Consider the following 57,671-nt stretch of genomic DNA (forward strand, 5'->3'; position numbering starts at 1 on the left):
TATTTCGTATTTAGAAGCCTTAAAATTTGGCTTTTAATCATTATATTTGCACATGAAAAAATAAAAACAATAGAATACAACCAAATTATAACCAACTAAAACAATTTAAAATCATGGATAAACCATATGCAATTGGTATTGATATAGGTGGAACAAATACAGTTTTTGGTATTGTTGACAAACGTGGCCATATCGTAAACCAAGGATCAATCAAAACAGCACAATACAAGGAAGTTAACGAATACGTTGACAATTTGGCTATTGCAGTTCAGTCTGTAATAGATCAGGTTGGAGGTATTGATACAATTAAAGGTATTGGTGTTGGTGCTCCGAATGGTAACTTCTTTACAGGCTGTATCGAATTTGCTCCTAATTTACCATGGAAAGGCGTTATTCCGTTGGCACAAATGCTTACTGACAAACTGAATGTTCCGGTTGCTCTAACGAATGATGCCAATGCTGCTGCAATTGGGGAAATGACATATGGTGCCGCAAGAGGGATGAAAGACTTTATTGTGATTACACTTGGTACAGGTGTAGGTAGCGGTATTGTTGTAAATGGCCAATTAGTATATGGTAATGATGGATTTGCGGGCGAATTAGGACATACTACTATTCGTAGAGACGGCCGTTTGTGTGGCTGTGGTCGCAAAGGATGTCTTGAAACTTATAGCTCGGCGACAGGAGTTGCTCGTTCAGCTCGGGAGTTTTTGAGTAACAGATCAGATGCCTCATTATTGAGAAATCTTAATCCTGAAGAAATTACATCAAAAGACGTATATGATGCTGCTATACAAGGCGATATAATTGCAAAAGAAATTTTCGAGTATACAGGACAACTATTAGGGGAAGCATTTGCTGACTTTGTCGCATTCTCTAGCCCTGAAGCTATCATATTATTCGGAGGATTGACTAAATCAGGAAAATTGATCTTCGATCCTATCCGTATGCATATGGAGAAGAACTTGTTGAATATATATCAGAACAAGGTAAAGCTTATGATGTCGGAACTAAAAGAGAGCGATGCTGCCGTTTTGGGTGCAAGTGCTCTTGGATGGGAAGTTAAAGACTATTAATCCATAAGTTACGCTAAGATAAAATTATTGAATACAGCTTGCAAATCAGTGCAGGCTGTGTTTGTTTATACTGAAACGAATACTTAACTTTGTGCCAAAATTTTATTTACCTTTCAATATAGAATAATGAGCGATCAACGATACAATCAACGAGGAGTTTCTGCTTCGAAAGAAGATGTACATAATGCAATAAAAAATATTGACAAAGGCATATTTCCAAAGGCTTTTTGTAAGATAATTCCTGATATTTTGGGAGGTGATCCGGAGTATTGCAACATAATGCATGCTGATGGTGCCGGAACAAAATCATCTCTGGCATATATGTATTGGAAAGAGACTGGTGATATATCGGTTTGGAAAGGGATTTCGCAAGATGCACTGATAATGAATATTGACGACCTTCTATGTGTAGGAGCTACTGATAATATTCTTCTTTCATCAACTATCGGGCGCAATAAAATGCTGATTCCGGGAGAAGTTATTTCAGCAATTATAAATGGCACAAATGATCTTTGCGAAGAATTAGCTGAGCAAGGAGTAAATATATATCCGACAGGAGGCGAGACAGCTGACGTAGGTGATCTTGTTCGTACAATTATAGTAGATAGTACTGTGACTTGTAGAATGAAACGCTCTGACGTAATTTCTAATGATAATATACGTGGTGGCGAAGTTATAGTTGGACTCTCTTCTTCTGGTCAGGCTACATATGAAAAAGAATACAACGGAGGTATGGGTAGCAATGGTTTGACATCTGCACGCCATGATGTTTTTGCAAATTATCTAGCAGAAAAATATCCGGAAAGTTATGATGCTTCAATTCCTTCTGATTTGGTTTACTCAGGAAAAATGAAATTAACTGATACTATTGAAGGATTAGATATTGATGCAGGCAAACTTGTTTTGTCCCCTACTCGCACCTATGCGCCTGTCATTAAAAAGATATTGAACGAGTTAAGACCTCATATTCACGGGATGATACATTGTTCGGGAGGTGCTCAAACGAAGATATTACATTTCGTTGAAAACGTAAAAGTGATCAAAAATAATATGTTCCCAGTTCCTCCATTATTCAAATTAATACAAGAGCAATCTGGTACTGATTGGAAAGAAATGTACAAAGTCTTCAATATGGGACATCGTATGGAGATATATCTTCCAGCTGAATATGCACAACAAGTTATTGAGATATCTAAATCATTCAATATTGATGCTCAAATAGTAGGTCGAGTTGAAGCATCTGAAAAAACAGAATTGGTTATCGAAAGCGAATTTGGCAGATTTGAATATTAAAATTAATTTTAAAATAAACATATAATATAGTTTAACCCATGGGAAGAGCATTTGAATATAGAAAAGCTACCAAAATGAAACGCTGGGGAAACATGGCCCGCGTATTTACTAAATTAGGCAAACAAATCACGATCGCAGTGAAAGAAGGTGGCTCGGATCCAAACGCTAACCCTCACTTGAGAATGCTGATGCAGCAAGTGAAGAAGGAAAATATGCCTAAGGAAAACGTTGAGCGTGCTATAAAAAGAGCAACATCGAAAGATGAAGCAGACTACAAAGAAATGCTTTACGAAGGATATGGGCCGTTTGGTATTGCCATTATGGTAGAGACTGCAACAGATAATACAAACCGAACTGTAGCTAATATTCGTAGCTATTTCACTAAATATGGAGGTTCGTTAGGTACATCTGGTAGTCTTGAGTTTATGTTCGATCATATGTGTATCTTTAAAATTGCGCCAAAAGAAGGTGTAGAATTAGAAGATCTTGAACTTGAGCTAATAGATTTTGGCGTAGAAGAAGTTGAGCAAGATGAAGATGAAATTTTGATTTATGGAGATTTTAAATCAAACTCATATATTCAAAAATACTTGGAAGACAATGCTTTCGAAATTCACAGCGTTGAGTTTGTTCGTCTACCAAAAGATATAAAAGATGTTACACCTGAACAAAGAGAACAAATTCAGAAATTACTTGACAAGATTGAGGATGATGAAGATGTACAAAATGTCTTCCATAATATGAAAGAAGAAGACGAAGAATAAAACAATTCATCCGATTATATACGAGGCTGTTAGGATCTATATCTTGACAGCCTTATTTGTTAAAAAGTAACACTTGTGCACACTTTTAGGCTATTATTCAAATATTGCACTTTTATAAATTCCAGGTATGAGAAATAGAATGTCAAAGAGCCTTTTCTTTTGAAGTATAGATAAAGTTAATAAATTCCTATCTATTTCATTCTTAAATAAAATCAATGTATTTTTGATATTATAAAGCAAAATTTAGACTGATGATAAGACAATTTATTATAATATTATCTATTGTTATACAGAGTGTTGTACTTTATTCGCAGCAAAGATATAAAACTACCCCTCTGACTGACAAAATTGCAACTTTAGAAGTCATGACAAACTCAGGATGGGGATCTTATCCTATAATTAGACTAGGTAGTGACGAATATGTATCTATTGAATTTGATTATCTGTCAGAAGAGGTTTTTAATAGATTACGCTATAAAGTAACACACTGTGATGCTAGCTGGAGAAAAAGTGATAGAATATCTGAAATTGAATATTTAAATGGCTTTAATCATAGCTTAATCGAAGATTACGAGTTGTCAAACAACACGACAGTAGATTATACTCATTATAAGCTAGAAATTCCGAATAAGGATGTAAGTTTTAAAGTGTCAGGTAATTATTTGGTAGAAGTTTATGACGAGGATAATCCAGGTAAAATACTCTTAAATGCTTGTTTCTCTGTGAATGAAGCTCTAGCAAGCATCGGGTACAAACTATCTACAATAACTAACATAGATGCCAATAAAGAGCATCAGCAATTATCTATAACGGTTAATAATTCTCTTGATATTCGAAATCCGGTAGATGAGTTGAAGGTTGTTGTATTACAAAATGATCGTCTAGATACTGAACGTAGTAATCTAAAACCATTCTTAGTAACTCCTCAAAAGGTAACATACGATCAAAATTTAGACTTAATTTTTGAAGCCGGAAATGAATATCGTCGATTCGAAACCTCCTCTTATCGATCTAATGGTTATCGTGTAGCAAGCTTGAAATATAATCCTCCGTATTATGAAATGTACATAAATGATGAAAAAATCAGAAGTAATAGTACCTATAGTTATGATCAGGATCAGAATGGACGTTTTATGATTCGAAGTGCAGATACAGATTATACAGAGACAGAGGCAGATTATTTTATGACAATTTTTACTTTGCCGATGGAAAAAGAATTGCCATATCCAATATTTATAAATGGTGATTTCACATATAACACATTCTCTGATAGATATAAGATGAAATACGATCCTCTGAATAAAGAATATCGCCTTAGTCTTCTTCTCAAACAAGGGTTATACAATTACCAATATCTGGTCTACTCAGAAAAAGGACAATTTACTACATCTGTGATTGAAGGTAACTATTATGAGGCTGAGAATGAATATGTAGCCTATGTATATTATTGCCCTATTGGCCAATATTATGATCGTTTGATTGCTACTCAATTTTTTCAGTCTCGTGCCAAGTAATTAAATATTCTTAATAGCGTTATAAACGCTTGTACATGCAACCTAAAAACAGCATTAAGTGCTGTTTTTTTTTTACTTTTGTATGGTATAATTATCAGAATAAGGGAATATAAAACGAATATTATATATACGAAGATTTAAATACACCATATTCAGTTTATTGGGTATTATAATCTTATTGATAACAGCTCTGTTTCTATTGCTCAATTCATCATCGGTACAAAATTACGTGAAAGATCGTATTGTAGAAGAATTGAAAGGGCAAATAGGATCCGAATTTGGTATCAGTAAACTTAGTATTACACCTTTCAATGGGCTGGAATTAGATTCTGTATACTTATATGATCAGTCAGGAGAAAAAGTATTTTTGGCCAAAGATGTTTATGCTAGTGTAGATCTTTTAGGATTACTTGAAAATAAACTAGTAATTAGTTCTGTGAATATTGATTCTTTTGGAGTATATCTATCTAAAGACAGTACAGCAGCTCCACTTAATATCCAATATATTATTGACGCATTCAAATCTCCGGAGCCAAAGAAGAAAAATCCAAAAATCGATTTAAAGATAAGTACTGTTCATCTAACAAATGGAACATTCGAATATTCGGTTAAAGATAAAGATAAACAGAATAAGTTCGATCCGAACCATATTGCTGTTTCTAATCTGAATGCTAGATTATCATTAAAATCTTTAACGCCTGATTCGCTAAACATACAAGTCAAAAAATTAAGCCTTAATGAACAAAGCGGATTAAAGATTAAAAATCTTACTACACGCATTATTACTCAGAAAGAGAAGGCTTGGCTAAAAGGATTTAGACTCGATCTACCGGAATCATTCCTGCAATTTGATAGATTTGTTGTAGATCTAACGGACTCAGATAAGAGCAAGAATATTTTGGATAATATAGCTTATGAATGTATTATAACACCTTCATATATATCGCCAAAAGATATTGCCGCTATAGCACCTGAATTACAGTATTTCAATGATTTGATAAGTGTTGAAGCTTCAATATCAGGTACAGGAGATGATATAACCGTTTCAGATTTCACGTTCGACTATAAAGGAGGATTACACCTCATTTCCAATATTGAGGTAAAAGGCTTACGTGATAAAGATCAGATGTACATTCTTGGTAGTGTAGATAACCTGACAACCAATGGAAAAGAACTTAAAGGTTTTATCAGGAACTTTTCAAAGAACGATATTCGTCTTCCTGAATCAATTACAAATTTAAAACATATCTCTTTTCAAGGTGATATATCTGGTTATTTGACTGAATTAGTAGCATTTGGAACTATTGAGTCGGACTTTGGTATTATAAATACAGACGTGTTGTTTGGTTTCAACCCTGATAAACATACCAAAGCATATTATAAAGGAAAAGTTTTTACATCTGATTTCGAGATTGGTAAACTGGCAAATAATAAAGATCTTAATAAGACTTCGCTAGATTTGGCTATTGATTTGCGTATGCCTGTGCATGGTTATCCAAAAGGAAAGCTAGAGGGTGTTTTATTTGATTTTGACTATAAAGGATATAGCTATGCAGATCTCAATCTGGATATGAGTTATGATGGACTAAAGCTTGAAGGCAGCCTTGATATAGATGACGAGTATGGTTTTATCGCGTTGAATGGATTATTTGATTTAACCGACAAAGATAGACCGAAGTTAGATTTTGAAGCTCAAGTTAGAAGTGTCCAGTTAAATAAACTTCAGTTAACAGATGCTACCCAATTCAATATGTCTTTCAATATGAAAGCTAATTTCGAGGGTAAGACAATTGATGATGCACACGGAAGCGTACTTGTTGATTCAATCAATATTATCCAAAATAATAAAAGAGCTAATATTGATAATCTAAGTATAGAAGCACTGGGAGAATCATCGGATAGACAATTGACTATCAAGTCCGATTTTCTGAATGGAAAAATTGTAGGTGCATACTCATTTACAACTATGGCCAATAGCATTCAGCAAACCTTATATACGTATTTTCCAGCTCTGATTAAAGAGGTTAGAAAAGATAAAAGAACAGCTTCTGAAATAAAAGAGAATAATTTGACATTCGATTTTAGAATAAATAATACGCAGAATTTAACAGAGGTATTCAATCTTCCGGTAACGGTACTTAGTCAAGCAAAAATTACAGGATTCTACAATAATCTATCGAATAAGCTCAGAATCGAAGCTTTTGTACCAGCCATTATTGCAGGAGGGGCAAATATTCGTTCAGGATACGTTCTCGTTGAAAATCCTTTCGAAGAGATGAAATCTAAGATTGAAGGTGTAATGTTGAATAAGAATGGATCTAAGAATCAAGTAGAGATTTCATCGACTGCAACAATGAATAAAGTAGATACTAAAATATCATTTGTCAATGATTTGAAAAAGGCAAAAGGAGACTTTGGTATCACCACATTATTTGATAAAGAAAAAGATACAGACCCTCTTAAAATGAGTTTTGCTATCAATCCAAGCTCCCTGATGCTGAATGGTGAGGAATGGGAAATGGGAAATGCTAAAATATTTTTAGAGAATAAAGAAGTTCGTGTTGAGAATTTTTATGGAAGAAATAAAGATGGTTCTCAACAGCTAAGAATTGGGGGTAAATATTCGGCTGCTGATCCTTCTAGTATCTTGAAAATAGAATTGGACGATATTAATCTTGATTATATATTCGAAACATTAGCAATTGATGCTGTACATTTTGGAGGAATAGCAAAAGGAAATGTTTTCTTGTCAAGTATTGAAGGAAAGCCATACGCAAATACTCGCCTTGATGTGAAAAACTTCAGTTTCAACAAAACACCTCTTGGTCATCTAGATCTTTTCAGCGAATTGGACGAAACAACAAATGTCATAATGATGGACGGGAAAATAACTAGTCCTGAAACTAAGATGACTTACGTAAAAGGTAGCCTCGATCCAATTAATCAGAAACTATCTTTCAATTTTGATGCTGATAGCGTTGATGTTAGCTTTTTGCATAAATATACTCAGACAATATTTAGTCAAATTGGAGGTCGTGGAACGGGTAAAGTTCGACTTCATGGAGACTTCTCAAACGTAACAGTCGAAGGTTATGCATACATAAAAAATGGAATATTGGGTATTACTTTCCTGAACACAGATTATACTTTCAGCGATTATATTCATATGAAAGATAATCTGATATATTTCAATGATTTGAGCATGTATGACAACAATGGAAATAAAGCTGTTGTAAGTGGAAAAGTTGCCCATGATAGATTTAAGGATATATCATACTATATCGATCTCAATGCTGATAAGCTTTTATTATATAATGTTAGTGAAAAACAAAATCCAATTTTGTCTGGACGTGTATTTGGTAGTGGTAAAGGATCGATTAGTGGCGATGAAAATGTAGTAGACATAAATATTGGCATGCGTACAGAGGATAATACTTTTGTTCGTATGAATTTTATGGAAGAAAGCTCATATGATTACAATTTTATCGAATACAAAACTAAAGAACAGCCAGCAACAGACACAATTGCGGAATTAGCCATGGATGCATTGACTCAGCCAATTCAGACAAAATCTGAGATGGAAATTAATATGAATTTCTATATTGATGCTACGCCTACAGCAGTTGCCGAAATTGTAATGGACCCAGTGGGAGGAGACGTATTGAGAGGTTCAGGAAGTGGTGCTTTACGCTTTACATGGTCTTCAAAAGCAGCACCGCGATTATATGGTACATATTCGATCAATAGAGGTAGTTATCTGTTTACCTTCCAACGAATAATGGAGCGAAAATTCAATATCGAAGACGGAAGTACTGTTTTGTTCAAAGGCGATCCTTTTGAAGCTGAACTTGATGTATCTGCAACATATAAAATTACGGCTAATCTGAATGACTTGAATAGCATGATTGCCGAAACTGCAGGACAAACTAATATTCCAGTAGAATGTATATTACATCTGACAGGGCCATTGAAACATCCGAACGTAGGTCTTGACCTTAACTTCCCGAGTGCAGTACCTGAAGTTGAACGTCAATTGAAAGTATTGCTTAACAGCGAGGATATGATCAACAGACAAGTTGCATATTTATTGTTATTAAGTAAATTCTATACGCCCGAAGATAATAGTGCAAGCGAATATAAAACATCAGACTTTGCAGCGTTAGCTTCAGCAACTCTGTCTAGCCAGTTGAGTAAGATTGTTAGTAAAATAGATAATCGTTTCCAGCTAGGTACAAATATCAGAACTAGTGACCCCGAACTGACATCAACCGAGGTTGAATTGATTCTATCGAGCCAATTATTGAATGACCGTCTACTCATAAATGGTAATTTTGGATATCGAGATGATCCATCAACTCAGACAAACGATGAGTTTATCCGAGATGTAGAAATAGAATATTTGCTTAATCCTTCTGGCACATGGCGTATCAAGGCGTATAACCGCTATAACGAAAAATACTATTATACAGGAAGTGCTACTGAAACACAAGGCGTAGGTATTAAGTATAAGAAAGACTTTGATAATTTGCATGAATTGCTACCATGGCTGAATAAGATTAAGCTCAAGCCTGAGCATAAGAAAGACTCATTAGAAGTAGTTTTACCTGACTCAACAGTAAAAGGTAGTAGCCTTGGTAGTTTTATTAAGTTGAAAAAATGATTTTAGATGAGAAATTGAAGCAATTTATTCTAGATCATGAACAAGCAAATGTTCACGATTTAGCTCTGAAAGCTTCAAAATATAAAAATATTGATTTTCAGATTGCTATTCAGCAGATCAGAGGACGACAGATTGCAAAATTGAAGATTCCTACATGGTATGATAATGCAGATATAATTTTTCCTAAGCATTTGTCGATGGAACAATGTTCATCCGAACATACTGCCCACTTTAAATCAAGTTTATGTGAAGGAGATTCTATTGTCGATCTTACTGGCGGTTTTGGTGTCGATTTGGCATTTCTTTCTGCCAGATTTAATTCTGCAAGATATGTTGAACAACAAGAAGAACTTTGTGAAATAGCAAAGTATAATTTTCGTACTCTAAATCTGGATATTGATGTCATAAATAGTACTTCTGAATCATATTTAAATGAAATGGATACTGTAGATATGATTTATATTGATCCTGCACGCCGAGACGATATAGGTCGTAAGACAGTTCGAATCGAAGATTGTACACCCAATTTAGTTGTGATAGAAGATTTGTTGGAGAAGAAGTCAAGAAAGACGATGATCAAATTATCTCCAATGCTGGATATTTCTTTAGCAATCAATACTCTTCGAAATATTTCGGATGTATATGTAATCAGCCATAACAATGAATGCAAAGAGCTTCTTTTTATAAAAAACAATACAGAAGAGGCTACGACTCAAACCCGTTTGTATTGTGTAAATATTACCTCAAATAAAGTTGATAATTTCTGTTTTTCTAGAGCTGAAGAAGATGAACTGAATATTTCTTATGCAAAAGAACTTGGCAAACACCTATATGAGCCTAATAGCTCGATTTTAAAGGCTGGAGCATATAAGACTGTATCAAAAAAGTTTAAGTTGCTAAAATTGCATCCAAATAGTCATTTATATACATCTGATGAACTGCTGGAAAATTTTCCTGGACGTGTATTTTCTATAGATGGAGTTTGCTCGCCCGAGAAAAAAAGCTTTCGCAAGAACTTTGGTGATATTAAGAAAGGAAATCTATCTACTAGAAATTTCCCTATAAGTACACAAGAATTAGGCAAAAAGCTAAATATAAAAGATGGTGGTGATACTTACTTATTCGGAACAACAATGGCAGACGAAAGAAAGGTTCTTGTCATCTGCCATAAAGTTATATTATAAGTAAAAATTTAGACTTCTAAAGCTCCGATTAGATCATGTATTGAAGCAATATTATTTTGTTCCAGATATGCTTCAATTCCTTCAACTACCTTTACCGAAATTGTTGGATCTATAAAGTTGTAAGTTCCGATCTGTATGGCACTGGATCCAGCTAAAATAAATTCTATAGCATCCTCCCATGATGATATTCCACCTAGTCCGATTACTGGAATTTTTACGGCATTAAATACTTGCCAAACCATTCTCAAAGCGATTGGTTTTACACAAGGGCCAGACAATCCGCCGGTCACAGTTGACAAAATAGGACGGCGCTTTTTGATGTCAATTGCCATCCCTAAAAGAGTATTTATCAGCGAAACAGAATCTGCTCCTTCAGCTTCTACTGCACGAGCTATTTCTGTTATATCGGTTACATTTGGTGATAATTTTACTATTAATGTTCTGTCCCAGACTTGACGGACAGCTCTAGTTACATCAGCTGCAGAGCATGCAGATGTGCCGAAAGCCATACCTCCTTCTTTGACATTTGGACAAGAAATATTGAGTTCGATTGCTGGAATTTTATCTAAATCAAGCAATTTCTCGGTACATGCAACATAATCTTCAATGGTTGATCCAGATACATTAACGATAACATTTGTATCGATGTCTTTTATCTCAGGATAAATGTCAGAAACAAAGTAATCAACGCCCTTATTTTGCAGTCCTACAGCGTTTAACATGCCCATAGGAGTTTCGGCCATACGAGGGTAAAGATTACCTTGTCGTTCACGAATAGTAGTTCCTTTTACAAAAATACCACCTATTCGCGATAGGTCTATAAAGTCAGAAAACTCTTTTCCATAGCCAAAAGTACCCGAAGCTGTCATAACCGGGTTCTTCAATTGTAATTTACCTATGTTTATTGCTAGTCTATCCATGTCAACTTATCTATATTAAATACGGGCCCTTCTGTGCATACGCAAACATGTCCTTCGCGCGTATTCTCCACACAACATAAACATACTCCAAATCCGCATGCCATAAGGTTTTCGAGTGATACTTCACAACAAATATTATGCTCTTTTGCATACCTTGCTACAGCTACCATCATAGGCTTCGGACCGCAAGTATAAATAGCTGAAATATCATTGTTTTTTAGTATTGAGTGATCGATTACGTATCCTTTTTCTCCAAAACTACCATCTTCTGTTGTACAAAATACATTACCATACTTTGCAAACTCATCTAATTGGAGTAAGTCATTTTTTGAACGGGCTCCTAGTAAAAAAATTGGAGTAAATCCTTTTTCTTTTAGGTAAGCTCCGAGGAATAACATTGGTGCAGTTCCTACACCACCACCAATTAATAAGATTTTAGAACTTGAGTTTTGAGGCTCAGAAAATGAATTTCCAAGAGGTAGTAAAAGATTCAAAAATGAACCTTTCTTTGCTTCAGAAATTTTGTTTGTTCCATCTCCAATTTTTTGAATTAGTATCCATAATTCGTTTTTAGATTCATCAACAAAATTTACAGAAATAGGTCGGCGAAGAAAAGTTTTGTTTGTTCCGTCAACTCTGATTTGAACGAATTGACCTGGCAACATTTTTGGTAAAATACTACCATCTTGTGTAGTCAATTTTAGAAGGGAGTAATTTTGGTTTAGTTCGTTATTTTCGGTAACAACTAAATCAAGCATTGTTTTCATTCAGTCGATTTTTGGGTGTGAATAATAAAACTTTGCAAAGTTAATGAAAAAGCATCAAAAGTCATGCATAATTAAGTCCTCTCTTAAGTCAGAGTAATATAAGGAAAATCTATGAAGAGATTTTAGAAACCACTCAAAGTGGTCGGTTGTCAGCGTTGAATACTTCAAATGTATTATCGTTGTAATAAATAATTATTTTAGCAATTTTCTTATCAGGAGCTTTTTGATATATAATTTGCTGATTTATAGAGTTTTTAAGTGTGTTATCTGGTTGCTCAACTATATTTTCCTTGCGATATTCATTTTTTTCCGTACCCTCGATTGGATTTATTGAAGTCTGAGAGAATAAATCGGGCGTTTTAGGTTGATGAACATTTCTGTTTGATGCTGGAAAGTAATTTTCTAGCTCAAGCTGTAATTTATCTGGTTCAATTCCATCTTTATACATTGTTCCTTCGCCCGACAGCAACCATTCGGGGTTGATGTATGGTAGTTTAGATAAAATGCGTGTAACGACATCTAAACTGGGGTTATTTCTACCGTTCAAAATATGTGATACAACTGCACGACCAATATCTAACATATCAGCAAAAGCTGAAGGAGTTAGTTGTTCATTCTCCATTATGGCTCGAATACGATCTTTCATCTAGTGATTTTTGTAAATTACATAGAGACAAATGTAAATAAACAAAATTAAACATCAAAACAAATGTTGTTTATATTTGTATCTCAACAAAAGTAAACAGCAAATAGAAATGTATTGTCCATTCTGTATACAATTAGAAATTGCATTATATTATAACTTTATATTTTTATCGTAAGTTAATGATATATATGTAATTAATATTATAATTATTGTTGTTGAACTATAGGTTTAGGGTGATTTTTCTAAGTTTGATATAATATTTAAATAAATACTTTATATATACTCTATATTCTCATTGATTATTATGTAATTAGAATTAAATAGTTTATACTTAATATGTAATTTACATATGATAACTACATTAAAGTATTCAATTGTATTTAACACTAAAGTATAAATTACATTATTAAATAATAGGTGTATGTATACAAATGTTTTCTTTATTTGATTGTGTGCATTTGTAAATTATTATGCGATTACTGTGAATTTTACATTTGTAACTCAAACTCTGTATTTTTATAATATTCATTCTTCGATAGGATTAGTGTATAGAATATTCAATTTTATACTTTCGTATATAAAAGGCCTTATTTTATACTAATAAAATCTTATCTTTACCTATAATTTTAATATCGTTTAATATCAAAAAGAATACATGAGAAAAATTAGCTTATTATTAATTGCTATCTTATTTTCGCTATGTGCTTATCCATGTACTAATTTTCTAGTAGGAAAGGCTGCGTCAAAAGATGGTTCTACTTTTATTAGCTACTCGGCAGACTCATACACTTTATTTGGCGAACTGTATCATTGGCCAGCTCGTAAATATAAAAGTGGTGATATGCTGAAAGTGCACGAATGGGATACCGGTAAATTTTTAGGTGAAATTCCTCAGGCTGCAGAAACCTATAATGTAATTGGGAATATGAATGAGCATCAGTTGGCAATCGCTGAAACTACATTTGGCGGCCGCGAAGAGCTTCAGGATCCTAAAGGCATTATTGACTATGGAAGTCTTATATACATAACACTTCAAAGAGCTAAAACAGCTAGAGAAGCTATCAAGGTAATGGACTTTTTAGTACAAAATTATGGCTATTACAGTGGTGGAGAATCATTTTCTATTGCTGATCCGAATGAAGTATGGGTCATGGAGATGATAGGTAAAGGAGAAGGTAATAAAGGGGCAGTATGGGTTGCTGTTCGTATACCAGATGATTGTATCTCGGCACATGCTAACCAAGCTCGTATCCAACAATTTCCTTTAAATGATCCTGAAAACTGCTTGTATTCACCAGATGTGATTACTTTTGCTCGTGAAAAAGGATATTTCGATAAATCTGATGTTGAATTTAGTTTTGCTAAAGCATATAACCCACTCGATTTTGGAGGCCAGCGATTCTGTGAAGCACGTGCATGGAGTTTCTTCAATAAATTCAACAAAGATATGGCTAAATATGTTACCTATGCTCAAGGTAAAACCCAAGATCCAATGCCATTATACATCAAACCTGACAGAAAACTTTCTTTTGAAGATGTACGCGATATGATGCGTGATCACTATGAAGGTACAGCACTTGATTGGCGTTATGATGGAACAGTTAATCCATATGAATCAGCATATCGCTGGGCACCATTAACATGGTCTGTTGACTCAGTTGAATATTGTAATGAGCGTCCAATTGCTACTCAGCAAACTGGATTTACTTTCGTTGCTCAAATGCGCTCATGGTTGCCTGATCCAGTTGGTGGAATACTATGGTTTGGTGTAGATGATGCTGCCCAATCTGTATTCGTTCCAATGTACAGCTCAATAACTGATGTTCCAGAATGCTTCAAAAAAGGTAATGGTGACCTTTATACATTCTCGTGGACTTCAAGCTTTTGGATTCATAACTGGGTTTCAAATATGGTATACAATCGTTACAACCAAATGTTCCCTGATATGAAGAAAGTTCAAGGTGAATTAGAAGCTAAATTCATTAGAGAGCAAGAGGCAACTGAGAAATTTGCATTGGAACTTAATAGCAGATCTAAAGAAGAAGTAACAAAATATCTTACTGAATATAGTAAAGATCAAGCTCAATTTGCTTTCGACCGTTGGAAAAAATTAGGAGAATTTCTATTGATCAAATACATGGATGGCATTACTCGTAAAGAAAAAAATGGAGAATTCATTCGTAATGAGTATGGAGAACCATCATCGCCAATTCGTCAAGGATATTCTACTGAATATTACAGACAATTGATCAAAGAAACAGGTGATAAATACAAAGTAATAGAGAATAATTAATATGTCTAAGGGGCTGAAATATAGTTTTATATTTCTTATCGTAATCATAGTATTGTTTATTTTAAATCTATTTTTTGGCTCTGTATTTATTCCAGCAGAAGCTGTGATTGACATATTAGCAGGTAAAGAAGCCGAGAAACGTGCATGGACTTATATCGTGCTCGAGTCTCGGCTTCCTCAAGCTATAACAGCACTATTTACCGGCTCTGCAATAGCTATTTCTGGCTTATTATTACAAACTTCTTTTCGAAATCCCCTAGCCGATTCCGGCATTTTAGGTATTAGTGCAGGGGCAAATTTGGGAGTAGCAATCATTATGCTACTTTTAGGATCTTCAGCTGGGAGTATTAGCAGTTTTGATTTGTCATACTCAATGACAATAGTACTTGGAGCTTTTCTTGGAGCCTCTCTAATATTAGGTATAATTATGGGGTTTGCTTCCATTGTTAAGAATAATCTAATGCTCCTTATCATTGGTATTATGGTTGGTTATTTGACTTCTTCAATCATTTCGATTCTTAAATTTTGGGGTGATAGCAGCGATGTATTTAGCTATATGGTATGGGGTATGGGCACTTTTGGAGCTATTTCAATAGAGCAACTTCCGTTTTATTGTATAATCATTACAATCGGACTATTGATATCGATATTGCTTATAAAACCATTGAATGCATTGCTACTAGGCGAGCGCTATGCAGCTAATCTAGGAGTGAATATTCGCTTAGTTCGTTTTATACTTTTATTTTGTGCAGGATTAATCACTGCTATAACATGTGCATACTGTGGTCCAATTGGATTTATAGGACTTGCAGTTCCTCATATTGCACGCTTAGTATTAGGTACATCAAATCATAAAAGTCTGGTACCAATCACTATTCTTATTGGAGCAGCTATTGCTCTTTTATGTAACTTAATATGCATATTACCTGGGTCACAAGGTGTACTGCCGCTTAATGCTGTAACTGCAGTATTTGGTGCACCGGTAATAATTTACATTATTATTAATCAAAAAAGAATTCAATATTTCAACTAATCCATGAAACGAAAGTCAGTAATATCAGCTGAAAATATTAGTATCGGATATCCTAGGACGAAATCCAATACAGAAAATAGCTTATATGATAATCTTTCGTTCGAGTTATTTCCAGGTGAGTTAGTCTGCTTATTAGGCTCAAATGGAGCAGGTAAGTCTACCCTACTCCGCTCTATAAGCAATTCTCAGCCAGTTGTTTATGGTGATATTTTTCTCGATGGTAAAATTGTGAAATCTTATACTGAGAAAGATTTATCTAAAATTATAGGATTAGTTCTGACAGATAAAACATCTGTTGGTGGCTTAACTGTCAGAGAATTAGTCGAATTAGGCCGATATCCATATACCGGTTTCTGGGGAAAACTGAGTAAAGATGATCAAAAAATCATCGATCAGGTTATAAATGATGTTGGAATTATTCATAAAGCTAATTCATACATTGCTGAATTATCAGATGGAGAACGTCAGAAAGCAATGATTGCAAAGGTATTGGCACAAGAGTGCCCCATTATATTATTGGATGAACCTACTGCATTTTTAGATATTAAGAGTAATATTGAAATAATGAATTTATTACGTGTTTTGGCTCATGAGAAAGAAAAGACAATACTCATGTCAACACATAATATTGATTTAGCATTATTATTAGCTGATAGATTATGGCTGTTATCTCCACATATTGGTCTAGAAAGTGGAGTAACTGAAGATATTGTTCTGTCTGGAAAATTAGATGGGTTCTTTAAGAGTGAAAATATTCAATTTAATAAAGACACTGGAAACTTTATTCCGCGATTTAAAGGGCGTATAAAAGCCTCGATTAACACCAATAGTGATCTTTATTATCATTGGACTAAAAATTTCTTAGAACGCAATGATGTGTCTGTGATGGATTCTGAGGAGGAAGTATCATTTGATGTCGAAATAGTATCCCCTTCATCTATTCATGTAAAGACAAATAATGACTACCACCATTTTAGCGATTATAGCCAGTTCTCATCATGGCTTAGAAAGAAGAGTAACTGAAAATATTTTAGCGTCTCTTCCGCGCTGCATCCAAATTCAGGAATATAAAGAGAAGGATAGAAAATCCCCATAATGAAGAACCTCCATAGCTAAAAAATGGTAATGGAATACCTATTACTGGAGTAAGTCCTATAACCATTCCTATATTAATGGCAATGTGAAAGAAAAGAATACACGCAACGCTGTACCCGTAAATTCGACCAAAAGCTTCGCGTTGTCTTTCTGCTAAGTATATAAGTCGGAGAATTAGAGCCAAAAATAAAATGATTACAGTGAATGAACCCAAAAAGCCTTGTTCTTCACCCACTGTACAGAATATGAAGTCTGTATCTTGCTCTGGAACATATTTAAGTTTAGTCTGAGTACCATTTAAAAAACCTTTTCCTATAATTCCACCCGATCCTATTGCTATTTTCGATTGATTAACATTATATCCGGCTCCCATAAGGTCATCTTCCATTCCAAGTGCTACTTTTATTCGCAGCTGTTGATGTGGCTGAAGCACATCGTTGAATATATAGTCAATCGAACCAACATATGTAAAACCTAAGAATATAAAAGCAATAACCCACAAATAAACAGTCGACCAATGCTTAATCAAGGCAAAGATCAGGTAGACTACTGTAGCAACCAATGCAATAATAGATACGATTCCCCAATCAACATTTATTACTCCGCTTAATTCTAATAAATACGAAATGCCAAATATTGCAATACAGCCGAGTAATATATTTTGAGGTATTCTGTAACTATATTTAGTATACACTTTTATTAAACCTGCACTGCATATAATTAGTAGGATTGATGTAATAACTTCACCCTGCGAAAGGAGTCCCCAATCAATCTCAGAGTATTTTAATCCGAACACGAACATTACGATTGCAGCTGCAGCGATAAATAAGATAATGCCGGGCAATCCTTCTCTATATAAAACAAGTACAAATACGGTATATACAAGCGCCGATCCGGTTTCTTTCTGTAAAAGGATAAGTACCATTGGGAGTACTATGATCAAGGCAATTGTAAGTATATTTTTTGCCTCCAGAAGTTTGAAATTATAGCTACTCATAAACTTAGCTAACGCTAGAGCTACTCCAAATTTAGCAAACTCGGCCGGTTGTAGCCTTATTGGGCCGAGTACTAGCCAAGATCGGGAGCCTTTAATATCAGGAGCAATGAATATCGTGACAATCAAAAGTCCAATCAGAGCAATATAAATCAGATATGCGAAAGTATCGAATGTACTACTATCTAATTTCAAGATAATAAAACCAAGTATCAGAGTTGTACCTATCCATATTAGCTGCATCCCGGCACGGCCGTCAAAATCAAATATCGATTTTACATTCTCGTAATCGTAGCTTGCTCCATAAATACTAAGCCAGCCACAAAGCATCAACACAATATACAGTCCTATTGTGATCCAATCTACACTTGTTTCTTCTTTACGTTGCAGCATTTTATTTAATTTCTGTTACGTTGCCATTGATAAAACATCGATGGAAGTATTGAAGTATTAATAATCGATTGTTCTCTCCAGATTTCGTCTTCTGTCAATTCTTGTTTGAAGTGTTTCTTCATCATCAAGCGTCCCATAGGTACAGCCATTGATGCTCCGAAGCCTCCATTTTCGACAATGATAAACATTGCTACTTCTGGATTGTTTTTAGGTGCAAATCCCATAAACAAAGAGTGATCTCTACCATGAGGATTTTCAGCCGTTCCAGTTTTTCCACATACATCGAGACCTGGGATATTTATCCCGCGACAAGTACCTCCTGTTACAGCATCAGCCATACCTTGAACTGTCACTTCGTAGTGTTCTTTTCTAACTCCTGTATATCGCTTGGTTGTATACTGTTCATCAAGAATTGTATCTTGTATTGCTTTTACAATGTGAGGAGTATAAAAATACCCTCTATTTGCTATCGTTGCAGCTAAATTGGCACCTTGTAAGGGAGTTACTAAGACTTCTCCTTGCCCTATTGCAATGGATATAACATTAGATGCTTTCCAATTTTTGCCTAAATATCTTGAATAAAATTCACTATTAGGTATAAAACCTCTTTTTTCGTAAGGAAGGTCAACACCTAATTTATATCCAAATCCCATGTCTACCATGTGGTTTTTCCATACTTCGAAAGCTTGATTCACATCACCATATTTTTTATTTGATAGCATGGCTGTTAGCCCATAACAGAAATAAGAGTTACATGAAGTAGCTAAAGCAGGGATCAAAGGCAGAGGAGAGCCATGTCCATGACATTTAGGACGTCCGCCAAGAGGAGGATAGCCCATTGCACACGAATAATGAGTATCTTTAGTTATAATATCTTCTTCAAGGAAAACCAGTCCCTGCGTTGTTTTAAAGGTTGATCCGGGAGGATATGTACCTTGTAGAGCTCTATTTAATAGTGGCTTAAGTGGATTACGCTCTAGAGCTAAATAATTTTTCCCAAACTCACGTCCAACAAGCAAAGCAGGATCATAGCTTGGCGAAGTAGCTAAGCATAAGAGTTCACCGGTCGCAGGTTCTATCATAACAATACACCCTACTTTATTAGTCAAAAGCTGTTCAGCATATGTTTGTAAATCAACATCTAGCGATAAAGTAAGATTTCTACCCGAAACGGGAGCTATATCGTGTTGTCCACCTTCGTACTTACCTTGAATTCGTCCTCGAGCATCTCGTAATAATATTTCGACACCTTTTTCACCTCTGAGATGATTTTCATAAGCATATTCAATTCCTGACTTTCCAGCATAATCGCCTTGTCTATAATATGGGTCTTCTGCTATTTTATCTCTATCTACTTCTGCAACATAGCCCAGAATCAGTCCGGCGCTATGATAGTCATACTGACGAATAGTTCTTTTTTGTATATAAAATCCTTGAAAGCGGTGTTCTTTCTCTTGTATTAATGCAGCTTCTTTTACACTAAGTTGTGTCATAAAGGTTTGCTGCGTATATAGCGAATAGCCTGGATTTTTTCTCTTGTCTTTAATATTCGCAATTTGATTAAGAAATTGTTCTTTACTTATATCCAATATATTACATAAGTCCAATGTATCGAAAGGCTGTACTTCGCGGGGGATGTAAACAAGATCATATGTTGGCTGATTATATACAAGTAACCTATCATAGCGGTCTTTAATAGTACCACGTGCAGGGTATATTGTTCTATTGAAAAAAGCATTATTATCTGCTGAGTCTTTGTAGTGGTTGCTCATTACTTGCAGATAGAATAGTTGGCATATATATATAAGTATAATCGAACAAATTATACCAACTAAAATATATCTTCGTTTATCGAAATCTAGATTATTTGTTGTCACGCTACTTTTTTATTTATTGACAGACCTTCTAAACCAAATATCAAAATAAAAGTAAGAACTGTAGAACTTATAATTCTAAGTATGACCATCGACATATTGACATAAGAAAGTGATTCAATAACAATCAGTATTGTATGATGTAGTAACACCGTGATTAGAGCAGATTTAATGAAAACATTTCTTAAAGCAGAATAACTAGGTATTTGTTCAGCATAGTCATCTGTAGCATAAAGAATTCTTCTCAAAGGCTGCTGTATAAATGCTGCAATAGTTGTAGCTAATGCATTAATCCCTGGAGTATTACAAAATATATCAATAATAAATCCGAATGTAAAACTCAGAAGGAGTAATATATTTCTGTTTAAACTGATAGGTAGTTTAATAATGAAATATATATACAAAAAAGGCGTTGCATAATTGAAGATAGCAATGCGATTAAGTACCAATACTTGTAAAAGTATTAGTACAAAAAACATAATTGTTAACTTTAGCACATTACTTTTTTGCATCTCTGGCTAGTTTTTCTAATTCGTATTGTTCTTTCAATTTCGAATTATCAATTAAAATAACATTTTTAAGAGTCGCAAAGTCAGTAGATAACTTTACTTTAAGAGTATAAAAATTATCGTTTGTCTGACTTCCAAAATCTTCTACAGTGCCGGCCATAATACCTTCAGGAAACATCTGCGAATAGCCACTAGTCACTATTGTATCTCCTTTCGCAAAGTTTTCATATTTTGGGTAATCCTCTAGGTTAGCATATCGCGGATCCCCTCCTTGCCAGACTAATGTGCCATAGGCGTTTGTACCAGCCACTTTACATCCTATCTTTGTTGATGTATTTAATATTGGCTGTACAATTGCAAAATTGTGGCTAGTATAGGTAACAATACCGACGACCCCACTATGAGACACTACACCCATATCTATCTTAACGCCTTGATTACTTCCTTTGTCAATAGTAATAAAATTATCACTTAATGAAATACTACTATTGATAACTCTGGCTATTGAAAGTTTATAATCAGAATTTTCAATCTTAAGATTTTCTAGATATGTATCTAATTGAGCAGAATCAGCTTCGATTTTTGCAATTTGTTCTTTTAGAGCTAAGACTTCTCCTTTTAACTCTAAATTTTGCTGTAACAGCTTATCATTTTCTTCAGTTAGGCCAAAATAAGATCTTATCTTCCCAGTTATTGCATATAAGCGTCCAGATATTTCATTTGAAGAATTGAAAAAGACACTTCTTTGGTATGCATTACCCGAGAAGATAAAGTATGAGCAGATCAAAACTAGAGCTAAAAAGAGGAACCACGAAGTGTTCTTTCTTAAGAACTCAATCAGATTTTGCATATTCTATTTTGCTTAACTGTTATTAAAGAATTAAGCAACTATCGTATCAAGAAGTTAAATTTCTCAATATTATTAAGAGCAATACCTGTCCCTTTAGCAACAGCATGTAAAGGATCTTCTGGTATATGGAATTGAATTCCAATACGATCGGTGAAACGCTTACTAATACCTCTTAGCATAGCACCACCTCCAGTTATGTAGATACCATTTCTAACGATATCTGCATATAGCTCTGGTGGAGTTTGTTCCAGTGCACTAAGTATAGCCGAGTCAATTTTCGAAAGTGATTTGTCTAAGCAATGGGCCATTTCTTGGTATGAAACAGGAATATCCATTGGCAATGACGTCATACGATTTGGACCATGTACAACGAAATCTTCAGGGATTTCGTCTTCAGGTAACTCTGTCAACGCAGCACCAATCGCTATCTTGATATTTTCAGCAGTACGCTCTCCCACTTTTATATTGTGCTGACGTCCCATATATTCCTGAATATCTTCAGTCAAGTCGTCACCTGCAATTTTTAAAGATTTGTTAGAAACGATACCTCCTAATGAAATAACTGCAATTTCGGTAGTACCACCACCTATATCCACAATCATATGTCCTTCCGGAGCTTCAACATCAAGTCCGATACCTAATGCTGCAGCCATTGGCTCATATATCATATATACGTCTCTACCACCGGCGTGCTCTGCCGAATCACGGATAGCGCGGGTTTCAACCTCTGTACTTCCAGATGGTATACAAATAACAATGCGAAGCTGTGGCGAGAATAAACGGCTACGTTTATTGAACATCTTAATCATGCTTCGTATCATTTGCTCAGCTGCCGTAAAGTCAGCAATTACTCCATCTTTTAGTGGGCGAATAGTACGTATATCTTCGTGAGTTTTTCCATGCATTTGTCGAGCTCGTTCTCCCACGGCAATCAACTTACCGCTTTTTCGCTCTATAGCAACTACAGATGGCTGATCGACTACAATTTTACCATTATGAATGATAATGGTATTTGCAGTTCCTAGGTCCATAGCTATTTCTTGTGTAAAAGAAAATAATCCCATCCTTGCTTTAATGTATTTATTTGTTTATAATAATTCTAATTTTGAATATTTCTTAATGTTTGAAATGTCTGACACCTGTCATGACCATCGAAATATTATGATCATTACAATAGTTTACAGACAATTCGTCTTTTATTGATCCGCCTGGTTGTATTACGGCTGTAATTCCCGCATTACCTGCTATTTCGACACAATCAGGGAAAGGGAAGAATGCATCCGAAGCCATCACAGCTCCATTCAAGTCAAATTCGAATGCAGCAGCTTTTTCAATAGCTTGTTTCAAAGCATCAACACGAGAAGTTTGTCCTGTACCTCCTGCACATAGCTGCTTATTTTTCACAAGGATAATAGCATTAGACTTAGTATGTTTAACCAATTTATTGGCAAATAATAAATCTTCTAATTCTGATCCTTGTAATTGACGATTTGTTACTAATTGCAAATCATTTTCAGCTTGAATACTTAGGTCTTTATCTTGAACTAAAACTCCATTCAATAAAGATCTGAATTGTTTAGTTCCTTCTATTTGGCCTTTTTGTTTAAGGATAATACGATTCTTCTTTTGTGCTAGTACGTCAAAAGCATTTGAATCATAATCGGGAGCAATAACTATTTCGAAGAATATTTTATTTATTTCTTCAGCTGTATCTTTATCTATTTTTCTGTTCGAAACAATAATGCCACCAAAAGCAGAAACGGGGTCTCCAGCTAATGCATCTTTCCAAGCTTCCAGAGTCGTAGGACGAGATGCAATACCACATGCATTGTTATGTTTCAATACTGCAATTGTAGTCTCTTCAAATTCACTGATCAGGCTAACAGCAGCTTCGATATCAAGAAGGTTGTTATATGATATCTCTCTACCATGCATTTGATCAAATAATTTATTGAAGTCTCCATAAAAAGTCCCTTTTTGATGTGGATTTTCTCCATATCTAAGATGCATCGCATTGTTTTCGGCATAACGGAATGCAGACTCTTCTCCGCAATCCATATAATTGAAAATAGCCGAATCATAAGCAGAAGATACCGCAAATGCTTCTTTCGCAAACCATTTACGATCAGCCAATTCAGAAGATCCTTTCTTAGATTTGATAAGATCTAACAATGGCTGATACTGTTGTTTTGACGCAACAATTATTACATCATTATAATTTTTAGCGGCTGCGCGAATCAATGAAATTCCGCCTATATCTATTTTTTCAATGATATCTTCATGACTTGCTCCTGAAGCTACAGTAGCTTCGAAAGGATATAAATCAACAATAACCAAATCGATGTTTGGAATTTCAAATTGTTGAGCTTGTTGCACATCTTCATTCAGATCACGACGATATAATATTCCTCCGAAAACTTTAGGGTGCAAAGTTTTTACTCTACCTCCAAATATTGATGGATAACTAGTTAGATCTTCAACGGCTTGGCATGGCATGCCCAAAGATTCAATGAAATCTTTAGTTCCTCCAGTCGAAATAAATTCAACGCCAAGGTTATTTAATTCTCTCAAAATTTCATCCAATCCATCTTTATGGAATACTGATACTAAGGCTTTTTTTATCGTTTTCACTGATGATTTATTTATTAGTTATTGCTTGATTTTTTGAGCAAACAAAGTTAGCAAAACTATAACGATTCTGAAACAGTTTAAAGTAATTAATATGGCTATTTTATAGTGAATTTAAGGTTTCTAAATAGTATTGATCAATATTTTTCTAAAATTATTTATTTATTGATTTTACTTATCGTCTTTTTTGTTTATACGTAAACATTTTTTTACATTTGATTTAATAAATCTAAATATAAATGAAGAACAAGCTGCAGTCAATCATTATTGGCTTATTTCTGTTTGTATTTTTGAATTCAAGCTTTGCTCAGAAATATAAAAGTGAGATTATAGAATCAAAGACCTATTATCAGTTAAGGGGAGATAAAATCGTTGAATCTGGTTCGAGAATAATACAGATAAATACACGCATGGGTGATAATGATGCCAATGTGCATATTTATTATTCGAGGGGTGATAAAGTGAAAATTAAAGATGCTTGGATACAAGATATATCAGGTAATGTGATTCGCAAGTTAAAAAAGAATGAGATTGTGGATATAAGTGCTGTTAGCAGTTCAAGCCTTTATACTGATAGATATTTAAAAACGTTTGAATTAACTCATAATCAAAGGCCGTATCAGTTAGTTTATAACTATGAATGTGAGAGATCGAAATTCTTAACAATTGCAGATATTGATTGTTCGAGAACTTTACAAAAAATTAAAAATTATGAATTAATAGTAGAGACTAGTACAAGTCAGCCAATAAAATTTACCCAAGAAAATATAAATGAGCCTGAAATAGAATCGTTTGAAGGATGGATGAAGTATACTTGGAGATTTAATAACGACCCTCCTATGAAATATGAAGCATGGGCTGATAGAAATTCTATACTTGCGCCGCGACTGAAGATTGTACCTCAAAATTTCAAAGTGGGCTTAGCAGGTAGCTTTGATACTTGGCAATCTTTTGGAAACTGGATGTGGAGATTAAACGAAGGACGTGATGAATTGCCAAATTCTGAAAAAATAAAAATTTATGAATTGACTAAAGATATCACATCGGCAAAAGAAAAAGCCAGAATACTCTATCACTATATGCAAGATAATACTAGATATATCAATATCTCTACAAAAATCGGAGGTCTTCAGGCGCATCCTGCAGAATATGTGTGTACAAACAGATATGGCGATTGCAAAGCTCTAACTAACTATATGCAGGCAATGCTAAAATATGTGGGAATCCGATCCTATTATACTTTGATTGATTCTGATGATTCGGTAAATGATTTTGACACAAGTTTCCCTCACGATCCTTTTAACCATGTAATATTAACATTACCTATTGATAAGGACACTATATTTCTTGAGTGTACAAGCCAAAATCTAGCTTTCGGTTATATTCCTACATCCAATCAAGGAAGAAAAGCTTTGCTTGTAGATAAAGATAATAGTTGTTTGATTGATATACCTACTGCTAATATTGAGGATGTGAATAGTACACGTTTATTTGATGTACAAGTAAACAATGTTTATGTTAATGGAAAGTTATATTCGCAACAACGGGGCCGTAATTATGAACTTTATAAAGTTATTCAAAAAGGAATAAATAAAAATATAGCAGACAGCTATATACATGAGAATATTCTTATAGGGTCATATAGTTTAGACAATTTAAACTTTAAAGATACTGATAGAGACAGTAGCTATACAGAGTTAAATACATCATTCCGAATTGATAATGCAGTAAAGAAATACGGAAATAATCTAGTTATAACACCATTTAGCTGGAGTTTTACAGCATTCGAGTTGCCTGTAAACAGGACGCAGAATCTTCAAATCGATAATCCTATATATAAATCGGATTCAATCATTTATCATATCAATGATTTTAAAATAAATAAAGTTCCTGATAATATATTGATTGATACGCCTTATGGTATTTATAAAGTTGAATACCATATAGAAAACGAACACACTTTAATAATTAATAAAGAATTTAAGCTATATAATGGTAGATATAGTTTAAAAGAATACGATGAATTCCATCGATTCATAACACATGTTACTAATAGTGAATTAAAAAACTTTTATATAGAGATTTTATGAAACACACACAGCTAATTATTTATATTATAGGAATATCTTCCTTTTTTACACAAATACATGGACAAGAAAATTTCAATTTCGATTTAGGGCGAGTAACCCAATACGAAATGGATATGACCAGTTATGATAAAGATCCTGAAGCAGAAGCGTTAGTTATTTCCCATAATGGTCACTATTCTTTTATTTACGATGACCGTAGAGGATTCGAAATATATATGGTAAATAAAGTGAAAATAAAGATTCTGAAACAAGCCGGAATAGATTATGCTACATTCGATATCCCTTTTTATGATGATTTTCAATCATGGGAAGAAGTAATGGATATTAAAGGCGTTACCTATAATTTTGAAAATGGAGAATTAAGGACGACCACTTTAGAAAAAAACTCTATATTCGAAAAAAAACATAGAGACGATTATAAATCAAAGACATTTACTCTACCTAATGTAAAAGAAGGCTCAATCATAGAAGTAAGTTATACTATCCGGACACCTCATATTTTCAGAATGCGTGAATGGAGGTTCCAAAGGAAGATACCAGTTTTATTTAGTGAACTCAAATACAAGGCGATACCATTCTATACTTATACTTATATTCTTACCGGAAGAAATAAATTCGACAATTTTAATTCCAAGGTTCTAAATAATACACAGCGTCTTGGGCCTGCAGAATATAGAGAGGTCGAATATACATTCGGAATGAGGGATTTACCTGCTTTTCGGGATGAAGAATTTATTACATCTATTAATGATTATATCATTAGATTGAATATGCAACTCTCTGAGTATACTCAAATGAATGGAGTAAAAAAGACTTACATGAGTACATGGCCAGAAATTTGTAATGAATTAATTAAATCTCAATACTTTGGAAAATATATTAATGCAACTGAAAAAGAAGCTAAAAAAGTACTCCCTACTCTAGGATTAGAGGGTAAATCAGACCTTGAAAAAGTAAAGATAATTTCCGATCATGTTAAAATGATGTATAATTGGAATGGTTATCGTGGACGATATATTGATGGTGAAAAACTATCTAATTTTATAAAACAAAAAACTGGAAACTCTGCTAATTTGAATCTATATCTTATCGGTCTATTACGTGCTGCTAATTTAGACGCACATCCGGTGATTATTAGCACACGATCTAATGGTACAGTTAGTAAAAATCACCCATTTATATCCTTTTTTGACTATGTTTTGGCTGTTGTAAAGATTGGCGAAGAAGAACATTTCGTCGATGCAACAGAGTCTTTACTTGCATATAATGAGCTACCTTCTAGGTGCGTAAATGTGTCGGGATTAATTGTAAAACCTAAAAATGCTGAATCTTGGACATTTATAGTTCAAAATGGAATATCTACAACAACAAAAGAATTTAATATCAAAATTGATCTAGATAAGGGGCAGCAGACTGTTGCCACTAAATATACAGCTTCTGGAAATGATGCATTCCATTATAGGAAACAATATTTATTTAATAAAGAAGATTTGTCCTCTTACTTTAAAAAGGAGCATAATATTGATGCTATAAATGGCGTAAAAGTAGAAAATTACAAAGAAAGAGATAAAGAATTCATAGCTAGTTTCCAATTTAATCAGCAGATCGAAGGCGCTTCTGATAAAATATTTATAAAACCTTTCTGTGATCTATCTATAAAAGAAAATCCATTTAAGAAAAATTCAAGGAATTTACCTATTGATATGATTTTCATTCAAGGTGAGAAATATAAATCTGTAATTGAAATCCCAGATGGCTATGAAGTTGAGTTTATTCCTAAATCTTCTCACCCTAAAAATGAGACAATGGCTATTAATTATGATGCTAAGGTAGATGGAAATAAAATTATCATTGAAGCAGGATATGAAATGAATAAGAATATATTTTCGGCAGGTGAGTATAATATATTGAAAGCAATGTTTGCAGGAGCTATTGGTCGATTTTCGGAAATGGTAGTTCTGGTCAAAAAATAATCAAATATAGCATATAAAAATAGACCTCGAAGTACACACTTCGAGGTCTATTTTTATTGTTCGATTAAAGAAGAATTAATATACGTGTCCATCTTCTTTAAGGTCTTTAGCATCAAACTTCTTCTTCTCTAGTGCATTCCAAGCATAGAATATATATGCTAGCACAAACGGAACAAGAAGTGATACAACAGACATAACTTCTAATGTAAATAAGCTTGAAGAAGAATTTTCAATAGTCAATGAATTATTGAAAACACCAGGTGCTGTTTCTATTACAGATGGATAGTATGCTGTGTTGTTCCAGCCTGCAATAACAAGCAAGAATGTAACCGTAAGTACTGTCCCTACTCCTGCAAACCAAATACCAGCTGTATATTTGCTATCCAAAACAGTTTTTATAATACCCCAAAGCACAGCTACAACTCCAAGTAAGAAGAATGCAGCAACAATAGGCATCTCAATAAGGTTCATGAAATATTTGTAAGGAACCATTATTACATCTTTTGTTGTAGGATCAACACCGAATCCATCAGCAAGTAGTGTCCATATCAAGAATCCCAAGAATCCTACAAGGAAAGGAACTGTATTTATAATAAGGTGCTTGCGTGATCTTTTCACTAACTCTTCCTCTTTCAATCTATTGATAAAGAATAGACAAGCAAGTACACGAGCTAAGAAAAGAACTGCTATACCTAATAACCAGCTGCGAGGGCTAGCTAGAGCTTCAAGTCCATGCAATGAGTTTTGCCATGCACTGATAGCTACTGTGTGTGTTGCATCTCCAGTCAATACATTAGCAATATTTCCTTTACCTACTGTAAATTCAGAACCGGTATAGAATGTAGCTACTGCGGCTCCTATCAAGAATGTTCCCAATACTCCATTAGCAAATAAGAAACCTTTATAAGTTTTTGCGCCTAAAAAGTTATTCGGCTTATTCATATATTCATAAGAAACAGCTTGAGCAACAAAGCATAATAAGATTAATGCCCAAACCCAATAAGCTCCACTGAAACTTGTCGAATAGAATAATGGGAATGAAGCAAAGAATGCACCTCCGAAAGTAACCAAAGTTGTAAATGTATATTCCCATTTACGTCCAAGGGCGTTAACCAATATCATACTTTCTTTATCATTCTTCGGTAAAGAGTACAGCATTGATTGTCCTCCCTGAACAAATAGCAGAAACACTAATAGACCTCCTAAAAGACTAATAATGAACCACCAATAGTGTTGTAGAAATTCATATGTAAACATAATTGTATCTTTTTAATTTAAGTGAACAAATTAGAGCCTTTTTATTTATCGTCATCAGATTTTGCCGGACCTTTTTTGATTTGAGTCACCATGATTCCGATTTCTGCGATAAGTAGCAACGTAAATAATCCTAAGAAGACGAAGAACGTAGTTTGTACGGCTCCTGCTGAGATGGCAGATACTGCAGCTTTCAGAGGTAATACATCTTGTATAGCCCATGGCTGACGACCAACTTCAGCAACAATCCATCCTGCCTGGCTTCCAATATATGCAATCGGAATAGTCAGTATTGCACATAGTAGTAACCATTTTTTATTTGAGATCTTATCTTTGAAAGCAAAGAAAGTTACAAGTAAGAATATTAAGAATAATGCTCCCCAAGTGTAAATCATCACATGGAATGCCCAAAATGTAAGACCTACGTGTGGTACTAACTCTTCAGGTTTTTCTAAGAATCCATATCCAAATGAAGAATAATTCTCGTCTAGAATAGCTTTCTGAGCAGCCATTTCTGTTTCGTTACCATCTTTCTCTGCAGCTAGGAAATTCTTCAAAGCTTCTTTAGCTTTCTCTCCCCTAGCCTTTTTCTCTTCAAATGATAAAGCTGTTGTTCCATCAGGTAGTTTGTATCCACCCTCGATGATATTCGTAATACCAGGGATATAAGCATCAAAATCAGAATAAGCTAAGAACGAAAGTCCACCTGGTAATGCTATTGGAGGGAAAAGATAAGGATCTTTACCATCGTTATAACTTTCTTTAGACGGGTTAGGTATAGCAAACATTATAAGATCTGCATTTGTACCTCCTTCATATAGACCTTCCATTACAGCCAATTTCATTGGTTGCTTTTCTGCAACCTGAACAGCTGATCCGTGTCCAGACCATAGCGTCAAAATTGTTGCGATTAGTCCAAAAGCAGCAGCAATTTTCATGCTTTGCAATGCAAATTTAGTATCTCTGTTTTTTAGATAATACCAAGCAGCAATACCAATTACAAATCCTGAACCTAAAATCCAAGAAGAAACAACAGTATGAAAGAATTTGTTTACTGCCATTGGAGACAATGCTACAGCAAAGAAGTCTACCATTTCGTTACGGCTAGTTATTGGATTGAACTCCATACCTGTCGGATATTGCATCCATGAGTTTGCTACAAGGATCCACCATGCTGAGATAGTAGCTCCTAGAATTGTTAACCATGTTGAAGCCAAGTGCATTTTTTTGCTTACTCGGTTCCAACCAAAGAACATAATTGAAATAAACGTTGCTTCCATAAAGAATGCAACAATACCTTCGATAGCTAGAGGTGCACCGAAAATGTCACCTACAAAATAGCTATAGTTCGACCAGTTCATACCAAACTGGAATTCCATAATCAACCCTGTAGCTATACCAATAGCAAAGTTGATTCCGAATATTTTTTGCCAAAACTTAGCAGTGAGTTTCCACTGCGTATCTCCTGTCCTGACATACATTGTTTCCATGATTGCCATAATAACCCCCAAACCTAGAGTTAGCGGGACAAACAACCAGTGATACATTGCTGTCATAGCAAACTGGGCTCTCGACCAGTCAATTAACGACGCACTAAGTAATTCCATAATGATTAATCTAAAGTTTGTTTATAATAGTTGATAATTCATTAAATTTAATTTCATCTCTCATAGAGTCGGTCATTTACATAATATTCGCTTTTCTTCATTATCTCAAAATTCAAGTTCAATAGTCAGAAAAGAAGAATGGATGAATATCAAAAACTGATAAAAGTTTAATGTTTTTTTACTCTCATAGTCTATTCATTGATGATACTTGCTAATTGATGATTTTTAATTTATTATTTTTTCGATATCGTTTTTTTTAAATTAAGCTTCTCCGACTGTGCCCCCTATTGGAGGTAAGAAACCTTCCGGATCACTAACATTTATTGGCCCTGACACTCTTTCAAACCGGTTTATATTCTCACCCAACGCAAACAGTAGTCTTTTAGCATGTTCGGGTGTTAATATTATTCTTGATTTAACTTTTGCTTTAGGTAATCCTGGCAATATTCTAACAAAATCAATAACAAATTCGGATGATGAGTGAGATATGATTGCTAAATTTGAGTATGTACCCTGTGCCACTTCTTCACTCAATTCAATTTGCACCTGATTATCTTGCTCTTTATTATCTTCCATTTTAAAACAATTTTACTTTTATTACAAAAGAAAGTAAAAAAAAACTAAAATCAAAATTTTCAATCTGCCAAATAATAGTATTGATGCTGTTTATACGTGTTTTTCATTCTCATTAATAAGGTTTTCTTCAATAGCTAATGAAGCTGTTTTTTTTCTGCGCAATACTATCAATTGTGCAATAGTCCCAATAAGTCCCATTGTCAATATAATGAAACGCCATTTACCATAGTCGAAAATGACAAATGCAGAGAAACAAACCATGCACCACATCAATCCAATCGAAATTAACTTTTCTTTAACACTGAGTCCTCCATTCACTTTATTCAAGTACCTACTAGTGATTTTATTTGCTTTTAGTTTTTCAAGTAATTTAGGTGAACTTTTAGTAAATAGGTACGCTGTTAATAGTATGAATGGAGTCGTTGGAATCCCCGGTGTAACTATTCCAATTAATCCGATTGTAAGAGAAATAATCCCTAATGATATGAAGATCAATCTTAGCATATAACTAAAATTATTTGTATTTTCCTGAAAATGAGCGTAAGTTCTATTATGTATCTTAATATACAAAGAAAGTAAAAAAAATGAAATAAGTCTAATCCGTAGAGGTATAATTTGGCGACTATTTCCATATTTCAAAAGAAAATAGTAATTTTGTGACCGAAAAACAAATATGTGTAATTATACTTGGCGAAGTTGAGCCTTATTTGTTCCCAAAAATTGGGAAAGTCTGATCATTTTATTTTCAGACTTCAGTGAGAACCTAATTATTATTTTATGAAGTACTTAAAGTACTTTTTGATAGCTGGATTGTTATTCGCAGTATTAGCATTCAGTACATCAAAGAATACTAGACCTTCGGAAGGTATTTCTCCAGGAGATTTATTTCCTCTGATTGAAAATCTTAAAGGAGAAAAAGGAACTAGACTGAATTTATCTGAATTGAGAGGAAAAAAAGTATTGGTAAACTTTTGGGCAGCCTATGATGCAGCCTCTCACATTGAAAATGTTCTGATGGCAAAGAAATTACAGCAATCTGAGTATGCTATACAATTGATTTCTGTTTCTTTGGATGAAAGTGAAGCGGTTTTTGAAAAAACAATTGCATTTGATAAGGTTGATATAGCCAATCAGTTTTGGGCAGATCAAGATTCGAAAGATGCATTAAAAAAGCGCTATCGTTTGACAAAAGGATTTAAAAGCTATTTACTGGATGAAGAAGGTAAGATTTTAGCTATGAATCTGTCACCGCAGAATATTGATGAGTATTTGAACTAAATTTCAAAATGAATTATTAAAAACGCTTTACTTTTATTAAAAAGTAGAGCGTTTTATTTTTTTATTATATATTTGAAATAATGTCCCAGGGAAAAAAGTATTTCATCATGGGCTGAAAAATATAACATGACACAACAAAACGATAATTTACCAGATAAGAATATTATAGGAAAAGTTTTAGACTGGTCTTATACAAAAGCGGTTACCGGCTTTTCCGGAGTTGACTCTGCATATGAATTAGCCAATGAGTATCTATCACAAGGAGAATCATTGAGTGAGCAAGTTGATTCTTTGATCAAATGGCAAGTAGCTAAATCGGCAGCCAGCGGATTTGTTACCGGTATTGGAGGTTTAATTACTTTACCTGTTGCTGTTCCGGCCAATATCGCCAGTGTGATGTATGTCCAAATACGGATGATATGTGCTATTGCCCATATGGGAGGACATGATATAAGAAGTGACAAAGTAAAGACATTTATTTACTTATGCATGGTAGGTAATGGTGCAAAAGAACTTCTCAAAAATGTTAGCGTCAGAATCAGTGAAAAAGTTTTAATCCGAACAGTTAATTCCTTAGTTAATCAATTAAGTACAAAGCTTGCCACAAAAATAGGCGAAAAAGGGGCAACCTCTTTAGGTAAAGCTGTCCCTGTATTAGGTGGTGTTGTCGGGGGATCATTAGATGCCGTATCAACGCGTATAATAGGAAAAGTAGCTAAGAAGATATTTATCGATGAGAAAGAAAAAATGAAACAAGTTTTCGAGATATTACCTGATGCGATTGATATTGAAGAAGTTCAATAATCAATCTAAATACCTTACTTCAAAAACTAAACTGCTATTTATCAAAATACTCTAAAGCTTCTGCTACAACGAAATTACTACCGCCAATAAATATTAGGTCATTTATCGATGCTTGTTCTCGAGCTTTGTTTATAGCTTCCTTAATAGATACGTAGCTTTTTCCTTGAAGACTATTTTCCATCGCAATCTCCTGAAGCTTTACTTCATTGAGCGAACGGGGACTATCTGCTTTCGTGAAGTAATACGTAGCATTTTTAGGTAATAAATGGATAACTGCTGATGCATCTTTATCTCCAGCCATTCCGATAATGAAATGAAGTTTGTTATATCTTTCGGTGGCTAATTGTTCTACAATATATTTAATCCCCCCCTCATTATGAGCCGTATCACATATTACACGTGGATGCTGCTGCAATATCTGCCATCTTCCTTGTAATCCGGTAAGCTCCATTACGTATGCGAAACCCGATTGAACAGCTTTAGTTGAGATATGATAACCTTTTTGTTGTAAAACATTTACTGCTGCTAAAATTGTTGAAGCATTTTTTTGCTGGGCTAAACCACGAAGTTCACCTTTCATTGAACCGAAGTCACGAGTTAAAAACAGCCATCCGCTAGCTGTTTTTATTGAAGAAGAAATAAGATCTTGATCCTCAGCAAAAATAATAGGTGCCCCTACTCTCTCCGCTGTATCTTGAAATATTTGACGAATACTATCCTGAGCTTCTCCAATGATCACAGACACATTTTTCTTGATTATACCAGCCTTTTCTATCGCTATTTTCTCAAGTGTATCCCCTAAAAATTGTGTATGATCTTTGCTTATATTAGTAATTATAGCAAGATCAGGAGTAATTATATTAGTACTATCAAGACGCCCACCCAAACCAACTTCAATGATTGCAACATCTACTTTTTCATCAGCGAAATATTTAAATGCAATCATCATTGTTAATTCGAAAAATGATGGTTTAATTGGCTCAAAATCGTCTTTATATGTATTTACAAAATCAACGATATACTCCTTAGATATTTTCTCTCCATTAATACGGATTCTTTCTCTGAAATCAACTAGATGCGGCGATGTGAATAAGCCAACCTTATATCCTGATTGCTCAAGAATTGCAGCTAAAGTATGCGATGTAGAACCTTTTCCATTAGTTCCTCCTACATGTATAGTTTTGAATTTGGTATGAGGATGATCAAACAATTTATCGAGGGCCAAACTATTGTCTAGTCCTTCTTTATAAGCACTCCCTCCTACTCTTTGAAAATCAGGATGCTGATTATATAAATATTCAATTGTCTTAGTATATTTCATCAAATCAAATAATTTGTTCCAAAATTAGAGTATTAAACTATGCAAGTTAGGAAATATTATTCTCTATATAGCGATTTGCTATTTAATTTTTAACTATTTACGAAAACAGCTCCCTAAACGCCTCTTCAACTTTACGAATTTGAACAATCTCAATTTTAGTTTTAGAAGTGAAACCTTTCAAATTATTCTGAGGTATAAGTATTCTATTGAATCCAAGTTTCTCTGCTTCTAATATTCGCTGCTCTATTCTATTTACCGGGCGTATTTCTCCAGATAGACCTACTTCTCCGGTGATACAGATGTTTCGATCAATAGCTATATCCAGATTCGATGAAAGCACGGCACTCAATACCGATAGATCCATTCCCGGATCATTAACACGTAGACCACCTGCAATATTTAAAAATACGTCTTTTTGCATCAATTTGAATCCTGCTCGTTTTTCTAATACTGCTAACAACATATTCATCCTTCTGATATCAAATCCCGTAGCTGATCGCTGCGGTGTCCCATAAGCTGCTGTACTTACTAATGCCTGAGTCTCAATAAGGAACGGACGTATCCCCTCTATAGCTGCTGCAATCGCTACACCACTTAGCCCTTCATGATTCTGCGTTAATAACAGTTCGGAAGGATTGCTAACTTGGCGGAGCCCATCCTGCCGCATTTCGTATATTCCTAGTTCAGCAGTACTTCCAAAACGATTTTTTATACTTCGCAAAATACGATACATATAATGTTGATCACCATCAAACTGAAGTACTGTATCAACAATATGTTCCAATACTTTCGGACCAGCTATACTTCCTTCTTTATTAATATGGCCAATAAGTACAACGGGAGTACCCGTTTCTTTTGCAAACTTCAAAATACCAGCTGCACACTCTCTTACTTGCGATACACTGCCGGGTGATGATTCGACAGTATCAGTATATATAGTTTGTATTGAGTCGATAACAACAAAATCGGGTTCGACGTTTTTTATATGAGTAAATATCTGTTCAAGATTTGTTTCACATAAAATAAAACAATTTTCGCTGCTTTCTTTGATCCGATCAGCACGCATTTTTAATTGCCTTGAACTTTCCTCTCCCGAAACATATAAAGTCTTTATTTTATCAAGGTTTAATACAGTCTGTAATATTAAAGTAGATTTTCCGATTCCGGGTTCACCACCGAGTAATATAAGTGAGCCTGGTACCATACCACCTCCCAAAACTCTATTAAACTCGCTATCACCCATATCTATTCGCGGATCGTCGCCAGTAGTAACATCTTTTAGACGAAGAGGTTTCGTCCTATCAGCTTCAAATAAATGTCCACGTTTATTTTGTGGAGTTGATTTGATGACAGATTCTTCCACATAGGTATTCCATTCGCCACATATAGGACATTTTCCAACCCATTTAGGCGATTCATTTCCGCAGTTGTTGCAGAAGTATGCAACCTTTATTTTAGCCATTATTTAATTATTTTGAAGCTGTATTTTATATTTTTTGTCGTTTCTAATTGTATAATATATATACCATTTGTCCAACCTATTGTTGGTATAGAATAACTCCGATCTACATTTCCTTCAAATTTAACATCTGGATTACGATAGACGTTATATCCAGCCAGGTTGGATATAGATATATGCTTTATATAATCAGTCTTATCTTTAAGCCTAATCTTTAGTATATCGCTATTATATTCAGACCAGAATGAAAAAGCATCTCGTGCAGACTCATCGGGCTGAGTTGGATCAATCGGTTTACCATCAATATTGGCGAGTCCATACATTTTTTTGACATTTGCATTAATTGGATCTAAAAAAGGTTTCATATAATGTACTTCGCTAATATTCTTATCCCAATGATATGATAATTTACCATAATAATCAGTTCCTGAAGTATTGCTGCAACTAGTATTACCTCCAGTTAAAGTTCCAATAACTAATTTTTCTTGATTGAATAGTGGTGATCCAGAGGAGCCTTTTTCGGTAGAACCAAAACCATTTAATGTTTCAGTATATTGAACCGCCCAATGTGCGTTATTCATTGCTGCACCATCAGAATCTGTATAAGTGTTACTTCGAATAGGAGTGTTATAAGTAGATATTTTTTTTACATCACCGCTAGGATGATGAATTACTACTCCGCTTTTTGATATTTGCTCCGAAATATCCCAACCATTGAAATATACATCGTAATCATCAGGTATATGATCGTTTAATCTCAACAATGCACCATCAGAACCACCTTGTAGAGGAGTTAATACTAATATGTTTGCACCAACAATTGTTTTATAACCTTCCGGTACTTTTTTTTCGTTGACACAACCTGAAAATTCATAATTAAAATAAAATTGAATACTAGACATATCAGCTATAATACCTCTATCCTTTATACAATGTGCGGCAGTAAGCAAAAGAGGATCTTTATCATTACTCGTATTATTTATTAAACTTCCTGTACTTCTGTACCATATATTTCCTATTAGTGCATAAATACGAGTTACACTTCTTTTTTCAGTTTGCCAGTCCGTTCCCTCAGTGCAATTAATATTTACTTGGCAATAATTAGATTTGTTAAATCCTTCAGGTTCGTCAGCCAATTTGGTATAATTCACAATACCTTGATATCCATATCCTACACTTGAAATTCGAATATTTGCAGGAATATTATTGTATTCAACATATTCTAGAGTTAGTTCATCACCATATACTATTTCAGTAGAAAAACTGCCGCCATCAGGATTCGTTATGTTTGTATATGCTCCTAATACTTGGCTTTTGTCCTTGTTGTATATAAAGAGTTTATTACCCTCTGGAATGAAAAACTTGCTATAAGTTAATATTATTCCGAGAGCATCTGGGGCATTAATTTTCAGCCGGCAAATGCGTATGTCGTCCTGAATCGTTATCCAATCACCATCTTCAGTCAAATTATAATCTACTGGTAAAACTGTAGCTATTGGCGATGGCTTCGTTTGGCTAATATTAAAAGCTTCCTCACGAAGTAATTTATTTATTTGTTTTTTATTAGCTTCTACTTTATATTCATTTATTCGGCTAGAGCTAGTACTTCTTGCACTTGTTAATTTAAAGCTGGGAGGCACTCCTCCTTCACTAATTTGGGAAAATACATTTGAACTAACAAATGAGAAAATGAGTAGTAGTATTGAGATTTTTATTTTCATATTACTCTAAAAGCTGATAATTGATTGTAGTTTTTCTATATGCTCTGAAACATTCTCTCGAGAAGTTAAATACTCCGTCTCGAAAATTATTTTCGCCTGATTATAAAATGGCTCTCTCTTTTTGAGATTGATTTCGATAAATTCCAATAATTCTACCTCATTTTTATCTTTTATAAGAGGCCTTTTCATTTTATGTTCAGGAATATTTAATCTTTGGCATAGAGCCTTAGGAGTTGCTTTTAGATAAATAGTAATTCCGCTACCATTCATAATTTCCATATTATCAAAAAAGCATGGAGCACCACCTCCAGTTGCAATCACAATTCGTTTATCAGACTTACTGAGCGATTTTAAAGAATCACTTTCGATACGTCTAAAACCCGATTCACCATACTCTTCGAAAAGTTCATTAATGGTTTTATTGTGTAGTCCCTGAATATAATGATCGAGATCAATAAATTCGGCATCAAATACTTGAGCAATTGCTGACCCTAACGTCGTTTTGCCAGCTCCCATGTATCCAATGAGATATATTAAATTCATGTAATAAGTAATATTAAGATTCTAATTATTATATAAATGTAGCAAAAAAACTGAAGTTATATTATTCTTTCACTAGTTTTGCTAGCCCATCTTTGAGGAATAATTGAAAATCAGATTCAAAATTTATAGTAAAAATATCCTTGCCTATTTTTTCCTTAATTTCTTTTATATCCCAAAATCTTCCATCAGCAACTTCATCATTGTCTATATTGAGTTTGTGGTCATATATTGTATAATAACAATAACTAAGCTCGATTTCTCTATCAGTCTCAATAATATATTTTGTAATATATACGGGGATAAACTCTTTTATACCGACTTCTTCCCTTGCTTCACGCCTTACAGCTATATCGGCAGTCTCTCCAAAATCAATATGTCCGGCAACAGATGAATCCCATTTATCGGGTTGGACATCTTTCTTAGATGAACGTTTCTGCATAAAAAGTTGCCCTTTACTATTAAATATATGAAGATGGACAACTGGATGTAGTAACTTACTACCATCATGGCATTGCGATCGGCTAGCTTTGCCAATAATATTACCTTCCCCGTCCACAATTGGAAATATTTCTTCTTCAGTCATTATTCTTATTTTATGCAAAGGTATAATTATATAACTGATTCTAAAAAACAGAACAGTCTAATTATTTAGACAAATTAACGGATTTTATTTTGTTGTCTAAAAAAATAGACATAAGTTTGTATTGTAAAATCATAAAAACTATGCAACTAACAAAAGCAGAAGAACAAATAATGCAGATCCTTTGGTCGATAGGAGAAGGAACAGTCCAAGATATTCTGAGGCGCTTTGAAAGCGATAAACCAGCAAGAACAACGATTGCTACAATTTTGTCTATTCTCGAAAATAAAGGGTTTGTAACTCATCGTACCGATGGACGATCAAATGTTTACAAGGCGATTGTTTCAAAGAAAGAATACTCAAAAAAACAGTTATTTGGCATGGCTCGTGATTATTTTAATGGTTCTTTTTCATCTATGTTCTCATTTTTTGCGAAAGAAAAGAATATTTCTTTAAATGAACTAGATGAAGTTATAGAGGAGACACGTAAAATGCTAGCAGAAGAAGATACTGAAACAAAATAACTTGAAATAAGGATGGAAACTCTAATTATATATATTAGTAAAGTTGGAATTTATATCACTATTTTTTGGTTGATATATCTTGTTCTAATGCAGAAAACAACCTTTTTCAGGTTCAATAGAATATATCTAATTTGGGGAGTAATAGCATCTTTTACTTTACCTTTGATCAACTATCGATATGACGTATATATTCCAATTTCAGAGTTTGTAACTGATGTTAATGCTACGACAACATCCCAAAATATTGAAAATGATATGAATATTTGGAATATTTTAGGAGTGTTTTATATAATTGGAGCTTTCGTTATTATTTGCCGATCAATTTATTCAATCATCAAATTCCGAAAGGAAATTAAGAATAAAAAGATCACTTTGATAAATAAATATAAAATAATTGATGATCAATCTGTTGAAGTACCATTCAGTGTAATAAATTATATTTTTATCAATAGTCATATTCTTACTAAAGATGAATATAATTTGATTCTTAAACATGAGAAAGCACATGTTGACCAATATCATTGGATAGACTTGATCATAAGCGAAATAATGATTGCTACACAGTGGTTCAATCCGATTGCGTGGCAATATATAAAAAGACAAAAAGAGAATCACGAATTTTTGGCTGACCAATTTGTGATAGATACAGGAATATCGCCGGCTCTGTATCGCGCAATTTTAATTAACCAACAACTTCAAGGGCCCATATTTTCTTTTTCTAATTCGTTCAATGTTATTAAACCATTAAATCGATTGAAAATGATTACAAAAACGAGAACTTCTCCTTGGAGAAAATTAACAGCACTGGTAGTCCTACCATTAATAGGTACTTTCGTATGGATTTCGGCAAAGCCGAACTATGTATATGAAATAGAAAACAATAAGCTTTCAGCTGATACGACTAAAACCAAGATTCATGTATTTACCATAAATGATGATAGTTTGGGCAAAGGAGAGTCGGGAGAATATAAAATTTCTATTCAAGATGCAGATAGTGAGAAAAGTAATATAAAAATCACTTCTACCAAAACTGATGGACTCAATTTAACTGTAGACAAAAGCAATAATGCTGTTCAGATTCATAGACTAGATGTAACCTCTGACAGTAAAAAAGGTATAAAGCTAATTTCAACAAATGGTGATTCAAAACCATTAATAATAGTAGATGGAGAAGAGCAATCAAATGATATTCTTAAATCGCTAGACCCTAAGCAGATTGAGAAAATAGAAGTACTAAAAGGTGAATCAGCCACAGAAAAATATGGAGAAAAAGCTAAAGATGGAGCAATATTAATAACTACAAAGAAGTAAAAAATCATACAAACACTACTTTACTTCTATATAAAGAGAGCAGATAGACCGATAGGTTATCTAGCTCTCTTTTATAATATTCCTCTAGCTTTGAATTCTAAATATTTATTGATCGAATTAATTGTAAGTTCTTCTGGTTTAGACAATATTGTATGAATTCCATTCCTATTAAGCTCCTTTACAATAAGTCTTTTATCATTACTCATCTTTTCAGCAGTACCTTTACGGAAAGCATCTTCAGCATTATCAATAGACGAATCCAGTATTTTTTCAAATTCTGTATTTTCAAAGAACGCAACCAAAACCAAATGATTCTTAGCTAATGTCTTCAGATATCTAAGCTGTCGGCGTGTAGCATTTAGAGTTTCGAAATTTGTGTATAGAATAATTAGACTTCTTTGATTCAATTTACGACGCACGTAAATACAAAGACGCTCGTAATTCGGTTCTTTGAAGTCAGTTTTCTGAGCGTATAGAGCCTCCAAAATAATATTGCGTTGCTTACGGCTTTTGTCGGCTGGAATAATATCATCAATATTTTTCGAAAACGTTATTAGTCCAACTTTATCACCTTTATGTAATGCTGTATTGATGACCATCAATGATGAATTAATCGCATAGTCGAGCAAAGTCATTCCATTGAAAGGCATTTTCATGCTTCTGCCTTTATCTATTAAGCAATAAATAGGTTGAGATTTCTCTTCTTCATAAGTATTAACCATTAATTGACTGGTGCGAGCTGTGGCTTTGTAATTTATAGTACGCGGATCATCACCATAAACATAATGTTTAATCTGGTCAAATTCGGAAGCATTCCCTACCCTGCGTATTCGTTTTACTCCATAATCAGTCAACCGATTAGAAGCTGCTAATAGCTCATATTTATGCATCTCAATAAAAGCCGGATAGACTGCTACTTGTTGAGCATTACCACATATATATCGACGTGTAATAAGTCTTAATACTCCATCGGCAAATATATTTATGTATCCGAATGAATATACTCCTCGTTGAGTTGGACGGAGGTTGTATTTTTGTTCATATTCTTCATTTGGTGATAAATTAAATTTATAGATGGTGTCATTTTGCTGAAATTGGAAAGGAACTTCCTCAATAACAGTAACTGAACATGTGTATGTATAGTTACTTCTTATATGAAGAGAAACTTCATTCTGATCGCCATTTGATAGTCTCTCTGGGCAGATACGATATGCTTGTATTCCATTTTTTATTCTGTATACAGAAAGTATATCTATCGCAATTAATATTATAAAAGTGATAATCTCAATGATTGCAACCAATATAAGAGCTGGAAACGGATAGCACATAAAAAGTGTTATCACACAAATAGCTAATGCGATAAAAAAACGTCTTGATAAGAATAAACTTTTAAAAAAGCCTATCTTGGAACTTGAGTCTTGTCTAAAATCTGCCATATAATAGTATCGGCCGAAGTGCCGTCCATTTCTTTTTCCGGTGTTAAAATAATTCTGTGTCTCAGCACAGGCACTGCCATTTCCTTGATATCTTCAGGTGTGACAAAGTCTCGTCCTCTGATTGCAGCTAATGCTTTGGAGGCATTGAATATAGCCAATGAAGCTCTAGGCGAAGCCCCTAAGCTGATCCACGGACTTTGGCGTGTAGAAACTACAATTTGTGCAATATATTCTAAAAGGTGGCGTTCTACGATAACTTTTTCGATATCTTGTCGAAGAGAATTAAGCTCCTCTTTACTTACGATTGGCTCAAATTTGGAATTTGATTCTAACTCACCTTTATCCTGACGTTCAAGAATTGAGATTTCATCTACAATATTCGGATAATCGACAAGAACTTTAAATAAAAAACGATCTAACTGTGCTTCAGGCAATCGATAAGTACCTTCATGTTCTATAGGATTTTGTGTGGCAATAACCAAGAAAGGATAGTCTAATGTATAGGTTTCTCCATCATTGGTAATTTGTCTTTCCTCCATTACTTCAAATAGAGCCGCTTGAGTTTTTGCCGGAGAACGATTAATCTCATCTATCAATACAATATTAGAGAAAATCGGTCCTTTTTTATATTCAAACTTTCCACTAGAAGGAATGAAAACACTCGTCCCCAGAACATCTGAAGGCATTAAATCCGGAGTGAACTGTATTCGTTTGAATTGTGCATTGATAGTTCTCGATAGGAGTTTAGCTGTTAATGTTTTAGCTACACCAGGAACACCTTCAATCAATACATGCCCATTCGATAATATTGCTACAACCAACTGCTCGATTAGCTGATGCTGTCCAACAATGACACGACCGATCTGATCTTTTATCTTTTGTACACTATCTTGTAACTGTGTGAAATCGATTCTCGATTCAAAATTTAAATCCTCTGACATAGTAGTATGCTATTTTGATTTGTTTTTGGCACAATCGTAAAACTTCTCCAATAATGAATTATACTGCATAAACTGTGCTTCTGTGATATGCAAGTATAACATAATATCATTATGAAGATTAAATATTTTAGAAATTTCGTTTTTATCCATACCCGATTTTGCATGTAATAAATCAATAAATTCATCATTGATATTCTCTGTCGGTATATAATAATTAGTTCTAATAAATTCAAGGAAATAAGCATGTCGCTTTGATGCGATTGCTTTATAATCCTTTTTCTTATAGAATAAATTGCTGATAGTACTCATAAATTCTATTGACGAATTTATGGGTTGTTTTATTTCAGGAATAATACGCTGCTTTCTTTTTGAAGCAAATATCATATAGAGAATAAATCCTAGAAATATAAGTATAAGAGAAGCTAAAAGAGGTGGGCTATTCAACATTACTTTAAATAGTCCGTCTCCCATACTAGCGTCTTCGCCATATCTGCGTTTATATGATTTTTTTGAATATTCATCCCAAATAATATGGCTCTCTTTAGGTATGTACGACAAGCAACGAAAAGCAAAATCATACTTTTCTTTATCTAACAAACTGATATTTGTAAAAGCTACAGGTAAAGTATTAAGGTATATAAATCCCTTGCCATATTGAATTTTTACAAATGAGCTTTGTTTTAGCTTCTCGTTTGTAGCTAATGTCCGTATGGGAAGTTTGCAAGAATCAGTATCAATTAAGTTGTGATTGCTTAGAATTATGCTTTTGTAATTATAGACCTTAGCAGTATCATAATCAGTAAGAATAAACGCTGTATCTTGGATATGGTATATATCATCTAAACCCAAGGTATCAAGCAGCTTCGAATCGAAAGTTTCTGCAGCTATAAAAGCATTGTTGCCAACGGCTACAAAATCCAACAAGTATACAAGTTCATCATGATGATACAAATCAAAGCTTTTAGTTATTGATAAGTAGGTCGATACAACTTCAACGTCTACAATAGTGTCATAAAATGCCATTGTTAGAGAATCTTGTACTTCACCTTCTTCCAGATCATAGTAGTCTATGTATCCATCAAGATATGGATATATGGCCTCGCCTACCGGATCTTTGCTTACAATAATATTATCTTCTTCGAATATATCTTCTAGTAAATCAAAAAGAATAAAAGTGCCATAAGGATTTTTATCTGTATTCTTCAGAGTAGGTTTCCAGTTTGTCTTTTTAGTACATGACGGAAAAGAACACAGTGCAATAAAACAGATACAGACTGTGACAATTCTAAATATTATGTTTAGTTTATCTTTCATCTGTTATCATTTTATTGAATGCATTCATTTTCTTTTCTGCTATAGCAAATTCAGCTTCCTTAATAGGGAACTCCCCGTACCAAATATAATCGAAGAGTATAGTTGTAGCAAGAAAACGATCTCGGATATCCTTGTCTTGTATCTCCGACTGATAACTATAATTTGTTTTATTCTCAGCCCACGCGATGTAATTTCTATCTGACAATGATTTTAGATTACGTAAATACATATATCTTATTGCAAGTCTATAATCTCCTACAGATAAAGCTTCTTGTATCAATTTATTAAAGCCAATATTCTCATCATTTCCAGTTAGAATATCGGTTTCGGATAATTCTTCTTTCCATTTCTTAGCGAAGACTTGTTTCAGATCAATTTTTGCAATCCTCATTACGATAACAAGTATTGCAAATACAAAAAGGACTATAACTATGAATGTTAGAACTCCGCTTCCAAATAGCCACTCAAAAAACTTCCCGATTGCTCCAAAAAACTTGAGTAAAAAATCATCGAGCCAAGTTGGATCAGCTTTTTCAGCTTCAGGTTTTACATACTCAAAACGAGAATCCGATCGGAAACCATCTATTTTATCAGGATCAGGATAACGAGTAGTTGGTACAGAGTATAATTCATTGTTTATTGGTTGTGAATCATCAAGGCCTACAACCAACTCTTCATCATTGTAGTTAGGTGCAGAGATAAATTCCTCTTGGCTTTTAGCAATAAGAGATATAGATATAAGGTGTATTATAAAAATACACCTTATTAAAGACTGCTTTATATATTCTTTGTTTTTTAGCAATTTAAAGTGATTGATTGTCTTTCGTACCTATATTTTCAATAAACTGCTCCATCGGTTCAGTTCCAGTCTCAGCAATTCGACTATAATACATAGCTCCAATTATGATTACAAAAAATGGAGTTGTAAATAAACTTCCTAAATAAGGTATTAGTGAAGTTATATATATAGCAATTGGATTACTAAATGCGGAGAGCCCTAACGCTCCTGCAAAACCAGTCATAAAACTTGGAATAGCAGTAATCATATATATAATTGCAAGTAAGAAGATGGTTATTAATACTATTAGAAATGTAATCCACCAATTACCTTTTACTAATTTAGCACTTCTCGAAAAACATTCAGTTATAGAACTATTTTCTGCTGCATATGTATATGGGAAAAAGGCTAGATATATTCCGACAATTATTCCTGGTATAATGCATAAAAGAAAGCCCAGATTCAAGATAAATCCGAAAATAATATGGCATACAGTCAGCGGTAAAAAAACTTTTTTTACTAGATTCCATACTTCAGACTGGCTAATATTCCCATTTTCAGATCTTACGTAAAGTATTACATAGCAAAGTGGATAAAGTGCCATTATCATACCTCCTAAAAAAAGGAATATATATCCTATGATAGCAATAGGTGTGAACATTTTAGCATATAAGGACCATATTTCAGTAGGATCACTCATTGCTCCTAAATTCGCATATGATTCCATGAATTCGGATTGACCGGATTGCATTAGAAAAAGTCCGACCATTATAATAGGAAGGCTAAATACTAGCCCTCTGAGAATCGAACCAATATTTTGCTTCAGAAAAGCGAATGAAACGTCAAATGTCTCAGAGAAGTCTCTTTGTTTGATTAAATTAATTTTCTGTTTGTTTTCCATTTAAGTTTTTGTTTAAAATTGATGGATATAGAAAGAAATACCATAATATAAATAAAGCTGAAGCACCAATAACCACTATATTGAAGATAATTGGTAAATCTGTTAATCTAGTCCAGAAGCTTTCGATGAACGCAGCTACAATGAAAACTGGAATCAGTCCTACAGCTATCTTTAAGGCATCTTTTGCCGAATTTTGCAGTGAAATAATCCTTTTACGATTTCCTGGGAATAAGATACTATTGCCAATAATAAAGCCTGCTCCTCCTGCAATTACAATTGCCGATATTTCTAAAGTGCCATGTAGCCATATGGAGGCAACCGATGTCCATAATAAGTCTTGATCGTAAAAGAAATACTGGAATGTACCTAACATGACACCATTACTGAAGAGAATGTATGCTGTCCCAACTGACAAAAATATTCCGAAAATAAAAGCTATGAAAGCGACACGAATATTATTGGTCGATATCATAAAGAACATAGGAGCTTCATCTGAACTTTTGTATACAGCCATAGGGTCTCCACTCTCAATATTGTCGATTGTCATATTTACATAATCAGGCCCAAGGATATTATCAGCAAAGCTAGAATCCTGTGATTGAGAAAAGACTCCTAATAATACTCCTACAAATAGAGTGAGAAATGAATACAACATACACTTACGATGTTTATACATGATAAGTGGCAACTCTGTTGTCCAAAAAGTAATTAAACGATTCTTCTGTTTCTTTCTATACTGATAGATATCTATGAAGTATCCTCCAGTCAATCGATTTAAATATCGTACAGTCTGCGACTGAGGATAGAATGTTCTGGCATAGGCTAGATCATCAGTGAGTTCAACAAAGTTTTCAGCCAAATTTTCAGCCGAAATATCTTTGTTTGCAGTTTGATTTTCTATTTCCTGCCATTTATCTTTATTCTCTTTAATAAACGCAGCTTCTCTCATCGATATATTCTGTAGTGTTTGGAATGCATAACAAAGATAAACTATTCCTTTAAATTTTATAAATAATGAGGACAATTATCATAAAAAAATTAAATTTGCTATAAATATAAGATTACAACATAATAATATGTCAATTCAAGTCGAAACTCCGCAAAATGTAACTATTGATTATGAACCAGCAGGATTAGGTTTCCGAGCATTGGCATATATCGTTGATTTATTGGTCAAGGGGGCATGGGCTCTTCTATGTTTCTATATTACATTCAGAATGTTGAAACTAGACGAAACAGACTTTTTTGATGACTACTTTTCTCTGTATACCTATATCATAGTTTTGGCTGTACCAATAATCTTTTACGATCTTCTTTTTGAATATTTCAACCGAGGACAAAGTCCAGGCAAAAAGATATTTAAAATTCGTGTAGTTAATATCAATGGATCAATGCCGAGCTTTGGCAGCTACTTAATGCGTTGGTTATTTAGGCTGGTAGATATAGACCTTTTCTACGCAATGCCTGGTATTATATCAATCCTTTCAACTAAAAATTCACAGCGTATTGGCGATATTCTAGCTGGTACTACTGTTATAAGCTTGATGATAGACAAGAAGAATAAACTTGAGATTCCGAATTTAGAGTATAATGATAACTATAAAGTTGTGTATTATGACGTCTTAGATAAGTTATCAGACCGGGATATACAGATGATACGCTCGATTTTAGATGATAATAAAATGAAAGATAATGAATACTTTACCACTAAGCTTGTAGATCGGATTAAAACAATAACGGGATATAGCTTTGATGGTGACAACCATTCCTTTCTCGTTAAATTACTAGACGATTATAATTACTTAGCTTTGCAACAATAATATATATAATAGAATGAATAATATAGAGTGCGTCCTTTTTGATTTAGATGGTGTCGTGTTAGACACTGAAGTACAATATGATGTTTTTTGGGGAAATGTCGGAAAAAAGTACAAACCTGAAATTGATCATTTCGAGCGAGTAATTAAAGGGACTACCCTACCGAATATACTGAAGAATCACTTTGAAAATTTATCGGAAATTCAATTAAAAGAGCTAGTTAATGATCTTGATATCTTTGAGGCTAATATGGATTTTCGTGAAATAAAAGGATCAATCCAATTTATAAAAACATTAAAAGCCTCGCAATTTAAAGTTGGACTGGTTACTAGCTCAATGGATAGTAAAATGAAAGCAGTAAATGATGCTATTCATCTGGATTTACTTTTCGATGATATCGTAACTGCAGCTCATGTCAAGCAAGGGAAACCGAATCCCGAGTGTTTCCTTATTGCAGCTAAGCATCTAAATGTTAAACCCGAAAGTTGTTTAGTATTCGAAGATTCACTAGCTGGAATTGATGCTGCAACTGCTGCAGGTATGAAAGTAATAGGTTTAGCTACAACATTACCAAAAGAAAAGCTTGAAGCACATGGTAAATGCCAAGCTATCATTCCTAATTTTGACGGAATGACTGTTGATAAATTATTAAACTTACTGCGCTAGCTTACTCTTCAATCAGGGATAACTTAGCAATCATTTTGTCTCCTAGTTCAGATTTAGCTTTGATATGTTCTATAACGGCTTTAACAAAAGGGTTTTCTTCGAAAACTCCACGCACTTGCTCAAAGTCATTTTTCTTATCAAAGCTATCCCCATCCATACCAAAACTTGTATGCGTAGGTAATGAGAACTCTTTGCGAGCGTCTTCGTAAATCAATTTATCGAGACCGATTACAGCCTCTTTCCATTTTTCTACGATTTCTATAATATCTTGTGCTGTAATATCTTTCAGAGTTAAACCAAAATAAGATTGAATCTTATCCCAAGCCCAAGTCCACTCGAGTGTATAATAGTCTTTATGTAGTTGATCAAAGACTGCATTTATTTCTTCTATATCTGTAATCTTGTCAGTCTCTATATCTGTTATCAATCTGTCGATTTCAGTACTTGGTGCTAGTAGTCCTGCTAGATCTCGCCACAGATTTAAACCAACTTCTGTATCTGGCTGTAGACGTTGTCTTATTTCTTCATTTGTCTTGAATGGATAATTTTCGAGACGTGAAATAATAGAGTTCCCAAGAAATTTAATAATTGCAGTATGATATAGCTTTAATCCTTTTTCTATTGCAGTGCCTTTAATCGCACAATTTTGATAAGTATACATTCCCGAGCTTTTACCACAAGCTTTTTGTAAGCCTGTCAAAACTTCAATTGCCTGAAACATTTTTTGTACTGTATATGGGCTCAATAAATTGAAATTTATCTTATCCAACTGATTGGGATCTTTCCTTTTATCACGTTTTGGAAATTTTTGAGCGTCGCGAATTGTTCCTACACTTTTCAAATTCAGACCAGGATAAACCATCGTTCCATTATCACATTCTATGAGATATGAAAATGGAAGTTTAGATGTATCTGAGTGTCCAGTATGGCGTCCCATAACAAGAGAAAAAGCTCCTATTTTGGCTGGCCATAAGATATAAGAGTCACTGGTTGTTTTACCTCCTCGTTCCATTACACCCTGATGGATAGGCCCTAGTTTATACATGTGGTTACTCTGATTGGAACCTGAACCTGCATTCATAAACGAGAACATACCTGCAATCAATAATGTAGATTTATGGTGCGTAACAGTATATGGTCCTGCGAAAGTTGCGCAAGCTTCTCCATTTTCACCCTGACAGTTACTGAAAAACAAAGTATCACTAGCAGAGTAAGTATGTCCTAAATGGCAAGCTTGTCCTACAAAACAACGTGTAAGCATAGTACCATCTTCAACACGTGATCCCGAACTTATAATAAAATCTTCGGCCATCACATTATATCCTATATGAACGGGGTCGGAACTATTACTGTTTACACTTCCATTATACAGATATCGTACTCCTTCTAGTACAGCATCATCGCCAATACAAACATTACGAATAGTTCCTGTATTTACAATTTTAACGTTATTTCCTATCTTACCGATAGTGGAAAGTTTCTTTTTAGTGTACTGATCTACTATTTTTTGCATCTTTTCGATCAATATAGGACGATGGCGGTAAAAAGATTGTATATAAGCGAAGTGAGCGCTTAAAATATCACTTATTGTAACTTCTCTACCTCCGGTTTCGTTCAGTACTGCGACTTGTACTCCATTTCCGAAAGAAGTTTCACCTTCTACGTATATCGACTCTGTATTTTGTATTCTTACATTATCACCTACCTCGTAGTTCGCTATATAATTGTGTATATTTTCTATATAAACATTATTTCCTAGAGAACAATTATGTAAGCAGACATTACGAATGCATGAGTGTTTTTGCAATCCTCCTGGGAAGTCGTGAGTCTCGTCCAGAAGTCCAAGTTTTATATTTCCTGAAAAAGTAACAGATGTAACAAATTTTGAGTTAAAACGATCTTCTACTTGAATAGTATTCCAATCATCGGCAGTACAATTTTGCTGTATCAACCTACTAATTTCTTCTTGCGTAAGTTTACGATATGCCATTGGTTTTCGTTTTATTTATTGATAAAAAGTAACAGAAGTAACGAAAGTAGTACTTATCAATTTTGGTACTCTTCCATACTTCTTCGAACGTATATAATATAGATAAAGCTGCGGAATTAATTTACAGCTTTCAGGCTCATATCTTTCAGTTTAGCATTATAGATTATTGCACCAGATGAGATATAATCAACACCTATAGCAGCAATGCGAGAAACAGCTTCTTTTGTAATGCCTCCAGATGCTTCAGTTTTAGCTCTGCCATCTATAATTCTAACAGCTTCTTTCATCTCTTCATCAGACATATTATCTAACATAATAATATCTACCACATTGGTAGCTAATGCTTCGCGCACTTCATCCAAATTGCGAGTTTCAACCTCAATTTTCAAATCTTTACCTATCGTTTCAAGATATTTTACAGTAGAAGCTACAGATTGAGTTATACCCCCTGCATAATCGTTGTGATTATCCTTCAGCATTATCATGTCAAAAAGTCCGTAACGATGATTTGTAGCACCACCAATATACACAGCCCATTTCTCACACATGCGGAAGTTTGGTGTTGTTTTTCGTGTATCTAGCATTTCCGTATTAGTACCTTTCACAAGGTTTGCAACCTCTCTGGCAGATGTTGCAATGCCACTCATGCGTTGCATACAATTCAAAACAAGGCGTTCCATTGTCAAAATTGATCTGGCGTTTCCTGAAACTATAAAAGCTATATCTCCTTTTTTAGCTTCTTCACCATCATGCTTGAATATTTCAATCTCTAGTGAGCTATCATAATAATGAAAGATTTCTTTAGCCAAATCTATTCCAGCCAAGACACAATCATCTTTTATGATCAATCTGGCTTTTTGTACCGAATTTTCAGGAACACTTCCTAGTGTAGAATGATCACCATCGTCAACATCTTCTTTTATAGCTTGGCTAATAAAGTGATATAGTCTTTCGTCTGTTACGTATGGAGGTCTGTTCATATTCTTATTTTTTTTGACTAAATAAATATTTTAAAGCTATTCAGAATCCTTATCTAAATCTTTATTGTAGAATGCACCTTTATTTTCGGTTTGTTCAATACTTTGATTTATAATAAGCCAAGCTACACTTGTCAGATTACGAAGTTCTGATAATTCAGGCGAAAGCTTTGAGAATTTATAAAGTTCTTTCACCGATTTATAAATATCTTCTTCTTTTTGTTTTGCGATTTCTAGACGTCTGTTACTGCGAACGATACCTACTAAGTCACTCATCAATTGTTGAAGATCTTTTCGTAGATAAGTCAGTAAAACTTTTTCGTCATTTGGTCTTACCCCTTCTTCATTCCATTCGGGTATGCTATGCAGCTTCTCATAATTGAAATCATCCAAATCTAGTCTTTCAATTGTTTTCATTGCTGCTCGATGAGCAAAAACCAATGCTTCTAGCAATGAGTTTGAAGCTAATCTGTTTGCTCCATGAAGTCCCGTATTCGAGCATTCACCTACTGCAAACATGTTTGTAATAGTACTTTGTCCATAAAGATCGACATCAATTCCACCACATAAATAATGGCTTGCAGGAACAACCGGAATAAGGTCTTTAAACATATCAAGACCTTCATCCTGACATTGTTTATAAATATTGGGGAAATGCGCTAAAAATTTGTCTCTGTCCAGATGTCTGCAATCAAGACAAACATAATCATCTCCTCGTAGTTTCATTTCATTATCTATAGCCCGAGCTACAATATCGCGTGACGCTAGTTCTTCACGATCGTCATATTTGTGCATGAATGGTTCGCCGCTTTTGGTACGTAATTTTGCGCCAAAGCCACGAACAGCTTCAGATATTAATGGCAATTGCCCTGGATGCTTGCTATAGAATACAGTCGGGTGAAACTGTATATATTGCATATTGCTTATGCGAGCTTTAGCACGATGTGCCAACCCGATTCCATCTCCGGTAGCAATAGTCGGATTCGAAGTGTTCTTATATACATGTCCACATCCTCCGGTTGCCATCAGCGTAATCTTTGCCGACATTTTTACGATTTTCTGAGTCTTGATATCAAGAACATATGCACCATAGCAATTCAGGTTATATTTATTAAATTCCTCGTTAGGAATATGATGCTCTGTTATAAGGTCAATCACATAATGATGACTTAACAACTCAATATTAGATAGTTGTTGAATAGCGGTAAGCAAAGCTCGCTCAATCTCGTACCCGGTAATATCTTTATGATGAACCACGCGGTTTTCGGTATGTCCACCTTCACGACCAAGATCGTAGGTTTGAGCATCATTTTTATCAAAATTAGCACCCCACTCTACCATTTCTCTGATACGTTCAGGGCCTTCTTTGACAACAACTTCTACAGTTTCTAGTTTCGACATATTTGCTCCGGCACGCAATGTGTCTTGGATATGCTTCTCAAAACTATCTTTCGTAAAGTCTGTAACTACAGCTACGCCTCCTTGAGCATACTTCGTACTAGACTCTTCGCTATCGCCTTTTGTTACTATTGTTATTCGGGCTTGTGGATGTTTATTCGCTATTTTCAGAGCGTACGACAATCCTGAAACTCCTGATCCAATAACTAGAACATCTGTATAAATCATCTATTTAATCTTTTGAGAAAGTTCAAGCATTCTATTTATCGGTTTCAACGCTTGCAATCTAAGCTCTTCATCCATTATTATTTCAGGCAATTCATATTTCATGCACAGATATAGCTTTTGAAGAGTATTAAGTTTCATGAAATGACATTCACTGCATTTACATGATTCGTCTTGTACAAGTGCTGGAATTAACTTCTTATTAGGAGCTTTCTTTTGCATCTCGTGAAGTATACCTTCCTCTGTAGCAATAATATATTCAGTGCTATCATCTTCTACCACATAGTCTAAGAGTCGAGATGTAGAACCTATAAAATCAGCCATTTTTAAGATAGGCTTAGGTGTCTCAGGATGCGCTATAAGTTTTGCATTCGGATGATCGATCATTTGTTGGCCTATTCTTTCAAGAGAGAAAGCTTCGTGAACAATACAAGCTCCGTCCCACAATATCATATTGCGACCCGTTGTCTGATTGATATAGCGACCTAAATTACGATCCGGAGCAAAAATTATTTCCTGATCTTCCGGTAAGGAATTTATTATATGTTCTGCATTAGAAGATGTTACAATAATATCACTTTCGGCCTTAACACCAGCATCGCAATTTATATAACTTACTACAATTGCTTTTGGATGTTTTTTTCTTAGTTCGCGCAGGCCTTCACCCGAGCATGAATCAGCTAATGAGCATCCTGCTAATAAATCAGGTAAAACTACTTTTTTATTTGGATTTAAAATTTTAGCAGTCTCGCTCATAAAATGTACTCCGCAAAATACAATCATGTCTGCATCAGTTTTTTCTGCAGCACGAGCAAGTTGCAAACTATCACCAAGAAAGTCGGCTAAGTCTTGTATTACTCCTGGCTGATAATAGTGAGCCAGAATTATAGCATTCTTTTCTTTTCTGATGCGATTTATTTCCTCTATGAGATTTATTCCTTGAGGAATTTCAATATCTAAATACCCTTTGATTGGTAGATTTTCGATAGCTTTTTCTAATGTTGACATCTTTATATTGGATAAAAAATACGTACGAAGTTACACATTTATATTAAATCTTTTATGCTTCTAATGTTTTTGATTTGCAAAAAAGTAAATATACTATCTTCTGGCTCAATATCAAAAGCAATTAAACTCATTAGTATTTTGATATTATTTGCAATTTAACTACATTTGGATATGATCATAAAGTTTAAGTATTATGAAAAGACTCAACCTATTTTTGTTTTTAATTTGCATATTTTTTTGTTCCTGCTCGTCCTTGTCTTATTTATCTACAATTAAAAGTTCTACACAAGGCGTAGAACAAGGTGAAATTGGAGAATTTATCGTTGACAACGATAGCCTGCAGATAATATATAATTTCAATGGTATAAATGCACCTATACATGTTGAAGTATACAATAAACTATCAAAACCTCTTTATGTAGATTGGAATAGATCAGCCATAGTAATTAACGGAACTGCTACAAATTATATTGGTAAAACAACTAAGATTTACGGTCGTGCTACGGGATCTACATATGGAACCGAGAATTATAGTTGGGGAAGGGCTAATTTCGTTGGAAATGTTGATTTAGCTGTGCCAATTAGTATTATTCCTCCCAAATCTAGGATCAAAGAGACACACCTATCCCTAAAAGTTAAATTTCAAAATATTGACACGAAGCAATTTACAAGAACGAAGATTGGATTATCTGGCGGTTCGGAATATGCTAGAGCTGAGCAGGCTTCATTTTCGGAAAACGAGACGCCTTTCGCTTTTCAGAGCTTTTTAACACTACAGTATGAAGGAGAGGATTATTTTCATTATGATAATGATTTTTATGTTGAAAAGCTCATTATCTTGAAAGATCGTGTAGGTTATGGAGAATTACCTAATAATATAAAGAACAGAGCTGATTATTTCTACATGAATGAATAATTTTAATTAAATATTAGATAGATGATGAAAAAAGGATAACCCGAATGGATTATCCTTTTCTTATTTATGGAAAGATCAATTATTGAGCTTGACCTTCGCTACCAAGCACGCTTTGAATTTTGTGCTTGTATAATTTTTTCATATTATCACGAGCTGGACCTAAGTATTTACGAGGGTCAAATTCAGCTGGTTTTTCTGCAAATGTTTTACGAACTGCAGCAGTCATTGCTAGACGGCTATCAGAGTCGATATTGATTTTACATACTGCTGATTTTGCAGCTCTGCGTAGTTGCTCTTCAGGAATACCGATTGCATCTTTCAATGCACCACCGTATTTGTTGATTGTAGCAACTTCTTCTTGAGGAACAGATGAAGCTCCGTGAAGTACGATAGGGAATCCTGGAAGTTCTTTTTCAACTCCTTCAAGGATATCGAAACGTAATGGTGGTGGAACCAAGATGCCATTTTCGTCTCTTGTACATTGTTCTGGAGTAAATTTATTAGCTCCGTGAGATGTACCAATTGAAATAGCTAATGAATCACAACCTGTTCTTGATGAGAAGTCTACAACTTCTTCAGGGTTTGTATATGTGTGGTGTTCTGCAGAAACTTCGTCTTCTACACCAGCTAATACTCCTAATTCGCCTTCAACTGTAACATCGAATTGGTGAGCGAATTCTACTACTTTTTTAGTAAGTGCGATATTTTCTTCGTATGGAAGGTGTGAACCGTCGATCATAACTGAAGAGAAACCTGCTTCGATACAAGATTTACAAGTTTCGAATGAATCACCATGGTCAAGGTGAAGTGCGATTTGTGGTTTTTCCCATCCTAAGCTTTTTGCATATTCAACAGCTCCTTGAGCCATATAGCGAAGAAGAATAGGATTAGCATATTCACGTGCACCTTTTGATACTTGTAGGATTACCGGCGATTTTGTTTCAGCTGCTGCTGATACAATTGCTTGTAATTGTTCCATATTGTTAAAGTTGAATGCTGGGATAGCATATCCACCTTTAATAGCTTTAGCAAACATCTCTCTTGTGTTAACCAAGCCTAAATCCTTGTAATTTACCATTGTATTTGTTTTTATAAGTAATTTTATTGGTTTTAATAATATATCGATACAAAAATAACAAAATAAAATGAATCTATGATAATGAATTTACATTATCATAGATAGATATCCTTTATATTTATTTTGACCAAAGTGGAGTTGGGTATTCACCCGCATCAACTAAACTTTGTAATTTTTCGACTACCGATGGACGATCTTGTGCATATGTTACTCCAAACCATTTAGATGGTGTATCCAATACTTTTACATCCGAAATGTTGTTTTGGATCAGATATTCAATCATTAGTGGAATAAAGTATTCAGCTTTGATGTTATCTTTATTTTCTTCCAAGAAATTAATAAAGAATTTTTTAGAGTGGGCAAAATAATCTGGAGTCAATCCCCACATATTCATCGATACTGGTGCATTTTCTTCTAATTCATGCCAGCTCTCATCTGCATCTTTATATTTAATTACGCCGTCAACTCGTTCTATATGTGTACGTTCTACTACATTTGCAAGAAATCCTTTTTCATCAGCTTTACATACACCACGAGCTACAGCACCACTTTCTGAAAGTGTATTGCTCAGTCTGTATCCAACCATGCAATAGTGGTTCTCTTTACCTGCCAATTTATTTAATTCGTCTGCTAGTATTTTGAAGCTCTCGCGACCGTAAAAATCATCTGCATTTATAACAGCGAATGGCTC

The 57,671-nt window shown here is 34.2% G+C and carries 48 protein-coding genes (1 of these 48 running past the window's edge); 18 read left to right on the plus strand and 30 right to left on the minus strand.

Features of this window, described 5'->3' with window-relative positions:
• The first annotated feature begins 113 nt into the window (after positions 1-113).
• The 6 genes from C1A06_RS05800 (at position 114) to C1A06_RS05825 (ending at position 10,491) form a co-directional block, all read left to right on the plus strand.
• Positions 114-1,076 (plus strand): ROK family protein, encoded by a 963-nt coding sequence (locus tag C1A06_RS05800; RefSeq protein WP_101689297.1) that lies wholly within the window; start codon positions 114-116, stop codon positions 1,074-1,076.
• Positions 1,077-1,202: 126 nt separating this feature from the next.
• On the plus strand, positions 1,203-2,369 hold the full coding sequence (locus tag C1A06_RS05805) for an AIR synthase related protein (RefSeq protein WP_101689298.1): 1,167 nt from the start codon (positions 1,203-1,205) through the stop codon (positions 2,367-2,369).
• Positions 2,370-2,407: 38 nt separating this feature from the next.
• Positions 2,408-3,133, plus strand: coding sequence for a YebC/PmpR family DNA-binding transcriptional regulator (locus tag C1A06_RS05810; protein ID WP_101689299.1), 726 nt, complete (start codon positions 2,408-2,410; stop codon positions 3,131-3,133).
• 251 nt (positions 3,134-3,384) lie between these two features.
• A complete protein-coding gene (locus tag C1A06_RS05815; RefSeq protein WP_101689300.1) occupies positions 3,385-4,647 on the plus strand; it encodes a type IX secretion system plug protein in 1,263 nt (420 codons plus the stop codon).
• Positions 4,648-4,807: 160 nt separating this feature from the next.
• Positions 4,808-9,307, plus strand: coding sequence for a translocation/assembly module TamB domain-containing protein (locus C1A06_RS05820; protein ID WP_245872012.1), 4,500 nt, complete (start codon positions 4,808-4,810; stop codon positions 9,305-9,307).
• The gene (locus C1A06_RS05825; RefSeq protein ID WP_101689301.1) at positions 9,304-10,491 is read left to right on the plus strand and encodes a THUMP-like domain-containing protein; all 1,188 of its coding nucleotides are present in this window, start codon (positions 9,304-9,306) and stop codon (positions 10,489-10,491) included. Before C1A06_RS05820 ends, C1A06_RS05825 begins: the two co-directional genes overlap by 4 nt.
• A gap of 8 nt (positions 10,492-10,499) precedes the next feature.
• Here C1A06_RS05825 and C1A06_RS05830 read toward each other — a convergent pair whose 3' ends face one another.
• The 3 genes from C1A06_RS05830 to C1A06_RS05840 all read right to left on the minus strand — a co-directional run bounded on the left by C1A06_RS05830 (position 10,500) and on the right by C1A06_RS05840 (position 12,824).
• The gene (locus C1A06_RS05830) at positions 10,500-11,411 is read right to left on the minus strand and encodes a dihydroorotate dehydrogenase (protein WP_101689302.1); all 912 of its coding nucleotides are present in this window, start codon (positions 11,409-11,411) and stop codon (positions 10,500-10,502) included.
• The gene (locus C1A06_RS05835; protein WP_101689303.1) at positions 11,399-12,178 is read right to left on the minus strand and encodes a dihydroorotate dehydrogenase electron transfer subunit; all 780 of its coding nucleotides are present in this window, start codon (positions 12,176-12,178) and stop codon (positions 11,399-11,401) included. Before C1A06_RS05835 ends, C1A06_RS05830 begins: the two co-directional genes overlap by 13 nt.
• Before the next feature lie 133 nt (positions 12,179-12,311).
• A complete protein-coding gene (locus C1A06_RS05840; protein ID WP_101689304.1) occupies positions 12,312-12,824 on the minus strand; it encodes a helix-turn-helix domain-containing protein in 513 nt (170 codons plus the stop codon).
• A 655-nt stretch (positions 12,825-13,479) separates the two neighbouring features.
• Here C1A06_RS05840 and C1A06_RS05845 point away from each other — a divergent pair.
• From C1A06_RS05845 to C1A06_RS05855, 3 genes are read left to right on the plus strand one after another with little or no spacing between them, the layout of a single operon-like run.
• Positions 13,480-15,117, plus strand: coding sequence for a dipeptidase (locus C1A06_RS05845; protein ID WP_101689305.1), 1,638 nt, complete (start codon positions 13,480-13,482; stop codon positions 15,115-15,117).
• 1 nt (position 15,118) lies between these two features.
• Positions 15,119-16,150 (plus strand): iron chelate uptake ABC transporter family permease subunit, encoded by a 1,032-nt coding sequence (locus tag C1A06_RS05850; protein ID WP_101689306.1) that lies wholly within the window; start codon positions 15,119-15,121, stop codon positions 16,148-16,150.
• A 3-nt stretch (positions 16,151-16,153) separates the two neighbouring features.
• On the plus strand, positions 16,154-17,173 hold the full coding sequence (locus tag C1A06_RS05855; protein ID WP_101689307.1) for an ABC transporter ATP-binding protein: 1,020 nt from the start codon (positions 16,154-16,156) through the stop codon (positions 17,171-17,173).
• Positions 17,174-17,180: 7 nt separating this feature from the next.
• Here C1A06_RS05855 and rodA read toward each other — a convergent pair whose 3' ends face one another.
• Genes rodA through purH form a run of 6 tightly spaced genes read right to left on the minus strand, consistent with a single transcriptional unit; the run spans position 17,181 to position 24,511 of the window.
• Positions 17,181-18,632 (minus strand): rod shape-determining protein RodA, encoded by a 1,452-nt coding sequence (gene rodA / locus C1A06_RS05860; RefSeq protein ID WP_101689308.1) that lies wholly within the window; start codon positions 18,630-18,632, stop codon positions 17,181-17,183.
• Positions 18,633-18,637: 5 nt separating this feature from the next.
• Positions 18,638-20,509 carry a penicillin-binding protein 2 gene (gene mrdA / locus C1A06_RS05865; protein ID WP_101689309.1) on the minus strand — a complete coding sequence of 624 codons (1,872 nt, stop codon included), beginning with the start codon at positions 20,507-20,509 and terminating at the stop codon, positions 18,638-18,640.
• Complete coding sequence (gene mreD, locus C1A06_RS05870) at positions 20,506-21,018, minus strand: rod shape-determining protein MreD (protein WP_101689310.1); 513 nt, start codon at positions 21,016-21,018, stop codon at positions 20,506-20,508. Before mreD ends, mrdA begins: the two co-directional genes overlap by 4 nt.
• On the minus strand, positions 21,005-21,865 hold the full coding sequence (gene mreC / locus C1A06_RS05875; protein ID WP_101689311.1) for a rod shape-determining protein MreC: 861 nt from the start codon (positions 21,863-21,865) through the stop codon (positions 21,005-21,007). Before mreC ends, mreD begins: the two co-directional genes overlap by 14 nt.
• A gap of 38 nt (positions 21,866-21,903) precedes the next feature.
• Positions 21,904-22,929, minus strand: a complete 1,026-nt coding sequence (locus C1A06_RS05880; protein WP_101689312.1) for a rod shape-determining protein — start codon at positions 22,927-22,929, stop codon at positions 21,904-21,906.
• A 52-nt stretch (positions 22,930-22,981) separates the two neighbouring features.
• Positions 22,982-24,511, minus strand: a complete 1,530-nt coding sequence (gene purH, locus C1A06_RS05885) for a bifunctional phosphoribosylaminoimidazolecarboxamide formyltransferase/IMP cyclohydrolase (protein ID WP_185116822.1) — start codon at positions 24,509-24,511, stop codon at positions 22,982-22,984.
• Between the two features lie 221 nt (positions 24,512-24,732).
• On the opposite strand from purH, the gene C1A06_RS05890 reads away from it, so the two are divergent.
• Positions 24,733-26,583, plus strand: a complete 1,851-nt coding sequence (locus C1A06_RS05890; protein ID WP_101689314.1) for a DUF3857 domain-containing protein — start codon at positions 24,733-24,735, stop codon at positions 26,581-26,583.
• Positions 26,580-28,556: a DUF3858 domain-containing protein gene (locus C1A06_RS05895; protein WP_101689315.1), complete on the plus strand. Its 1,977-nt coding sequence runs from the start codon at positions 26,580-26,582 to the stop codon at positions 28,554-28,556. The genes C1A06_RS05890 and C1A06_RS05895 overlap by 4 nt, the downstream gene beginning before the upstream one ends.
• A 75-nt stretch (positions 28,557-28,631) precedes the next feature.
• On the opposite strand, the gene C1A06_RS05900 is transcribed toward C1A06_RS05895, so the two are convergent.
• From C1A06_RS05900 to C1A06_RS05915, 4 genes are all read right to left on the minus strand, one after another.
• Positions 28,632-29,813 (minus strand): cytochrome d ubiquinol oxidase subunit II, encoded by a 1,182-nt coding sequence (locus tag C1A06_RS05900; RefSeq protein ID WP_101689316.1) that lies wholly within the window; start codon positions 29,811-29,813, stop codon positions 28,632-28,634.
• A 41-nt stretch (positions 29,814-29,854) separates the two neighbouring features.
• Positions 29,855-31,420, minus strand: a complete 1,566-nt coding sequence (locus C1A06_RS05905; RefSeq protein ID WP_185116823.1) for a cytochrome ubiquinol oxidase subunit I — start codon at positions 31,418-31,420, stop codon at positions 29,855-29,857.
• 258 nt (positions 31,421-31,678) lie between these two features.
• Positions 31,679-31,993 (minus strand): DUF3467 domain-containing protein, encoded by a 315-nt coding sequence (locus C1A06_RS05910; RefSeq protein WP_101689318.1) that lies wholly within the window; start codon positions 31,991-31,993, stop codon positions 31,679-31,681.
• A gap of 90 nt (positions 31,994-32,083) precedes the next feature.
• Positions 32,084-32,497 (minus strand): YbaN family protein, encoded by a 414-nt coding sequence (locus tag C1A06_RS05915; RefSeq protein ID WP_101689319.1) that lies wholly within the window; start codon positions 32,495-32,497, stop codon positions 32,084-32,086.
• A 273-nt stretch (positions 32,498-32,770) separates the two neighbouring features.
• Here C1A06_RS05915 and C1A06_RS05920 point away from each other — a divergent pair, with 273 nt between their 5' ends.
• Positions 32,771-33,271: a TlpA family protein disulfide reductase gene (locus C1A06_RS05920; RefSeq protein WP_101689320.1), complete on the plus strand. Its 501-nt coding sequence runs from the start codon at positions 32,771-32,773 to the stop codon at positions 33,269-33,271.
• Between the two features lie 126 nt (positions 33,272-33,397).
• The gene (locus C1A06_RS05925; RefSeq protein ID WP_101689321.1) at positions 33,398-34,075 is read left to right on the plus strand and encodes an EcsC family protein; all 678 of its coding nucleotides are present in this window, start codon (positions 33,398-33,400) and stop codon (positions 34,073-34,075) included.
• Between the two features lie 34 nt (positions 34,076-34,109).
• Here C1A06_RS05925 and C1A06_RS05930 read toward each other — a convergent pair whose 3' ends face one another.
• From C1A06_RS05930 to C1A06_RS05950, 5 genes are all read right to left on the minus strand, one after another.
• On the minus strand, positions 34,110-35,396 hold the full coding sequence (locus tag C1A06_RS05930; protein ID WP_101689322.1) for a bifunctional folylpolyglutamate synthase/dihydrofolate synthase: 1,287 nt from the start codon (positions 35,394-35,396) through the stop codon (positions 34,110-34,112).
• 97 nt (positions 35,397-35,493) lie between these two features.
• On the minus strand, positions 35,494-36,858 hold the full coding sequence (gene radA, locus C1A06_RS05935) for a DNA repair protein RadA (RefSeq protein WP_101689323.1): 1,365 nt from the start codon (positions 36,856-36,858) through the stop codon (positions 35,494-35,496).
• Entirely contained in the window at positions 36,858-38,576 is a 1,719-nt protein-coding gene (locus C1A06_RS05940; RefSeq protein ID WP_101689324.1) for a trypsin-like serine peptidase, read from the minus strand. Before C1A06_RS05940 ends, radA begins: the two co-directional genes overlap by 1 nt.
• 6 nt (positions 38,577-38,582) lie before the next feature.
• Positions 38,583-39,119: a shikimate kinase gene (locus C1A06_RS05945; protein WP_101689325.1), complete on the minus strand. Its 537-nt coding sequence runs from the start codon at positions 39,117-39,119 to the stop codon at positions 38,583-38,585.
• A gap of 61 nt (positions 39,120-39,180) precedes the next feature.
• Positions 39,181-39,702: an NUDIX hydrolase gene (locus C1A06_RS05950; RefSeq protein ID WP_101689326.1), complete on the minus strand. Its 522-nt coding sequence runs from the start codon at positions 39,700-39,702 to the stop codon at positions 39,181-39,183.
• Between the two features lie 140 nt (positions 39,703-39,842).
• On the opposite strand from C1A06_RS05950, the gene C1A06_RS05955 reads away from it, so the two are divergent.
• Together C1A06_RS05955 and C1A06_RS05960 are read left to right on the plus strand one after the other, a co-directional pair.
• The gene (locus tag C1A06_RS05955) at positions 39,843-40,223 is read left to right on the plus strand and encodes a BlaI/MecI/CopY family transcriptional regulator (RefSeq protein ID WP_101689327.1); all 381 of its coding nucleotides are present in this window, start codon (positions 39,843-39,845) and stop codon (positions 40,221-40,223) included.
• 87 nt (positions 40,224-40,310) lie between these two features.
• The gene (locus C1A06_RS05960) at positions 40,311-41,534 is read left to right on the plus strand and encodes a M56 family metallopeptidase (protein WP_101689328.1); all 1,224 of its coding nucleotides are present in this window, start codon (positions 40,311-40,313) and stop codon (positions 41,532-41,534) included.
• A 71-nt stretch (positions 41,535-41,605) separates the two neighbouring features.
• On the opposite strand, the gene C1A06_RS05965 is transcribed toward C1A06_RS05960, so the two are convergent.
• From C1A06_RS05965 to C1A06_RS05990, 6 genes are all read right to left on the minus strand, one after another.
• Positions 41,606-42,862 (minus strand): DUF58 domain-containing protein, encoded by a 1,257-nt coding sequence (locus tag C1A06_RS05965; RefSeq protein WP_245872013.1) that lies wholly within the window; start codon positions 42,860-42,862, stop codon positions 41,606-41,608.
• 71 nt (positions 42,863-42,933) lie between these two features.
• The gene (locus C1A06_RS05970) at positions 42,934-43,911 is read right to left on the minus strand and encodes an AAA family ATPase (RefSeq protein WP_101689330.1); all 978 of its coding nucleotides are present in this window, start codon (positions 43,909-43,911) and stop codon (positions 42,934-42,936) included.
• A 9-nt stretch (positions 43,912-43,920) separates the two neighbouring features.
• Positions 43,921-45,225: a DUF4350 domain-containing protein gene (locus C1A06_RS05975; RefSeq protein WP_101689331.1), complete on the minus strand. Its 1,305-nt coding sequence runs from the start codon at positions 45,223-45,225 to the stop codon at positions 43,921-43,923.
• A complete protein-coding gene (locus tag C1A06_RS05980; RefSeq protein WP_101689332.1) occupies positions 45,215-46,027 on the minus strand; it encodes a hypothetical protein in 813 nt (270 codons plus the stop codon). Before C1A06_RS05980 ends, C1A06_RS05975 begins: the two co-directional genes overlap by 11 nt.
• Position 46,028: 1 nt before the next feature.
• Positions 46,029-46,904: a DUF7847 domain-containing protein gene (locus tag C1A06_RS05985; RefSeq protein ID WP_101689333.1), complete on the minus strand. Its 876-nt coding sequence runs from the start codon at positions 46,902-46,904 to the stop codon at positions 46,029-46,031.
• Positions 46,882-47,853 (minus strand): stage II sporulation protein M, encoded by a 972-nt coding sequence (locus C1A06_RS05990; RefSeq protein ID WP_101689334.1) that lies wholly within the window; start codon positions 47,851-47,853, stop codon positions 46,882-46,884. The genes C1A06_RS05985 and C1A06_RS05990 overlap by 23 nt, the downstream gene beginning before the upstream one ends.
• Positions 47,854-47,980: 127 nt before the next feature.
• Here C1A06_RS05990 and C1A06_RS05995 point away from each other — a divergent pair, with 127 nt between their 5' ends.
• Both C1A06_RS05995 and C1A06_RS06000 read left to right on the plus strand, forming a co-directional pair.
• Complete coding sequence (locus C1A06_RS05995) at positions 47,981-48,724, plus strand: RDD family protein (protein WP_101689335.1); 744 nt, start codon at positions 47,981-47,983, stop codon at positions 48,722-48,724.
• A 13-nt stretch (positions 48,725-48,737) separates the two neighbouring features.
• A complete protein-coding gene (locus C1A06_RS06000) occupies positions 48,738-49,388 on the plus strand; it encodes an HAD family hydrolase (RefSeq protein WP_101689336.1) in 651 nt (216 codons plus the stop codon).
• Between the two features lies 1 nt (position 49,389).
• Here the strand turns inward: C1A06_RS06000 and C1A06_RS06005 are convergent, their stop codons facing one another.
• From C1A06_RS06005 to nadA, 4 genes are all read right to left on the minus strand, one after another.
• On the minus strand, positions 49,390-51,378 hold the full coding sequence (locus C1A06_RS06005; protein ID WP_101689337.1) for a DUF4954 family protein: 1,989 nt from the start codon (positions 51,376-51,378) through the stop codon (positions 49,390-49,392).
• Between the two features lie 116 nt (positions 51,379-51,494).
• Complete coding sequence (gene nadC, locus C1A06_RS06010; protein WP_101689338.1) at positions 51,495-52,358, minus strand: carboxylating nicotinate-nucleotide diphosphorylase; 864 nt, start codon at positions 52,356-52,358, stop codon at positions 51,495-51,497.
• A 36-nt stretch (positions 52,359-52,394) separates the two neighbouring features.
• Positions 52,395-53,981 carry an L-aspartate oxidase gene (gene nadB, locus C1A06_RS06015; protein ID WP_101689339.1) on the minus strand — a complete coding sequence of 529 codons (1,587 nt, stop codon included), beginning with the start codon at positions 53,979-53,981 and terminating at the stop codon, positions 52,395-52,397.
• Positions 53,982-54,986, minus strand: coding sequence for a quinolinate synthase NadA (gene nadA, locus C1A06_RS06020; RefSeq protein WP_101689340.1), 1,005 nt, complete (start codon positions 54,984-54,986; stop codon positions 53,982-53,984). It abuts the gene before it with no gap.
• A 193-nt stretch (positions 54,987-55,179) separates the two neighbouring features.
• Between nadA and C1A06_RS06025 the strand changes: the two genes are divergently transcribed.
• Entirely contained in the window at positions 55,180-55,902 is a 723-nt protein-coding gene (locus C1A06_RS06025; RefSeq protein WP_145996352.1) for a hypothetical protein, read from the plus strand.
• Between the two features lie 79 nt (positions 55,903-55,981).
• On the opposite strand, the gene C1A06_RS06030 is transcribed toward C1A06_RS06025, so the two are convergent.
• Entirely contained in the window at positions 55,982-56,980 is a 999-nt protein-coding gene (locus tag C1A06_RS06030; RefSeq protein ID WP_101689342.1) for a class II fructose-bisphosphate aldolase, read from the minus strand.
• A gap of 118 nt (positions 56,981-57,098) precedes the next feature.
• A protein-coding gene (locus C1A06_RS06035; protein ID WP_101689343.1) for a glycosyltransferase family protein crosses the window boundary here: on the minus strand, positions 57,099-57,671 show its 3' portion. It continues 336 nt past the right edge of the window; 573 of the gene's 909 nt are visible here — the last part of the coding sequence; its start codon lies off the right edge, out of view — the gene reads right to left on this strand; the stop codon is at positions 57,099-57,101.

The organism is Dysgonomonas massiliensis (genome assembly GCF_900240225.1).
Taxonomy (GTDB): Bacteria; Bacteroidota; Bacteroidia; order Bacteroidales; family Dysgonomonadaceae; genus Dysgonomonas; species Dysgonomonas massiliensis.

Excerpts from the sequence above, each read along its gene's own strand:
- rodA (WP_101689308.1), bottom strand. The coding sequence starts at position 18,632 with ATGCTGCAACGTAAAGAAGAAACAAGTGTAGATTGGATCACAATAGGA.
- C1A06_RS05915 (WP_101689319.1), bottom strand. The coding sequence starts at position 32,497 with ATGCTAAGATTGATCTTCATATCATTAGGGATTATTTCTCTTACAATC.
- mreC (WP_101689311.1), bottom strand. The coding sequence starts at position 21,865 with ATGCAAAATCTGATTGAGTTCTTAAGAAAGAACACTTCGTGGTTCCTC.
- C1A06_RS05845 (WP_101689305.1), top strand. The coding sequence starts at position 13,480 with ATGAGAAAAATTAGCTTATTATTAATTGCTATCTTATTTTCGCTATGT.
- C1A06_RS05945 (WP_101689325.1), bottom strand. The coding sequence starts at position 39,119 with ATGAATTTAATATATCTCATTGGATACATGGGAGCTGGCAAAACGACG.
- C1A06_RS05985 (WP_101689333.1), bottom strand. The coding sequence starts at position 46,904 with ATGGAAAACAAACAGAAAATTAATTTAATCAAACAAAGAGACTTCTCT.
- C1A06_RS05965 (WP_245872013.1), bottom strand. The coding sequence starts at position 42,862 with ATGTGCTATCCGTTTCCAGCTCTTATATTGGTTGCAATCATTGAGATT.
- C1A06_RS05810 (WP_101689299.1), top strand. The coding sequence starts at position 2,408 with ATGGGAAGAGCATTTGAATATAGAAAAGCTACCAAAATGAAACGCTGG.
- C1A06_RS05975 (WP_101689331.1), bottom strand. The coding sequence starts at position 45,225 with ATGAAAGATAAACTAAACATAATATTTAGAATTGTCACAGTCTGTATC.
- C1A06_RS05900 (WP_101689316.1), bottom strand. The coding sequence starts at position 29,813 with ATGTTTACATATGAATTTCTACAACACTATTGGTGGTTCATTATTAGT.
- C1A06_RS05940 (WP_101689324.1), bottom strand. The coding sequence starts at position 38,576 with ATGAAAATAAAAATCTCAATACTACTACTCATTTTCTCATTTGTTAGT.
- C1A06_RS05990 (WP_101689334.1), bottom strand. The coding sequence starts at position 47,853 with ATGAGAGAAGCTGCGTTTATTAAAGAGAATAAAGATAAATGGCAGGAA.
- C1A06_RS05880 (WP_101689312.1), bottom strand. The coding sequence starts at position 22,929 with ATGGGATTATTTTCTTTTACACAAGAAATAGCTATGGACCTAGGAACT.
- C1A06_RS06025 (WP_145996352.1), top strand. The coding sequence starts at position 55,180 with ATGAAAAGACTCAACCTATTTTTGTTTTTAATTTGCATATTTTTTTGT.
- C1A06_RS06005 (WP_101689337.1), bottom strand. The coding sequence starts at position 51,378 with ATGGCATATCGTAAACTTACGCAAGAAGAAATTAGTAGGTTGATACAG.
- C1A06_RS05830 (WP_101689302.1), bottom strand. The coding sequence starts at position 11,411 with ATGGATAGACTAGCAATAAACATAGGTAAATTACAATTGAAGAACCCG.
- C1A06_RS05840 (WP_101689304.1), bottom strand. The coding sequence starts at position 12,824 with ATGAAAGATCGTATTCGAGCCATAATGGAGAATGAACAACTAACTCCT.
- C1A06_RS05805 (WP_101689298.1), top strand. The coding sequence starts at position 1,203 with ATGAGCGATCAACGATACAATCAACGAGGAGTTTCTGCTTCGAAAGAA.
- C1A06_RS05925 (WP_101689321.1), top strand. The coding sequence starts at position 33,398 with ATGACACAACAAAACGATAATTTACCAGATAAGAATATTATAGGAAAA.
- C1A06_RS05920 (WP_101689320.1), top strand. The coding sequence starts at position 32,771 with ATGAAGTACTTAAAGTACTTTTTGATAGCTGGATTGTTATTCGCAGTA.
- C1A06_RS05960 (WP_101689328.1), top strand. The coding sequence starts at position 40,311 with ATGCAGAAAACAACCTTTTTCAGGTTCAATAGAATATATCTAATTTGG.
- C1A06_RS05855 (WP_101689307.1), top strand. The coding sequence starts at position 16,154 with ATGAAACGAAAGTCAGTAATATCAGCTGAAAATATTAGTATCGGATAT.
- nadA (WP_101689340.1), bottom strand. The coding sequence starts at position 54,986 with ATGTCAACATTAGAAAAAGCTATCGAAAATCTACCAATCAAAGGGTAT.
- C1A06_RS05950 (WP_101689326.1), bottom strand. The coding sequence starts at position 39,702 with ATGACTGAAGAAGAAATATTTCCAATTGTGGACGGGGAAGGTAATATT.
- mreD (WP_101689310.1), bottom strand. The coding sequence starts at position 21,018 with ATGCAAAAAAGTAATGTGCTAAAGTTAACAATTATGTTTTTTGTACTA.
- C1A06_RS05850 (WP_101689306.1), top strand. The coding sequence starts at position 15,119 with ATGTCTAAGGGGCTGAAATATAGTTTTATATTTCTTATCGTAATCATA.
- C1A06_RS05930 (WP_101689322.1), bottom strand. The coding sequence starts at position 35,396 with ATGAAATATACTAAGACAATTGAATATTTATATAATCAGCATCCTGAT.
- C1A06_RS05910 (WP_101689318.1), bottom strand. The coding sequence starts at position 31,993 with ATGGAAGATAATAAAGAGCAAGATAATCAGGTGCAAATTGAATTGAGT.
- C1A06_RS05955 (WP_101689327.1), top strand. The coding sequence starts at position 39,843 with ATGCAACTAACAAAAGCAGAAGAACAAATAATGCAGATCCTTTGGTCG.
- C1A06_RS05995 (WP_101689335.1), top strand. The coding sequence starts at position 47,981 with ATGTCAATTCAAGTCGAAACTCCGCAAAATGTAACTATTGATTATGAA.
- C1A06_RS05815 (WP_101689300.1), top strand. The coding sequence starts at position 3,385 with ATGATAAGACAATTTATTATAATATTATCTATTGTTATACAGAGTGTT.
- C1A06_RS05825 (WP_101689301.1), top strand. The coding sequence starts at position 9,304 with ATGATTTTAGATGAGAAATTGAAGCAATTTATTCTAGATCATGAACAA.
- C1A06_RS05800 (WP_101689297.1), top strand. The coding sequence starts at position 114 with ATGGATAAACCATATGCAATTGGTATTGATATAGGTGGAACAAATACA.
- C1A06_RS05890 (WP_101689314.1), top strand. The coding sequence starts at position 24,733 with ATGAAGAACAAGCTGCAGTCAATCATTATTGGCTTATTTCTGTTTGTA.
- C1A06_RS05895 (WP_101689315.1), top strand. The coding sequence starts at position 26,580 with ATGAAACACACACAGCTAATTATTTATATTATAGGAATATCTTCCTTT.
- nadC (WP_101689338.1), bottom strand. The coding sequence starts at position 52,358 with ATGAACAGACCTCCATACGTAACAGACGAAAGACTATATCACTTTATT.
- C1A06_RS05970 (WP_101689330.1), bottom strand. The coding sequence starts at position 43,911 with ATGTCAGAGGATTTAAATTTTGAATCGAGAATCGATTTCACACAGTTA.
- C1A06_RS06030 (WP_101689342.1), bottom strand. The coding sequence starts at position 56,980 with ATGGTAAATTACAAGGATTTAGGCTTGGTTAACACAAGAGAGATGTTT.
- radA (WP_101689323.1), bottom strand. The coding sequence starts at position 36,858 with ATGGCTAAAATAAAGGTTGCATACTTCTGCAACAACTGCGGAAATGAA.
- C1A06_RS05835 (WP_101689303.1), bottom strand. The coding sequence starts at position 12,178 with ATGAAAACAATGCTTGATTTAGTTGTTACCGAAAATAACGAACTAAAC.
- C1A06_RS06000 (WP_101689336.1), top strand. The coding sequence starts at position 48,738 with ATGAATAATATAGAGTGCGTCCTTTTTGATTTAGATGGTGTCGTGTTA.
- nadB (WP_101689339.1), bottom strand. The coding sequence starts at position 53,981 with ATGATTTATACAGATGTTCTAGTTATTGGATCAGGAGTTTCAGGATTG.